Below are 55,524 nucleotides of genomic sequence, written 5' to 3' on the forward strand. Positions count from 1 at the left end.
GGCCCGTGGGTGGGGCCGTGCGTGCGCGGACGACAGCGTGCCGGAAGATCACGATTCGCAGTAGCCCCTCGTCTCCCCCTTTTCACTGGAGCCCCGGCCGTCTCCCCCGTTCCGGGGTCGGCCTCGTAGTCTGGAGTCATGACCGAACGCAAACCGCCCGGCGTCAGCTTCGAGTCATTCGTGGACAAGCAGATCCGCGAGGCCGCCGAGCGCGGCGAGTTCTCGCGGTTGTCCGGCTTCGGCAAGCCGCTCGACGACGACCGTGCCCCCTATGACGAGCTGTGGTGGATCAAGGGCAAGATGCACCGCGAGGGCGCGTCCGTCCTGCCGCCCTCGCTGACGCTGCGCAAGGAGGCCGAGGACGCCGTCGAGGCGGTCGGCCGGGCGGTCTCCGAGAGCCAGGTGCGGCGGATCCTCGGCGAGATCAACACGAAGATCGCCGAGGCACTGCGCCGGCCGCCCGCGGGCCCGCCGCTGAACCTCACGCCGTTCGACGTCGAGTCGATGGTGGAGAGGTGGCGGAAGGAGCGGGAACCCGGGCGGGGCACGGGCGCGTCCTCCGGCTGACTCCGGCCTCCTCTACCCTGATGCGCGTTCGACTGACCACGCATCAGGTTCGACCGGGGGGAGCCAGGCCGGCATGCGCAGCGACAGCGGCAAGGAGAGGGCGCGGGGCGGGACGGACGGGGGCATCGAGCCGCTCGCGCCCGGGGATCCGCGCCGGATGGGCCCCTACCGCTTACTCGGACGGCTCGGCMCCGGCGGCATGGGACGGGTCTACCTGGCCCGCTCCGAGGGCGGGCGCACCGTGGCCGTCAAGGTGGTGCACGAGGAGCACGCCTCGGACGACCGGTTCCGGGCCCGCTTCCGCCGCGAGGTCGAGGCGGTGCGGAAGGTCGGCGAGCACTTCACCGCACCCGTGCTCGACGCCGACCCGGAGGCCGACCGGCCGTGGGTGGCGACCGGCTTCGTCCCGGGGCCGTCCCTCGAACAGGTCGTCCGCGGGCACGGGCCGCTGCCCGCGGAGTCGATCCTGGCGCTCGCCGACGGGCTGCTCAAGGCGCTCCGCGGCATCCACGGGGCCGGCATCCTGCACCGCGATCTGAAGCCCTCCAACGTGATGCTCACGGTCGAGGGCCCCCGGGTGATCGACTTCGGCATCGCGCGCGCCCTGGAGCCCTCGGTCGAGTCGCTCCTCACCAGCACCGGCCTGGTCGTCGGCTCGCCCGGGTTCATGGCCCCGGAACAGGTCCGCGGCGAGTCCCTGGGTCCCGCGGCCGACGTCTTCGCGCTGGGCTGCGTGCTCATGTACGCGGCCACGGGCCGGCTGCCGTTCGGGCACGGCGCCAGCAACCAGCACGCGATCATGTTCCAGATCGTCGAGGCGGAGCCCGATCTCGACCGGGTGGAGGACGAGGCCCTGCGCGGCGTCATCGCCCGCTGCCTGACGAAGAGTCCGGACGAACGCCCGGGCGTCGACGCGCTGCTGGCGGACCCGGCGCTGTCCGGCGCGGCCACGGCCGACGGTTCCTGGCTGCCCCCCGGGCTGGTGGCTCGCCTCGCCCGGCAGGCGGCGCGGCTGCTCGACGCGGAGGCGCTGACCACGACCGACCAGGCGCCGGAAGCGGACGCCGCCGAGGGACCGGAGCCGGGCGGCGAGGCGACGGGCGAGGAGCGCGGCGCCGAGAGCGCGGGCGGGTCCCGCCCGGATCCGGCGGTCTCCTCCGACACGGGCACCCTCGGCCTGCGGGACAAGGCGGACGGGCACGGCGGCGCGCGGGATTCCGGCGCCGCGGCGGGAGCCGCGCCCGAGGGCGCGGGCGCACGGACCGAGCGCCGCCGGAGCCGCGGCACCTGGCTCGTCGCGGCGGCCGCCCTCGCGGTGGTGAGCGTCGGCGGCAGCGTCACCTACTACATCCAGGACGAGGCCCGGCACCGCGGCATCCAGGGAGCACCCGGCGGCGAAGGCTCCACCCCGCCGGCCTCGCCCACCACCGGCGTGACCGCGACGCCGCCCTCCACGGCGCCCCCCTCCCGGGGCCCTTCGGGCACGACGGCCCCGCCGAGCGGCGMCGCGGCGGGCGCGGGCGGGGCGGCGAGCACCGGAGGAGCCGTCGGCGGCGGGTCGACGGGCCCGACCGGAGGCGGCGGGTCGACGTCCGGGAGCTCCGCCTCGATCACCGGCTCGCCCACCTCGGGCGGCGCGTCCGGCGGCTCCGCCACGTCCGGGGGCCCGACCGCCTCGGGCGGCTCCTCCGGCACCCGGGGCACGGGCTCCGGCGGCACCACCGCCGCGCCCGACAACCGCGTCCCGTCGGCCTTCGTCGGCACCTGGACCCTCAGCGGCTCGTACGCCATCGGCCAGCCGCAGACCGTCACCATCTACCGGGTCGCCCCCGGCCGGATCGCCGCCAAGCTGGTCATCGACTCCCAGGGATTCCACTGCGAGCACCACGCGACGCTGCTCTCGGTCGCCGACGGCGGGCAGCGCATCAACCTGTCCTCCGGCGCCCTGGACAAGGCGCGTTCCACCAGCTTCTGCGGAAACAGCGACCCCTCGTACTTCGCCCTCGCCGTGCCGACCGGCCTGCGCCACGACGTCGGCCCCTCCCACGGCGACGGCTACCACTACGAGCGGAGCTGACCGCCGCCCGGCGGCCGTGCGGGTGAATCCCACCCGTCCGGCCGCCCCGCCGACCGTGCGGGCCGCGACGCCTCGGGGAGCCTGACGGGACCGAACGGAGCCCGACCCGACCCGCGAGGAGCCCAGCCCCATGAAGAGCGCCGACCTGCTGCTCGACGCGTTCGACCGCGTCCGGGACGCCGTGCACGGAGCCGTCCAGGGCCTGTCCGAGGACGAGCTGACCGCGCGGATCGACGGCGAGGCGAACTCGATCGCCTGGCTGGTCTGGCACCTCACCCGCATCCAGGACGACCACGTCGCGGGCGCGTTCGGCACGGAGCAGGTGTGGACCGAGGAGGACTGGATCTCCCGCTTCGGCCTCGGCTTCCCGAAGGGCGCCACCGGCTACGGGCACACCAGCGCGCAGGTCGCCGCCGTCCGGGCCCCGGCGGACCTGCTCCTCGGCTACTACGACGCGGTGCACGCCCGCTCCCTGGAGCAGCTGGGCGCCCTCACGAACGCCGACCTCGACCGGGTGGTGGACGAGGCGTGGGATCCGCCGGTGACCCTCGGCGTCCGGCTGGTGAGCGTGATCGCGGAGGACAACCAGCACGCGGGCCAGGCGGCCTACGTCCGCGGCGTGCTGGAACGCCGGTAGCCGGGCGCGGGCTCACGGCAGCGGGACCGTCGCCCAGACCGTCTTGCCCACGCACCGGCTCCTGACGCCCCAGGCGGTGGCCAGAGCCTCGACGAGCAACAGGCCGTAGCCGCCCTCGTCGGGACACCCCGCCGGCCGGGGTGCGCGTTCCGCGCGGGGGTCGCTGACCTCGATCCGGACGTGATCGCGGGCCGATTCGAGCCGCAGCTCGAAGTCGCGGCCGGGGACCCGGCCGTGCCGGACCGCGTTCGAGGCGAGCTCGGCGACGACCAGCTCGACCGCGTCGACCGCGTCGGTGGCGGCCACGCCCCAGTCGCGGAGCTGCTGCGCCGCGAGCAGCCGGGCGAGCCGGGCGCCCCGGCGGGTGGCCGACAGACGCTGCACGAACACGCCGGCGGACACGCCGCCGAACTCACCGTTCGGGGTGACGATTTCGGACTTCATGCCCCTGAGCCTGGTGCGCCCGCTCTACGCTGACCAGCAGCGACGCCACGACGCTGAGTAACTGTACGGGTACGCCAAGAGGGCGGTACGGATGTCGGGGAACCAGGGGGAACGGCCGGAGAGGCCGTCCGAGGTCGACGGTACGGCGCACCTGTTCAGTGCGCTCGGAAAGATCATCAAGGTGCTGCGGAGGAACGCCGGCCTGAGCCAGGCGGAACTGGCGGAGGCCACGCACTGCAGCGAGGACCTGGTCTCGTCGGTGGAACGCGGGGTGCGGACCCCGCAACCCGACTTCCTGCTGCGCGCCGACCGGGCGCTGGAGGCCGGCGGAGTACTGACGGCGGCGGTGGAGGACGTCCGGGAGGCCCTGGCGCGGGCACGGACACGACACCCGGACTGGTTCCGCGACTTCGCGAAGGCGGAGGCGGAGGCGGTGGCTCTGCACTACTACGAGGTGCAGGCGGTGCCGGGGTTGCTCCAGACGGAGGCGTACGCGCGTGCGGTGTTCCGCTACCGTCGCCCGCTGTACGACGAAGAGACCGTCGAGAAGCGAGTCACCGACCGTCTTGCACGCCAAGCGATCTTCGACAAGTGGCCTGCCCCCACGGTCAGTTTCGTGGTGGAGCAGGCAGTACTGCTACGGCCCATGGGCGGTAGAAGCGCCTTTGAGGATCAGCTACGCCACATCATCAAGATTGCCAAGCTTCGGACCGTGCAGCTCCAACTGATGCCGACGGACTGGGGGGAGCACCCTTCGCTGGGCGGGTCATTCACCCTGCTCACCCCTCGGGGGCGTCGAGAAGTCGCGTACACCGAGAGCTACGGACACCCTCGGCTACTCACGGACCCAGAGGAAGTGCGCATGTTCACAGAACGCTATGGAATCATCCGAGCGCAGGCACTCACGCCTCACGAGTCTCTGACGGCAATCGAGAAGATGCTGGGAGAGTTATGAGCACCGCACAACTGGTGTGGTTCAAGAGCAGTTACAGCGACGGCGAAGGCGGCAACTGCGTCGAGGTCGCCGCCCACCCCGCCGCCGTCCATGTCCGGGACTCCAAGGTGCCCGACGGTCCGCTGGTCTCCGTCGCGCCCTCCTCCTGGGCGGCCTTCGCCGCGTACGCCGCCGTAGCATCCAGGCGTGACCAGTAGAAAGTTCGTCCTCTTCGACGTCGACGGCACCCTCATGGACGCCGTCGCCAACCAGCGCCGCGTCTGGCACGCCTGGGCGGCTCACCACGGTCTCGACGGGGACGAGGTGTACGCCGTCGCCCTCCGGACGCGGCCGGTCGAGACCTTCGCGGCCGTCGCGCCGGGGCAGGACCCCGACGCCTGCCTCGCCCTCCTGCACTCCCTGGAGGACGAGGACGTCCGCTCGGGCACGTACGCGGCCTTCGACGGCGCCGCCGCCCTCCTGCGCGCCCTGCCGGCCGACCGCTGGGCGCTCGTCACGTCCAACTACGAGCACCGGGTCCGGGGGCGCTTCGAGCGGACCGGGCTGCCGCTGCCGTCGCTGATCGTCGACGCGGCGTCGGTGAGCGAGGGGAAGCCGTCGCCCGCCCCGTACCTGCTGGCGGCGGGGAAGCTGGGCGCCGGGCCGTCGGACTGTCTCGTCGTGGAGGACGCGCCGTCCGGGGTCCGTTCCGGGCTCGACGCCGGGATGACCGTGTGGACGGTCAACACCCCCGGACCGGCCGAGGGTTCGCATCGGCACTTCGCCTCCCTGGCCGCCGCGGCCGACGACATCCTGGCGTTCGCCGGCCCCGCCTGAGCCGGTCCGCGGACCTCACCGATCACCCCGACCGCGGCCGCCTCCTTGACTATCGTCGAAGGAGGCCCGCGCGGGCGGGGGAACGGGGACGGCTCATGACCGAGGAACGGCGGCACGCCGTGCTGTCGTTGGGCATTCCCCTGGTGCGGACCGAGGACGGATCCTCCCCGCGCCTGGGGCTCGATCTGCTCGAACAGGCCCCCTGGCACTCCGAGAGCGTCACGACGGTGCTGCGGGACTTCCGCTACGCCCTGCTGCCGGGGCCGGACGGGGATCCCGTCGACCATCTGGGCCGGGTGGACTCCGCGGTGGTCAGCCCGGACGTCGACGTGCTGATCGTGCACATCGTCGGGCACGGCGAACTCGCCGAGGAACGCAGCGAGAAGCTCTACGTCCTCGACGGGTCGGGCAGGCGCCTCGCCCGGCCGGTGGCCTCCTGGATCGAGCTGATCGAGGACCATCCGGACGATCACCGGCCGATGACGCTGTTCATCCTCGACGTCTGCTACGCGGGCGAACCGGCCGTACGTGCCTGGCACGGGCGGATGAACGTGGCCAGGCGCCGGGCCTGGGTGCTGGCCGCGACCGGACCGAAGGACACCGCGTTCGGCTACCGCCTGAGCCGGGCCGTGGTCCGGGTCCTGGAGAAGTACCGGAACCGCGAGGTGCGCTTCGACCCCTCGGTGCGGTACATCCCGCCGAGCACGGTCTACCAGGAGATCGACCGCACGGTGAACGACCTGATCGCGGAGGTGCCGGGGAGCCTGCCGCAGTCGATCATCACGAGCCTGGTGCCCGCGCATGTGGACCTGTCGCAGCTCCCGTTCTTCCCGAACCCCGCCTACGGCGAGACGCCCGCCGACGGACTGCCCGGCGACCTGCCCCCGGAGATCGCGCGGCTCACCGACTGGGCCTGGGACCCCGAGCACTTCATGCGGCGCGGCGGCGGGGGCGAGCCGGTGGGCCGCGACTGGAGCGAGGGGTACTTCTCCGGGCGCGAGAAGGAGCTGGGCGAGCTGTCGGCCTGGCTCGACGACGCGGAGGCCGGGCCGCGGGTGCGGACGGTCACCGGCAAGCCGGGGTCGGGGAAGTCGGCCCTGCTCGGTGTCCTGGTGTGCGCCGCCCACCCCCTGCTGCGCCGGCACACCCGGCGGCTGTGGCACCGGCTCGACGGCCCGGTGCCGGGCGAGAACGGACGGCTGGCCGTCGTGCACGCGCGGCGCCTCGGGCTCGACCAGATCACCGCCGCGCTCGCCCGCCAGCTCCGCCCGGACTCCCCCGCCGCCGCGTCCGGCGGCGCCGCGAACCCCGCCGACCACCTGTACGGGCTGCTGCCCGACGACGGGCCCCCGGTCACCGTCGTCGTCGACGCCCTCGACGAGGCCGACCGGCCCGAGGACATCGTCGCCGCCCTGCTGCTGCCGCTGGCCCAGCGGGCCCGGGAACCGGGCAGCAGGCTGCGGTTGCTCGTCTCCACCCGCGAGGACGGCCGTTTCCGTTCCCTGCTCGCCCTGGCCCGCGACGGCGGCGGGTGCACCGACCTCAGTGCCGCCTCCCCCGACACCGTCCGCCAGGGCGTCGCCTCCTATGTGGAGCGGCTGCTGCGGGACGACGGCCCGTACGCCCGGGGCAGTCGCAGCGCCGCCCGCGCCGCGCTGGCGGACGCCGTCGCCGAGCGGCTGGTGGGCCGCGGGGACGAGCTGCAGTGGGGCGAGTTCCTGGCCGCCGGCCTGTACGTGCACTACCTGCTCGCGGCCGAGGAGCCCTGCGACACCCCCGAGGAGGCCGCGGCGCTGGGCGGGCGCGTGCCGCTCGGGCTGCCCGAACTCCTCGAACTCGACCTGATGCGGCATTCCGGCGAACCCCACCTGCGTCCGGTGCTGACCGCCCTGGCGTTCGCCCAGGGCCGGGGCATGCCCGAGCGTGTCCTGGCGCACGCGGCCTCGGCCTTCACCGAGGATCCCGGCAGGGAGCCGCTCCCGCTGCCCCAGCTGTACGAGGTGCTGGACCGCAAGGCGCGCTTCTACCTGCGGCGTGAGGTGGACGACGACGGCACGACCCTCTACCGCCTCTTCCACGAGGGTCTCGCCCAGTGGCTCCAGGCCAACGCCCCGGGTCCGGCCGGCACCCCGCCCGCGGGCGGGGCCGGCGCACCGGTCCCGCCCGCCGTGACCGCCGACGCACAGGAAGGCACCCCGTGACCGCCGCCCTCTACACCCGGCTCCTGGAGTCGGTCCCCCGTGACGGGGCGGGCCGCAGGCTCTGGCATCTGGCGGCTCCCTACCTCTGGCGGCACACCGCCCAGCACGCGCTCGCCGCCGGCCGGCTCGACGACCTCGTGCGGGACAGCGAGTTCCTGCTGCACGCCGACCCGCACGCCCTGGCCGACGCCCTGCGGAACGTGGAGTCGGAGCAGGCCCGGCACACGGCGGCCGTCTACCGCGCGTCCTGGGGCCTGCACCACGGCATGCCGCCCGCCGAGCGCCGGCAGCTCCTCGCCCTGGACGCGGCCCGGTTCCGGGACGCGCGCATGCAGGCGGACCTGCCGGGCGACGCGGACTGGCGCGTGCGATGGGCGACGGGACACCAGGTGACGAGGGAGCTCGTCCGCACGCTGGTGGGACACGACGGGGCCGTCACCGCCGRGGCGGTGACGTCGGTGGACGGGCGGATGCACGCGGTCACCGGGAGCGCGGACCGGACGGCCCGGGTGTGGGACCTGACCACCGGACGCCAGGTCGGCACCCTCGACGGTCACGACGGGGCGGTGGGCGCGCTCGCGGTGGCCCGGGTCGACGGGCGCCCGCACGCGCTCACGGTGGACCAGGGCAGCACGGTCCGGGTGTGGGACCTGACGACCGGACGGAAGGTGACGGAGCTGATCGGCCACACCAGCGCGGTGACCGCCGTGCTGGTGACGGAGCTGGACGGCCGGCCGCACGCCGTGACCGGGGGCAAGGACCGGGGGGTGCGGGTGTGGGACCTGACCACCGGGCAGCTGAGGAGACTGGTGGGTCGGCACTCCAAGATGGTCATCTCGCTGGCCGTCGCGGAGGTCTTCGGGCGCCCGTACGTCGTCGTGAGCGACCGGTCCGGGGCGGTGTCGGTGTGGGACCTGACGAACGCCCGGCGGGTCCGGGAGCTGACCGGCCACCGCGACTGGGTGGTGTCCGTGGCGACGGCGGTGGTGGCGGACCGTCCCCAGGCGCTGACCACGGACACGACGGGCACGGTCCGCGTGTACGACCTGGCCACCGGGGCGCGGGTGGGGGAACTGACCGGGCACACCAAGGCGGTCGACGTGGTGACCGGGGCGTCGCTGGCCGGCCGCCCGCACGCGCTCACCGGGGACCGCTCGGGCGCGGTGCGGGTGTGGGACCTGGTGACCCGTCGGCAGCGGCGGGTGCTCATCGGCCACACCAAGGCGGTCACCTGGGTCACGGTGGCCGTGCTGGACGGCCGGCCGCACGCCGTCACGGGCAGCCAGGACCACACGGTGCGGGTGTGGGACCTGACCGCCCGGCACGAGACCAGCGCCCTGAAGGGCCGGACCGACCGGGTCGACACCGTCGCGGTCGCGGACGTCGACGGCTCCCCGTACGCGATCACCGGCGAGCGGGCCGGGGCGGTCCGCGTCTGGGACGTGGCGGGCGGCCGGCAGGTCCGCGAGCTGAGCGGGCACGGCAGCGCGATCCAGAACATCGGGACCGCGACCGTGCGGGGGCGTCCCCACGCGCTGGCCATCGGCACCCATCGCTCGGTCCGGATGTGGAATCTGACCACCGGGGAGCGGACGCGGTCGCTGCGGGGCCACGAGTCCGCGGTGGTCGCACTGGCCGTGACGGAGCTGGACGGCCGGCCGCACGCCGTGACCGGCAGCCACGACCGCACGGTGCGGGTCTGGGACCTGACCACGGCGTCGGAGGTGGGCCGGATGACGGGCCACGGGGGTTCGGTCACCGCCCTCGCGGTGGCGCGGGTGGAGGGCGTCCCGCACGTCGTCACGGGGACGAGCCAGGGCTCGCTGCGGGTCTGGGACCTGACGACCGGGGAGCGGACACGGTCGCTGGTCGGCGGCCACAGCGCGGTGATCGCGATCGTGGCCGGCGAGGTGGACGGCCGCCCGCACGCGCTCACCAGCCATCGCGCGGGGCGGGTCCACCTCTGGGACCTGACGACCGGCCGGCAGACCGGGACGCTGATCGACGGGGGCCTGACCGTCCACGCGGTGGCGATGGGCACGGTCGACGGCCGTCCCTGCGCCGTGACGGCCGGACTCGACCGGACGGTGCGGCTGTGGGACCTGGGAACGCGGACGTGCGTCTCCGCGTTCCACCTTCCGGACGAGGCGCGGGCCGCGACCGTGGGCTCCGACTCGACCGTTCTCCTCGGCGTCGGCCACGAGGTCGTCGCCCTCAGTCTCGAACCCCTCGCACGGAGGCTTCGTTGACCGGTTCCGCACCTCTTTCCATCGTCGCCGTCCACGGGGTCGGCAACAGCTTCGGCGCCGGCGTGGACGGCGAGCTCCTCGAAGACCTGCGGGGCCGCCGGGCCGCCGTATGGGCCAAGGAGATCGCCAAGGGCCTGGGCGTGGGCCCCGACCGGCTCGACCTGGACTTCGCCTACTACGCCGACCGGCTGGCGGCCGGCCGGCCCGTGGCGCAGGGGGACGACGACGAGCTGCTGGACGACCCGCTGGCCCGTCGGATGCTGGAGGAGTGGGCGCGGGAGCTGGGTGTCGCCGACGAGGTGTCCCAGGGGCACGCGGCGATCCCGGTGCGGGCGCTGTCGTCGTGGGTGGCGCGGAAGTTCGACCTGGCCGAGGGCCCGCTGCGGATCTTCATCCGGCTGTTGTTCCGCGAGGTGGCGACCTACCTGCGGGCCGACGACGCGCCGGAGCGGCTGGCGGCCCGCGAGGAGGTGGCCGCGCGGATCGCGGCCCACCGGCCGCGGGTGGTGATCGCCCACTCGCTCGGCTCGGTCGTCGCCTACGAGGCCCTGCACGCCCATCCGGAACTGCGGCCCGAACTCTTCCTCACGCTCGGCTCGCCGCTCGCGATGCCGCGCGCGGTCTTCGACCGGCTCGTCCCGCGCCCGCAGTACCGGGGCACGCGCCCGCCGGGCGCCACCCGCTGGGTCAACATCGCGGACCCCGGCGACCCGGTGGCCGTGCCGCCCGGTCTGAGCGGGTACTTCGAGGGGATCGCCCTGGACCACACCTCGGTGGTCGGCTTCCACTTCGACCTGCACAACGCGGTCAACTACCTGCGGTCGGCGACGACGGCGGCGACCCTGGCGCCGTACACGGGCGGGTAGGGGCCGGGTCTTCCGGGAGCCGGCCCGGCGGCCGGGCGGCGGCGCCGGGCCGGGCCGGGTCCGTTCAGTCGGGCCGGCCGCCCGGAGCGGTGAAGACGGGGATCGCGGCGTCCTCCCGGGCGTGGAAGGCCACCTCCAGGTCCATGCCGATCCGCAGGTCGTCCTCGGCCACCCCGACCACCTCGGTCATCATCCGCGGGCCCTCGGCSAGGTCGACCACCGCGGCGACGTAGGGCACCCGTTCGCCGAACGGCGGAAGGTCGTTGCGGTGGACGACGGACCAGGTGTAGAGCGTGGCCCGGCCGCCGGCCGGCTCCCAGGCGACGTCCTCGCTCCAGCAGTGCGGGCAGAACTCGCGCGGGTAGTGGTGGGCGCGCCCGCACGCGGCGCAGCGCCGCAGGAGCAGCCGGCCCTCGGCCGCCGCGTCCCAGTAGGGCCGGGTGAAGGCGTCGATGTCGGGAAGGTCGAAGCGGGAGCTCATCCGAAGAGTCCGATCGCGTGGTCGAGGGACCAGGTCTGCCAGGACAGGGCGAGGAGGGCGACCAGCGAGATGAGCGCCATCATCGCGTTCTGCCCCTGCTCGGCCCAGTCGTGGATCATCAGGACGAGGTAGAGGAGATTGAGCAGCAGGCCGCCGACGAGGGCGACCGGGGTGAGGAAGCCGGCCACCAGGCCGAGTCCGAGGGCGAGTTCGGCGTAGACGACGACGTACGCCATGAGCCGGGGCCGGGGGGCGACGACTTTCTCGAAGCCGGTCCGCACCGCGCCCCAGCGGTGCTCGGCCGCCACGCCGGCGGCCCAGGCGATGCCGGTGCCGCGCTCGAACCAGCCCTTCCTGTCCTTGTGGCGCCAGCTCTCCAGCCACCACAGGCCGAGGCCGATGCGGAGGACGGCGAGCCATTCGGCGCCGGTGAGCCAGACGGTCTGCATCTGTCGGTACCTGCCCCTCCCGAACGAATCTGACGATACGTCAGTTCAGCGGATGGCGCCCCGATCCCGCAAGAGGGAGGCAGGCGTGACCGATTCGCAACCAATTCCCCTCTTGACCGAGACCCAACAAGTGAGCATGTCATTACGCTCAGCATTCATGGCCCATACCCCCCATGACCGCCCCGACCATCCCGTTTACGTCATCGGCGGCGGACCCGGCGGACTCGCCGTCGCCGCCGCCCTGCGTGAGCAGGGCGTCCGGGCGGTCGTCCTGGAGAAGTCCGACGCCGTCGGCGCCTCCTGGCGCGCGCACTACGACCGGCTGCGCCTGCACACCACCCGCCGGCTCTCCGGACTGCCCGGACTGCCGATGCCCCGCTCCTTCGGGCGCTGGGTCGCCCGCGCGGACGTGGTGCGCTATCTGGAGAAGTACGCCGAGGTCCACGAACTGGAGATCGTGACCGGCGTCGAGGTCTCCCGGGTCGAGCGCGCCGGGGACGACTGGACGCTGCACGCGACCGGTGGACGCCGGCTGACCGGGCGGGCGGTGGTCGTGGCCACCGGCTACAACCACACCCCGCGGCTGCCCGAGTGGCCGGGACTCGACACGTACGACCGCGAACTGGTGCACGCGAGCGCCTACCGCAACCCCGCCCCGTACGCCGGCCGCGACGTGCTCGTCGTCGGCGCCGGCAACACCGGGGCCGAGATCGCCGCCGACCTCGCCGAGGGCGGGGCCGCCCGGGTGCGGCTCGCGGTGCGCACGGTCCCGCACATCGTGCGGCGGTCCACGGCCGGCTGGCCCGCCCAGCGCACGGGCATCCTGGTCCGCCGCCTGCCGGTCCGACTCGTGGACCGGATGGGCGCCCTGATGGCCAGGGCGGCCGTGCCGGACCTGTCCGAGCACGGGCTCCCGCGGCCCGACACGGGGCTGTACTCGCGGGTGCGCGAGGGGGCGGTCCCGGTGCAGGACGTGGGACTGATCGACGCGGTGCGGGCCGGCACGGTGGAGGTGGTCGGCGCGGTCGAGTCCTTCGACGGCGACAAGGTCGTCCTCGCCGACGGGACACGGATCACGCCCGACGCGGTGATCGCCGCGACCGGCTACCGGCGGGCGCTGGAACCGCTCGTGGGCCACCTCGACGTGCTCGACGAGCGGGGCCGGCCGGTGGCCCGGGGGGCGCGGACGCCGGAGGGGGCGCCCGGGCTCTACTTCACCGGATTCACCAACCCGATCAGCGGGATGTTCCGCGAGCTCGCGCTCGACGCGGAGAGGATCGCGCGCCGGATCGCGAGGACGACCCGCTAGGGAGCGTCTTGCCGAGGACCGGAGGGAGCCACCTCTTCACCGGTGATCACCGGTGGAGAGGGCGCGGTTCGTGCGGCGGCCGGCCAGTCGATAGGGTGCCAGGTCACGACCGCACCCGGTTCGAGCACGGGCAGGTCAGGCTCCGCCGCGGCTCGTGGCGCCCCCGCAGCTGCCATGCCGTCACCTGCCTGCCCGGTCCTGGGACATGGGGCGGCCTTCACGGCCGGGCAGACGGTTCCGGTCGACGGGGTCAGGAGGAACGAGTGGCACAGGTCATCGCAGAGGTCTCCAGGACGTTCAACGAGTTTCTGCTCCTGCCCAACCGGACCCGGACCGACTGCTCGCCCGCGACGGTCACCCTGCGGACGCCCCTGGTGCGGCACGTCGCCGGAGAGCCGTCGGCGATCGAACTCGGCTCCCCGTTCACGTCCGCGATCATGCAGGCCGTCAGCACGCCGGAACTCGCCATCGCCCTCGCGCGCAACGGCGGTCTGAGCTTCCTGCACCACAACCAGTCCATCCGGGACCAGGCCGCGGCCGTCCGCCAGGTGAAGAACTTCAAGGCCGGATTCGTCACCAGCGACACCAACGTCCGCCCCGACGACAGTCTGAGCCACCTGGTCGCGGTCATGCGGCGCACCGGCCACAGCACCGCCGCGGTCACCCACGACGGCAGTGCCACCGGCCGCCTGCTCGGCCTGGTGACCTCCCGCGACTTCCACCCCCAGCGCCACGACCTCGACGGACCGGTGAGCGGCCGGATGACCGCCATCGCCGACCTCCCGCACGCCGCGGCCGACACCACGCTCTCCGAGGCCAACGCCCGGCTGTGGGACCAGCGTCTCGACTGCCTCCCCGTGCTCGACGCCGAGGGCCACCTGCAGCACCTGGTCTTCCGGTCCGACTACACGGACAACAAGCGCTTCCCGAACCAGGCCGTCGACAGCGCCAAGCGCCTGCGCGTGGGCGCGGGCATCAACACCCACGACTACCAGGAGCGCGTTCCCGCCCTGCTGGAGGCCGGCGCCGACGCCCTGTGCTTCGACTCCTCCGACGGCTACAGCGACTGGCAGGCGCAAGCCCTGCACTGGGTGAAGAAGCACTACCCGGAGATCCCCGTCGGCGGCGGCAACGTGGTCGACGGCGAGGCGTTCACCTTCCTCGCCGAGGCCGGCGCGGACTTCGTCAAGGTCGGTGTGGGCGGCGGCTCCATCTGCATCACCCGCGACCAGAAGGGCATCGGCCGCGGCCAGGCCAGCGCGGTCCTGGACGTCGCCGCCGCCCGGGACGCCTTCCGCGATCGCACCGGCGAGTACGTACCGATCTGCTCGGACGGCGGGCTGGTCCACGACTACCACGTGGCCCTGGCGCTGGCGATGGGGGCCGACTTCGTCATGATGGGGCGCTACTTCGCCCGCTTCGACCAGGCGGCCGGCGCGAAGCTGCCCACCCGGGACGGGTTCGTGAAGGAGTACTGGGGCGAGGGCTCGAACCGCGCCCGCAACTGGCAGCGCTACGGACAAGGGGGCCAGGGCCTGATCTTCGAAGAAGGCGTCGACGGCTACGTCCCCTACGCCGGCGACCTCACCGAAGGGCTCGCCGTGACCATCGCCAAGCTCAAGACCACGATGGTGTCCTGCGGCTCCGGCACGCTTCCGGAGTTCCAGTCCACGGCCCGGCTGACCCTGGTCTCCGACCAGAGCTTCCAGGAGAGCCACGCCAACATCACCCTGCGGGACACCCCGGCGACCGTCGGCTGACAGGCCGCCAGGAGCCACGCGCCCCGGCCGGGATCAGGACGGGCGGGAGCCTCGGGGGACGCGGGGCGAGGGGGCAGCGGCGGGACCGGACACGGGCGGACCCGGCCGCCGGGAACCCGGGGAGGGTATCCGAAGGGACCGTCGCTGCACGGGTGTTCCTGACTGAGCGTCAGTTCTGTAATCTGACTACACGTCAGTTATGGACGACGGACTCGGGACTGGGACGGGCGGACCGATGCTTGGATCGACTCACGGCACCTTCACCACCGATCTCCGCGCCCGCGTGGTGGCCTGCGGAGAGCACCCCGGACAGACCGGGACCACCGTCCACGGGAGAACCGCCGCCGAGGGCGATCACGACGTCAGCGGCCGGCCGCTGCACGCCCCCGTCCCCGACCTCGACCGCTTCTTCCGGCCGCGTTCGGTCGCCGTCGTCGGCGCCTCCGACGGCGAGGGGCGGCCCAACACCGGCATCACCCGGCAGCTGGTGGCCTGGGCCGAGCGCGTCGGCGCGGAGCTGGTGCCCGTCCATCCGACCCGTGCGGAGGTCTTCGGGATCCCCTGCGTGCCGTCCGTCGGAGCGCTCTCCGCGGTCCGTGCCGAGCCCGTGGACCTCGCCGTGCTGCTCGTCGCCGACCCGCTGCCGGTGGTCGAGGAACTCGCCGACGCCAAGGTGCGGTTCGCGGTCGCCTTCGCCTCCGGCTTCGCCGAGACCGGCCGGGAGGGCGCCGCCGCGCAGGAGCGCCTCGCCGACGCCGTCCGGCGCTCCGGCATCCGGCTCCTGGGACCCAACACGAACCTCAACGCCTTCGAGCGCTTCCGGGACGACCTGGACGGCCCCGCGATCGCGCTCATCACGCAGTCGGGCCACCAGGGGCGCCCCGTCCACACCCTGCAGGAGCTGGGCGTACGGCTCTCGCACTGGGCCCCGACCGGCAACGAGGCCGACCTGGAGACCGCCGACTTCATCTCGTACTTCGCCGGGCAGCCGGAGGTGGGCGCCATCGCCTGCTACGTGGAGGGCCTCAAGGACGGTCGCTCCTTCCTGCTGGCCGCCGACCGCGCCGCCCGCGAGGGGGTGCCGGTCGTCACGGTGAAGGTCGGGCGCACCGAGACCGGGGCGCGGATGGCCGCCTCCCACACCGGCAAGCTGACCGGCGCGGACCAGGTCGTCGACGCCGCCATGCGGCAGTTCGGCGTGATCCGGGTCGACGGGCTCGACGAACTCCAGGACACCGCGGCGCTGCTGGCACGCGCCCGCAAGCCGGTGGCCGAAGGCGTCGTCGTCTACTCGATATCCGGCGGCACCGGCGCCCACTTCTCCGACCTGGCGACCGCCGCGGGCCTGACCCTGCCGACGCTCTCCGAGGCCAAGCAGGCCGAGCTGCACACGTGGATCCCGTCCTACCTCGGCGTGGCGAACCCGGTGGACAACGGCGGGCACCCGGTCGGCGACTGGCGCGGCCGGAAGATCATCGACGCGATCCTCGCCGACCCCTCCGTCGGGGTCCTCATCTGTCCCATCACCGGCCCCTTCCCGCCGATGAGCGACCGGCTGGCGCAGGACCTGGTGGACGCGGCCGAGGCCACCGACAAGCTGGTGTGCGTCGTGTGGGGGTCGCCGGTGGGGACCGAGGCCGCCTACCGCGAGACCCTGCTCGGCTCCTCGCGGGTCGCGACCTTCCGGACCTTCTCCAACTGCATCGGGGCCGTGAAGTCCTACCTCGACCACCACCGCTTCTCCGCCGGCTACCGCTCGCCCTTCGACGAGGCCCCGCGCACCCCCTCGCCCTCCTTCCGCAAGGCGCGAGCCCTGATGCTGCCCGGCCGGCAGCTCAGCGAGCACTCCGCGAAGCAGCTCCTGCGGGCGTACGGGATCAGGGTGCCGCGCGAGCAGCTGGTGACCAGCGCCGCCGCGGCCGTGCGCGCGGCCGGCCTGGTCGGCTATCCGGTGGTGATGAAGGCGTCGGGCACCCAGCTCGCCCACAAGACCGAACTGGGCCTGGTCAAGGTGGGGCTGACCTCGGCGAGCCAGGTGCGCGACGCCTACCGGGAGCTCACCGACATCGCCCGCTACGAAGGCATCGACCTCGACGGCGTCCTGGTCTGCCAGATGGTCGGCCGCGGCGTGGAGATGGTGGTCGGAGTGACCCGCGACCCGCTCTTCGGGCCGACGGTCACCGTGGGCCTGGGAGGCGTCCTGGTCGAGGTGCTGAACGACGCGGCCGTACGCGTGCCGCCGTTCGGCGAGCACGAGGCCCGGGCCATGCTCGGGGAACTGCGCGGCCGGGCCCTGCTGGAGGGGGTGCGAGGGGCGCCGCCGGCGGACGTCGACGCACTGGTGGAGGTCGTGCTGAGGGTGCAGCGGATGGCCCTCGAACTCGACGGCGACCTCGCCGAACTGGACATCAACCCGCTGATGGTGCTGCCGCGCGGACAGGGCGCGGTCGCCCTGGACGCACTCGCGGTCTGCCGATAGGAGCCCCGTGGACGACGTCCTGCACGCCGTCGGGAACGGCGTCGCGTGGATCACCCTGAACCGTCCCGAGGTGATGAACGCCGTCACCTGGGACCAGCGCGAGCGGATCATCGGGCTGCTCGCCGACGCCTCCGCCGACCCGGACGTGCGGGCGGTGGTGCTGACCGCGACCGGCCGGGGCTTCTGCGCGGGCGCGGACCTGCGCGGGGCTCCCCCGTCGGGCGGGGCGGGGGCCGCGGCCGGGGAACGCGTCCCCGGCGACGTGGCCCGGACCGTCCGGCGCGGGGCGCAGCGCCTCATCGGGGCCGTACTGGACTGCGAGAAGCCGGTCGTCGCGGCCGTGAACGGCACGGCGGCGGGGATCGGGGCGCATCTGGCCTTCGCCTGCGACCTGGTGCTCGCGGCCGAGTCGGCGCGCTTCATCGAGGTGTTCGTCCGGCGCGGGCTGGTGCCGGACGGGGGCGGGGCCTATCTGCTGCCCCGGCTGGTCGGCCCGCAGCGCGCCAAGGAGCTGATGTTCTTCGGCGACGCGCTGGACGCGTCCGACGCGCGGACCATGGGCCTGGTGAACCGGGTCGTCCCGGACGGGGAGCTGGAGAAGACGGCCCGCGCCTGGGCCGAACGCCTGGCGCAGGGCCCGACCCGGGCGATCGCCCTGACCAAGCAGCTGGTGAACGCCTCCCTGGAGGCCGACCGCGCGGGCGCGTTCGCGGCGGAGGCGGCGGCGCAGGAGATCAACATGACGACCCGGGACGCGAACGAGGGCGTCGCCGCCTTCGTCGAGCGGCGCACCCCGCGCTACGAGGGCCGCTGAGGCACGACGACGGTACCCGCAGGAGGGTTCCTATCTGACGCTTCGTCAGTTTCAATGGGTGATGTGATGGGACACGCTGGGATGGCGGCCACCGCCGTCCGATACCTCAGGTCCGCCGGGGCGCCCACGGCCGTGGAGCCCCGCTCGGGCGTCCACCCCCGGCCACTGCTGCGGGCGGTACGGGACGACGAGCGGCTGCCCGTCGATCCGGCCGAGTTCCGGCGCGTGCTGGGCCACTTCGCGAGCGGCGTCACCGTGGTGACCGCGCGGGACGACGAAGGACCGGCCGGCTTCGCCTGCCAGTCCTTCGCCTCGCTGTCCCTCGACCCGCCGCTGATCGCCTTCATGGTCGCCCGCACCTCGACCACCTGGCCCCGCATCGCCCGGGCCGGCGCCTTCTGCGTCAACGTCCTGGGCGCGGACCAGGGCCCGTTGTGCCTGGGCTTCGCGAAGAGCGGCGCGGACAAGTTCGCGGGGGTGGCCCACACCCCGGCCCCSGTGACCGGCTCGCCCCGCCTGGCCGGTGCGCCGGCCTGGATCGACTGCACGATCGCCACGGTCCACACCGGCGGCGACCACCTGATCGTGGTGGGCCGGGTGGAGGCCCTCGACGGCACGGCCGAGGGCGACCCGCTCGTCTTCCACCGCGGCCGCTTCGGCCGCCTCGCACCCTGAGCCGCGCCCGGCGCCCTGGGGCAGGCGGGACTTTCGCAACGCCCCCTAGACCGCCGGCCGCGGCCGGCGGCGGATCACCAGGGCCATCAGGGCGGCGGCCGCGCACAGGGCGCCCGAGGCGTACCAGACGACGTCGTACGAGCCGAAGACGTCCCGGGCCACGCCGCCCGCGAAGGCGACCACCGCCGCGCCCACCTGGTGGGAGGCGAGCACCCAGCCGAAGACGATCGCGCTGTCGTCGCCGTAGTGCTCGCGGCACAGGGCGATCGTCGGCGGGACCGTGGCCACCCAGTCCAGACCGTAGAAGACGATGAAGAAGATCATCGGCGGGTGGATGGAGGGGGCCAGCAGCATCGGCAGGAAGAGCAGGGACACGCCCCGCAGCGCGTAGTAGACCGCGAGCAGCCGCCGCGCCTCGAAGCGGTCCGTGAACCAGCCCGAGGCGATCGTGCCGACCACGTCGAAGACACCGATCACGGCGAGGAGCGAGGCCGCCGCGGTGATGGGCATGCCGTGGTCGTGGGCGGCGGGCACGAAGTGGGTCTGGACGAGGCCGTTGGTCGAGGCGCCGCAGATCGCGAAGGTGCCGGCGAGCAGCCAGAACGGGCCGGTGCGGGCCGCCTTGATCAGAACGGTGACGGCCCGGCGCGCCGCCCCCGTCACCGGCGCGGGCTTCTCGGCGTACACGCCGCCGTAGGGGGCCTGGCCCACGTCCGCGGGGTGGTCGCGCAGCAGGAGCCAGACGAAGGGGACGACCGCGAGGGCGGCGAGCGAGACGGTCACGGAGGCCGGGCGCCAGTCGTGTTCCTCGACCAGCCACGAGAGCAGCGGCAGGAAGATCAGCTGGCCCGAGGCGCTCGCGGCCGTGAGGATGCCGGTGACCAGGCCCCGGCGCTCGGTGAACCAGCGGTTGGTGACCGTCGCCGCGAACGCCAGCGCCATCGACCCGCTGCCGAGACCGACGAGCAGCCCCCAGTACAGGATGAGCTGCCAGCTCGACGTCATGAAGACGGTGAGGCCCGAACCGGCGGCGATGACCGTGAGGGCCGTCGCGACGACCTTGCGGATGCCGAAGCGGTCCATCAGCGCCGCGGCGAAGGGCGCCGTCAGGCCGTACAGCGCGAGGTTGACCGAGACCGCGAGACCGATCGTGCCCCGGGACCAGCCGAACTCGCCGTTGAGCGGGTCGATGAGCAGGCCCGGGAGGGAGCGGAACGCGGCCGCGCCGATGATCGTGACGAAGGCGACCGCCGCGACGAACCAGGCGCGGTGGACACGGGGTCCGGGGGGCGAGGACGGCGCGGGAGCCTCGGCGGAAGTCTCGGTTGGCTGGGTCACGTCACACAGCATCGTGGGGTGCCGACGCCCGGGCCACTGGCCCGACTGACAGCTTTCGCAAGAATCGGGCCACCTTCTCGGGCCGCGCCCCCTCCCCCCGCCGACCCCCGCGGGCGGGGCCTCACTGCACCCGCGGCAGGGTCCTGATCGGCCGCACCACCAGCAGCGCCACCACCACGAGGACCGCGATCCCCGCCCCGGTCAGCAGCACCGTCTCAGTGCCCACCGCCTCCGCCACCGGCCCGGCGAGCGTCCGGCCCGCCGCCATCATCAGCAGGGATCCGGCCACGTCGTAGGCGTGCATCCGGTTCAGCGCGTCCTGCGGCACGTGCGTCTGCACCGAGGTCGACCACATCACCAGCCAGAAGGCGAAGGCCGCGCCGCCGACGAACTGGCCGGCGCCGAGCAGCGCGACGGACGCCCCCGAGCCGAGCAGGACGAGGTTGACCGGCAGGCCGAGCAGGGCCACGGCGCCCGACGCCAGCGGCCGGCGCGGGCGCAGCCGCAGGGCGAGCAGACCGCCGGCCGCGCTGCCCGCGCCGTTGACCGCCATCAGGACGCCGTACGCGGCCGAGCCGTGGTCGCCGGTGACCAGGGTCGCGGTCAGCGGGACCATCGGGCCGGCGACCGTCAGGCCGTACACCGTCCAGATCGCGATGACCCCCCACAGCCAGCTCCGCGCCCGGAACTCCCGCCAGCCGACGGCCAGCTCGGCCCGCAGCGAGCCGCGGGCGGCCGTGTCGCCGGGGGCGGCGGGCAGACGCATGAGGGCGAGGCAGAGCGCGCTGACGGCGAAGGTCGCGCCGTTGGCGCCGAAGGCGGCCCCGGCGCCCAGGAGCGCGACGAGCAGACCGGCGACGGCCGGCCCCGCCATCGTCATCAGGGACTCGGCGACCCGCAGGACGGCGTTGGCGCGCTGCACGTCGGGGGCGATGCGCGGGATCGTGGACGCGACCCCGGGCTGGAAGAGGGCGGCGCACACCCCGCTGACGGCGCTGAGCGCGTACACGGACCACAGCGGAGGGCCGCCCAGCGCGAAGGAGACCGCGAGGACGGCCGCGCCGGGAAGGCGCAGCACGTCCGCCGTGATCATCATGCGGCGGGCGGTGAAGCGGTCGGCGAGGACGCCGCCGAAGACCACGAACAGCGCGAAGGGGCCGATCCAGGCGCCCAGCGCGTAGCCGACGGAGGAGCCGGAGTGACCGGCGCCGAGCAGACCGGCGGCGAGGGCGACCGGGACCATGCCCTCGCCGAAGACGGCGGCGGACCGGGCGACGAAGAACAGCCGGAAGTTCCGGCTCCAGAGCGTCGCGGGCGCGGCGGGGGCGAGGTCCGGTCCGAGGACCGCCTCGGCGGACACCGCGCCGGGAATGCCCGCGTCGGCCTCAGACTTGTACGTGTACTTGTCCGTCACGGACCCGAGATGTATCAACAAATGGTCTGGACCACCAAGGGGTTTTCGGAGGAACCACCGTGCCGCACCGCATCGCCGTCCTGGCCCTGCCCGGCCTGCTCCCCTTCGAACTGGGCATTCCGCACCGGATCTTCGGGCGGGCGAAGGACTCCGGGGGCCGGCCCCTGTACGAGATCGTCACCTGCGCGCCGGTGGCCGGACCGGTCCGGACGGACGCGGACTTCGCCGTGAACGTCGAGCACGGGCCGGAGGCGCTGGCGACGGCGGACACGGTCGTCGTCCCGGCCTCGTACGAGCTCGGCCCGGTCTACGAGGAGGGCCGCCTGACGCCGGAGCTCGCGGCCGCCCTCGCGCACATCAGGCCCGGGACGCGACTGGTGTCCATCTGCACCGGCGGCTACGTGCTGGCCGCCGCCGGCTGGCTCGACGGGCGTCCGGCCACCACCCACTGGTCCTCGGCCGAGCACTTCCAGCGGCTGTTCCCGAGCGTGCGGGTGGACGCGGACGTGCTCTTCGTCGACGACGGGGACGTGCTCACCTCCGCCGGCGTGGCGGCCGGCATCGACCTCTGCCTGCACATCGTGCGGCGGGACCACGGCACCGCCGTCGCCAACGAGGTGGCGCGCCGGACGGTCGTCCCGCCGCACCGGGACGGCGGCCAGGCCCAGTACATCGAGCGCCCGCTCCCGGACCCGGGCGCGGCGACCACGACGGCCGCCCGCGCCTGGGCGCTGGCCCATCTGCACGAGCCCCTCCAACTGCGCGACCTCGCCGTGCGGGAGTCGATGAGCGTACGGACGTTCACCCGCCGCTTCCGCGAGGAGGTCGGGGTCAGCCCCGGCCAGTGGCTGACCCGGCAGCGGATCGAACGCGCCCGCCACCTCCTGGAGTCGACGGACCTCCCGGTCGACAAGATCGCCCGCGACGCCGGCTTCGGCACGCCCCAGTCCCTGCGGACGCACCTGCAGACGGCGATCGGCGTGACGCCGACGGCCTACCGCCGCACCTTCCGCGCGGGCGCCACGGACTGAGCCGCGGGGGCGGCCTCCACCATCCGCCGCTCCCCCAGAGCACCGGCCGCCGTCAGCAGCAGCGTCAGGCCGACACCCCAGAGGATCGCGGTCGAGGGCGCCACCACCCGCAGCAGGCCGCCCGCCAGGGAGCCGCTCGCCGCGTACCCGGCTCCCACGGCGGCGTACATGACCGAGTAGCCGGCCGCCAGTGCGCTCGGGGGGAGGATCCGGCGCAGGGCCAGGTTCCGGGTCAGCATCGCCGGCGCCTGGAGCAGACCGGCCAGCACCAGGGCGACGGCGACGGCGGCCGCCCAGGGCAGCAGGGCCACCAGGACGACGCCGCCCGTGACGCCGAGGATGAGGACGAGGCTCTGGGCCGTGAGCCGGCCGGGCCAGTCGCCGCGGAGCCCGTACAGGAACGCCCCCAGCGCCGAGCCGGCCGCGAAGCCGGCGAGCAGCGGTCCGGCCCAGCCGATACCGATCCCGCGCTGCTCCAGCAGGGCGGGCAGGACGAGTTCCGCCAGGGCCAGCAGCGTCAGGCTCGCCGCGCCGGTCACGTACACGGGCCAGGCACGCGCCAGGAGCCGTCGCACCGCCTCGCCGCCGGCGCCGCCCTCGGCCTTCCAGCCGACGGGGAGCAGCCGGAGCCCGGCCACCGCCAGCGCCATCGATCCGCCCTGGAGCAGCAGCGGCACGGCCGGGTCGACTCCCAGCGCGAAGCCCGTCGTGAGGGCGGGCGCACCGGCCCAGATCCCGAAGGTCAGCACCGACTCCATGCTCATCGCCTGGGTGACGGCGTGCTCCGGGACCAGCGAGGTGAGCAGCGCGCGCAGCCCGCCGGGCACGGCCGCCGGTCCGGCTCCTGCGGCGAAAGCGAGCCCGCCGAGGACGGCGGGGTGCGCACCGTCGAGGAGTCCGAGACCGGCGAAGCCGAGCGCGCCGACCGCGAGTCCGGACGCCAGCTGCGGCCGGGCCCGTTCGGCGTTCATCCGGATGCCGAGGACGGGCGCGGCGATGATCTCGCCGAGGACGTACACGGCGGCGAGGACGGCGCCGAGCGTGTACCCGCCGGGCCGCTCGCGGACCAGGAGGACCAGCGCGAGCGGCGCCATCGCCACCGGCATCCGTCCGGCCACGGTGACGGCGGACCAGGCGAGGACGGGCCGGGTGGCGAGCGCTCGGTACGGCATGGCTCCGAACGTAGCGACCCGCCGCCCGCCGCCGTCGGGATTTTTCCCCCGGGAAGGCCGCTCAGAAGGTGAGCACCCCGCGGGCCACCTTCCCCCGCGCCGCGTCCTCGGCCGCTCTCTCGAAGTCCTCCACGGGATAGGTCTCGGTGACGAGCTCGTCGAGGAGGAGGCTGCCCCGTCGGTAGAGCTCGGCGTAGAGCGCGAGGTCCTTCTGCGGACGGGAGGAGCCGTAGCGGCAGCCCAGGATCGACTTGTCCAGGAACATCGCGGCGGGCAGGAAGCTCGCCTCGGCGGCCGGGGCCGTCATCCCCAGGAGCACCGCCTGGCCGTGCCGGTCGAGCAGGTCGACGGCGGCGCGCACCAGGCCGACGTGGCCCACGCACTCGAAGACGTGGTCGGCGCCGGTGGGCAGCACCTCCCGCACGCCGTCCGCCGAGTCCAGGAAGTGCGTGGCGCCGAAACGGCGGGCGGTCTCCTCCTTCGCCGGGTTGGTGTCGACGGCGACGATCGGGTGGGCTCCGGAGATCCGGGCACCCTGGAGCACGTTGAGGCCGATGCCGCCGGTGCCGATGACGACCACGCTCTCACCCCGTGCCACGCGGGCCCGGTTGAGCACGGCCCCCACCCCGGTGAGGACGCCGCAGCCCATGAGGGCGGCGGAGGTGAGCGGGATGTCGGAGGGGATCCGCACGGCCTGGACGGCCTTGACGACGGTCCGCTCGGCGAAGGAGGAGTTCGACGCGAACTGGAACAGGGGCTGACCGCCGCGGGAGAAGGGCTGTCCGGGCCTGCCGATCGCCTTCCGGCACATCGTGGGACGGCCCCGGTCGCAGTCGGCGCAGGTACCGCAGTTGGCGAGCGTGGACAGGGCCACGTGGTCACCGGGCCCGACATGGGTGACGCCCGGACCGACGGCCTCCACGATCCCGGCGCCCTCGTGTCCGAGGACGACGGGCGCGGGGAACGGGATCGTCCCGTCGACCACCGACAGGTCGCTGTGGCACAACCCGGCGGCGGCGACCGCGACGAGGACCTCCCCGGGTCCGGGGTCCCGCACCTCCAGGTCGTCGACGACCCGGACCTGCTTCCCGTCGAAGACGACGCCTCTCATGACCGCTCCTCGTCCGCGACGTTGGGGCGGGAGCCGGCCGCCGCGGCGCGGGCCATCTCCTCCAGCCGGGCCAGCAGCGGCATGGGGTCGGTGCCGACCGTGCCGGGCAGGAAGTCCGCGATCCGTTCCGGCGTCCACGCGCCGCCCTCGGCGTACCCGGCCCGCAGCTCGCGGGGCTGCGCCCAGACCGCGATCTTGGGTCCGGCGATCGTGTAGACCTGGCCGGTGATCCCCTCCGCCCGGGCCCGCTCGGAGAGGAGGTAGACCACGAGCGCCGCCACGTCCTCCGGCTCGCCGATCTCCTTCAGCTCCATGGGGACGTTGGCCGACATCCGGGTGCGGGCCACGGGCGCGACCGCGTTCGCCGTCACGCCGTACTTGTGGAGCCCCAGCGCCGCGCTGCGCACCAGCGAGATGATCCCGCCCTTGGCGGCGGCGTAGTTGGCCTGCGCCACCGATCCCTGGTGGTTGCCGCTGGTGAAGCCGATCAGGGTCCCACCGCCCTGCTTGCGCATCACCGCCGAGGCGGCCCGGAAGACGGTGAAGGTGCCCTTCAGGTGGGTCGCGACGACCGGATCCCACTCCTCCTCGGACATGTTGAACAGCATCCGCTCGCGCAGGATGCCGGCCACGCACACCACTCCGTCCACGCGCCCGTACTCCGCGAGCGCCACGTCCACGATCCGCGCGCCGCCCTCCATCGTCGAGATGTCGTCGGCCACCGCGACCGCGGATCCGCCCGCCGCCTCGATCTCCTTCACGACGGCGAGCGCGACCTCGGAGGTCGGCTCCCCGCCCTCGACGGAGACGCCGTAGTCGTTGACGACGACTTTCGCGCCCTCCGCCGCGCACGCCAGGGCGACCGCTCGGCCGATCCCCCTCCCCGCGCCCGTCACGGCGATGACCTTGCCAGCCAAGAAGTTCCCCACGCCCGGCCCCTTCCCGCGGTTTCTGACGGTCCGTTAGATTCGTCAACAGGATTCTACGACCCGTCAGATACCGGAGAACAAGACCCCTGGAGGCCCCGATGTCAGCTCCCCCGGCTCTCCCCGCCGCGTTCCACGACATCGCCAAGCGCGTCAACAACTGGGGCCGTTGGGGCCGGGACGACGAGATCGGGACGCTGAACCTGATCACCGACGAGGTGGTGCGCGAGGCCGTCGCGACCGTCCGCTCGGGACAGCGCGTCCCGCTCGCGCTCGACCTCGAGCAGGACGGCGTGCAGACCGGGATGATCCCCGGCCGGGTCAACCCGCTGCACGTCATGGTCCAGGTCAACCAGGAGCTCTTCGGCCCGGGAACGGTCGCCACCAGCGACGACGCCGTGACCTTCGGCCTCCAGGCGGCGACGCACTGGGACGCGCTCACGCACGTCTCGCACTCGGGGAAGATCTACAACGGCCGGCCCGCCGCCTCCATCACCCCGCACGGGCGCTCCGAGTTCAGCGGCATCCACACCGCGCGCCACATCGTCGGTCGCGGCGTGCTGCTGGACGTCGCCGCGGCCAAGGGGCTCGACCGGCTGCCGGGCGACCACGCCGTGACCCCCGAGGACCTGGACGAGGCGGCGGAGTTCGGCCGGGTGACGGTCCGGGCCGGGGACATCGTGCTCGTACGGACCGGGCAGATGCGGCAGTACCTGGCCGGGGACAAGCACGGGTACGCCTTCCCGTCCCCCGGGCTGTCCGTGCGGACGCCCGAGTGGTTCCACGCCCGGGACGTCGCCGCCGTCGCGAACGACACGCTCACCTTCGAGATCTTCCCGCCGGAGATCGAGGACCTGTGGCTGCCCGTGCACGCGCTGGACCTCGTCGAGATGGGCATGCTCCAGGGCCAGAACTGGAATCTGGAAAGTCTGTCCACAGCCTGTGCACAGAGCGGGCGGTACGCCTTCCTGCTCTCCGCGATGCCGGAACCCTTCGTCGGCGGCACGGGCACGCCGGTGGCGCCGGTCGCGATCCTCTAGGTCCTGGCGGGGCCGCCGGCACGCAGGGGCGCGACCGGGAACAGAGGGACTCACGGGTGGCGGCGAGCTTCGTGCCCGCCCCGAGCACGGCACGGCGGGCCGCCACCCGGTCGCGACCCGCACTCGCCGAGGGCGCGGCACCCTCGTCGTCCCCTCGCGACGCATCGCTCACCCCAGAGTGAACAAAACGGCACGAACCGTCAACAGTGCCTCCGGCGGAGCGTCAGCAGGAGGCCCGGTCGAAGGCGATCGGCTCCCGTACCGCCGGGGCCGGTGCCGGAACGCTCCGGTCCACCTCGCACCAGATGCTCTTGCCGGCGCCTTCGCGCTGCCAGCCCCAGCGGTCGGCCAGGCCGTCCACCAGCTCCAGGCCGCGGCCGTTGGTGTCCTCGCCCTGTGCGTGCCGCTGGAGCGGGGGCCGGTCGCTGCGGTCGGCCACCTCGACCCGGACCGTGCCCGCGTCCGGGCAGCCGGCCCCGAACAGCATCCTCAGGACGGCCGGACAGCCGGTGTGCACCACGGCGTTGGTCACCAGCTCGGAGATGAGCAGCACCAGCGTCTCGGCCAGCGGCTCGTCCACCCCTATGCCCGATCCGGCGAGCCTCGAACGGGCCCATCGCCGGGCTCGTCCCACCTCTGCCGGGTCGGCCCCGACCTCCAACTGAACCTGAAGCACCTGCACCGTTCACACCATCCGAACCGGCGGACACATCGCCTCGCGCCTCACAGCCATCGACGCCCTCACGGAACGTGATTTCCTTGCGAGACAGCATGGTTGACGTACAGTCACCGCAACAAGCGCTTCAGGCATATTCCAGCGCGAAGGAGTACGCATGGTCCATACTGTGCGACGCACGCTGCGGGGAGTCGAACAGGGGCGCGCGAGGCGCCTCCAGGGGGCGCGAACGGCGGGCATTCCGGGGCCCGGAGCCGCCGCACCGGCGGCACCGGTACGGACCGGACCCACAACCACTCGCATCCCACGGAGCGTACCGGAGCAGGACCCCGACTCCGGGCCGTGACGGTCCGGCCGAGGGACACAACCCGATATCGACGCTGCGTGAGCGCCACCGGGCGCGGTGGCTACAACCGCGCCGCCTCCACCTCCTCCGCGAGGGCCTTCGGGAGCCAGCGTTCGGCCCGGACCCAGGCCCGTTTCAGATGCAGATGGACCTCCGCCTCCCAGGTGAAGCCCATGCCGCCGTGGATCTGGAGGCAGTCGCGGGCGCAGCCGGTCGCGGCCTCGTCGGCGAGCAGTTTGGCCCCCGCGATCTCGACCGGGTCACCGGTCACGGCCGCCGCGTAGACGGCGGCGCGGGCTACTTCCGTTCGTACGAGCATCTGCGCGCACAGATGCTTGACGGCCTGGAAGACGCCGATCGGCCGGCCGAACTGCTCCCGCTCGCGGGCGTGGCGCACGGCCGCCTCGGTCGTGCGCCCGGCGCTGCCGAGTTGTTCGGCCGCGGTCAGCAGTGCGCCGGTCGCGACGAGCGCGTCCGGCACCGGGGCCGTGGCGTCCGCGCGTTCCCGGCGGGCGGGGCCCGGCAGCCGGTGCAGGGGCGTCAGCGGGTCGACCGAACGCACCGGGACGGCACCGGAGACGTCCCCGCGGACGACGTCCGCCTCGTCCAGCCACTCCACGAGCCCTCCGTCGGGCCCGGTGACCACGGTCTTGCCCTCGGCCGCCCCGGGCACCTCCCCGGCCGCCAGGTGCGTCGCGATCAGCGGGCCGGGCAGCAGGGCGCGTCCCGCCTCCTCGAAGGCGAGCACCGCCTCGGGGAGGCCGAGGCCCACACCGCCGGCCTCCTCGGGCAGCCGGAGCGCGAAGAGGCCCGCCTCGCCCAGTTCCCGCCAGAGCGCCCGGTCGAGCGTCCCCGTGGCGACGGCCGCCCGGAGCTCCTGCGCGCCGAAGCGTCCGGCGAGCAGCTCCCGCACGCCCGCCTTCAGCGCCCTCTGGTCCTCGGTGAGCCGGAAGTCCACTCGGATCACCCTCCCTTCGGAAGGCCGAGGATCCGCTCGGCGACGATGTTCCGCTGGATCTGCGAGGTGCCGGCGGCGATCGTGTACGAGAGCGAGGACAGCCGGTCCTGGTTCCACTCCCGGCCGAGGTCGAGCGCGTCCGGGCCGAGGACGGCGGCGGCCGCGTCGTACAGCTCCTGACGGGCGTGGGAGTAGCGGAGCTTGAAGACGGAGCCGCCGGTGCCGGGAACGCCGCCACTGGCCTGCGCCTCGCTGACGTTCCACTGGGTGAGGCGCCACAGGGCGCGGAACTCGGCGCTCAGCGCGCCGAGCCTGCGGCGCACCACGTCGTCGTCCCAGGTGCCGTTGCGCCGTGCCTCGGCGGCGAGTTCGCCGAGGGTGCGGCGGCAGGCGACGACCTCGCCGACGAAGGCCGTGCCGCGTTCGAAGGACAGCGTCACCATGGTCACCCGCCAGCCGTCGTTCTCCGCGCCGACCCGGTGCGCGGCCGGTACCCGGACCTCGTCGAGGAACATCTCGGCGAACTCGGCGGACCCGGCGAGCGTGCGCAGCGGCCGGACGGTGATCCCGGGGGCGTCCATCGGCATCGCGAGCCAGCTGATGCCGCGGTGCCGGGGGGCGTCCGGGTCGGTGCGGACGAGCAGCTCGCACCAGTCGGCGACCTCGGCGTGCGAGGTCCAGATCTTGGAGCCGGTGACCACGTAGTCGTCGCCGTCCCGGACCGCCCGGGTGCGCAGGGAGGCGAGGTCGGAGCCGGCGTCCGGCTCGCTGAAGCCCTGGCACCAGACCTCGTCGCCGCGCAGGACGGGCGGCAGCCAGCGCTCCCGCTGCTCGGCGGTCCCCTCGGCGGCGATCGTCGGTCCGGCGTGCAGCAGCCCGACGAAGTTGGCGCCGACGTAGGGGGCGCCGGCCCGCTCCGTCTCCTCCAGGAAGATCAGCCGATGGGTCGGGGAGGCGTCCCAGTGGACGTCCGCGTACCCCGCCTCGTACAGCCGGCGCTGCCAGCCGCAGTCGTAGGCGCGGCGGCCCGGCCAGTCCAGCGGGTCGGGCCGCGGCGGCAGGGTGGGCAGGACCGTCGCGAGCCAGGCGCGCAGCCGCGCCCGGAACTCCTCCTCCTCGGCGGTGTACGCGAGGTCCATCAGACGATGTCCAGGCCGAGCATGCGGATGGCGTTGCCGCGCATCAGTTTGTAGACGGTCTCGTCGTCGAGGTCCTTGACGTGGTCGAGGGCGACCTCGCGGGTGTGCGGGAACGTCGAGTCGACGTGCGGGTAGTCCGTCTCGAAGGTGGCGTTGTCCCGCCCCACCACGTCGAGCGAGGCGATGCCGTGCTTGTCGCGGAAGAAGCAGCAGAAGATCTGCCGGTAGTAGTACGTCGAGGGCGGTTCGGGGATCAGGTCGCGGACCCCGCCCCAGGCGCGGTGCTCCTGCCACACGTCGTCGGCCCGTTCGAGGGCGTACGGGATCCAGCCCATCTGGCCCTCGCTGTAGGCCAGCTTGAGCGTGGGGAACCGGACCAGGACCCCGCTGAAGAGGAAGTCCATCATCGAGGCCATCGCGTTGTTGAAGCTGAGCGAGGCCTGCACGGCGGGCGGGGCGTCGGGGGACGCGGCGGGCATCTGGGAGGAGGAGCCGATGTGCATGTTGACGACGGTGCCCGTCTCCTGGCACACGGCGAAGAAGGGGTCCCAGTAGCCGGAGTGGATCGACGGCAGCCCCAGGTGGGTGGGGATCTCGGAGAACGTCACGGCCCGCACCCCGCGCGCGGCGTTGCGCCGGATCTCGGCGACGGCGAGGTCGATGTCCCAGAGGGGGATGATGCAGAGGGGGATGAGCCGCCCGCCGCTGCCGCCGCACCATTCCTCGACCATCCAGTCGTTGTAGGCGCGGACGCAGGCGAGGGCGACCTCCTTGTCGTGGGCCTCGGCGAACGTCTGGCCGCAGAAGCGCGGGAAGGTGGGGAAGCACAGGGACGCCTCGACGTGGTTGAGGTCCATGTCCTTCAGCCGTTCGGCGGGGTCCCAGCAGCCGCGGCGCATCTCCGCGCGGGTGATCCCCTCCAGGGTCATGTCGTCGCGGTCGAAGCCGACGGCGGCGATGTTGCGCTTGTACGGGAACTTCAGGTCCTCGTAGATCCACCAGTCGGTGGGCGGGCCGTCGGGGTCCATGGTGATCCGGTACTTCCCGCCGACGTACTCGAGCTCCCCGATGCCCGCCGTCACGGGCCGCGGTCCGCGGTCGCGGTACCGCGCCGGCAGCCAGGTGTCGAAGAGGTGCGCGGGCTCGATCACATGGTCGTCGACGCTGATGATCCGAGGCAGTTCCTGGTCCATGGGCGCACTCCTCTTCTGACGGGTCGTCAGATAGCAGGCTAGCCCCGCACCCCTGGACCGACAAGGAGCATGGCTCTACGCTCTCCGCACGATCTGACAGTCCGTCAGTTCGATCGAGCCGCTCGGAGTCGAGAATGACCGACACCGCACACGCCCTGGGCGCCTCCCGCACGCTCTGGGAGCTCGTCGCCCGCCGCGCCGCCCTCACCCCCGACCACCCCGTCCTGCTCCAGGGTGACCGGACGCTGACCTTCGGCGAACTGCGCGACCGCGCCGAACGCTGCGCCGCCGGCCTCTGGGAGATGGGGGTGCGCCCGGGCACGGTCGTCGCCTGGCAGCTGCCGACCCGGATCGAGACGGCGATCCTGTCCTTCGCGCTGACCCGCGTCGGAGCCGTCCAGTCACCGGTCATCCCCTTCTACCGGGACCGCGAGGTCGGCTTCGCGCTGCGCGCGTCGGGGGCCGCGTTCTTCGCCGTCCCCGGGGTGTGGCGCGGCTTCGACCACACGGAGCTGGCCCGCCGGCTCGGCGCCCGGGGCGTCTTCGAGGCCTACGACTCCCTTCCCGACGGCGACCCGGCGGTCCTGCCACCCCCGCCGGCACCCGACACCGGCCAGGACGTGCGCTGGATCTACTGGACCTCCGGGACCACCTCCGACCCCAAGGGCGTGCTGCACACCGACCGCTCGCTGATCGCCGGCGGCTCCTGCCTCGCCCACGCCCTGCACCTGACCTCGGACGACGTCGGCTCGATGGCCTTCCCGTACGCCCACATCGCCGGACCCGACTACACCGTGATGCTGCTGCTCTACGGCTTCCCCGCGGTGATGTTCGAGCAGTTCGCGCTGCCCGGCGCCCTGGAGGAGTACCGCAAGCACGGGGTGACGGTGGCGGGCGGCTCCACCGCCTTCTACGCGATGTTCCTGGCCGAGCAGCGCAAGCTCCCCCCGGGCGAGAAACTCATCCCGAGCCTGCGGCTGCTCGCCGGCGGCGGGGCCCCCAAGCCGCCGGAGGTCTACCACGCGGTGGTGCGGGAGATGGGGTGCCAGCTCACCCACGGCTACGGCATGACCGAGGTCCCGATGATCACCATGGGCTCGCCGGACGACACCGCCGAGAACCTCGCCACCACGGAGGGCAGACCGCCGGCCGGCATGGAGATACGCATCGCGCGGGACGCCTCCGGCAACGGCGAGGTGCGCCTGCGCGGCGAGGCGGTGTGCCGGGGATACCTCGACCCCGCGCAGACGGCCACCGCCTTCGACGAGGACGGCTTCCTGATCACCGGTGACGTGGGCCACCTCACCCCGTCCGGGCACCTGGTCCTCACCGGCCGGATCAAGGACATCATCATCCGCAAAGGGGAGAACATCTCGGCCAAGGAGATCGAGGACCTCCTCCACCGGCACCCGGCGGTCGGCGACGCGGCCGTCATCGGCCTGCCGGACCCGGAACGCGGCGAGCGGGTCTGCGCGGTCGTCGAACCCGCCGAACGGCCGCCGGGCGCGGCTCCCCTGACCCTGGCGGCGGTCACCGCCTTCCTGCGCGGCGAGGGGCTCTCCGTGCACAAGCTGCCGGAGCAGCTGGAGGTGGTCGAGGAACTCCCGCGCAACGACACCCTGCGGAAGGTACTCAAGTACAAACTGCGCGAACGGTTCACCGCGGTGGACACGGCCTGAGCGCCGAGCGACCCGCTCCGCAGTACGTCCCTTTTGGGTGAAACCTTCCCGGGCTTTCCGACGTCCTCCTCTCGGAAGCCGGTCACGGGCCAGCGGGGGAGTGGACGTTCATGGCACTGAGGAAGTACACCGCGCACATAGCCGTCGTCGCGTCGGCGGTCGCACTCACCGGAGCGGTGTGGGGCGCGTCGGTCCTGACCCGCTCGGAGGCGGCCGACACGGCGCGCGGGCCGGCCGCTCAGGGCAAGGGCCCCTCGACCCGGAACCCGGCGCGCCCGCCCGCCAGGGTCCCGGAGAGCATCGCGCACGCCTCCGAGTCGGGCGGACAGGCCGTCAACATCACCATCGACGACGGCCCGGACCCGCGGTGGACCCCCGACGTGCTGCGGATCCTGAAGAAGAACGACGTCAAGGCCGTCTTCTGCATGATCGGCCCGCAGGCCCGGCAGCACCCGGACCTGGTGAAGCGGGTCGTCGCGGACGGACACCGGCTCTGCGACCACACCACCGACCACGACACCACGATGGACCGGAAGTCGCCCGAGTACCAGAAGCAGCAGATCCTCGCGGCGAAGAAGATGATCGAGGACGCGGCGGGCGGTGCGAAGGTCGAGTACTACCGCGCCCCGGGCGGCGCCTTCACCCCCGACAGCCGTCGGATCGCCGCGGCGGCCGGCATGCGGCCGCTCGGCTGGAACGTCGACACGAAGGACTTCCACCGGCCCGGCACGCAGGCGATCGTCGACACCGTGCGCAACGAGCTGCCCAACGGGCCGACGATCCTCTTCCACGACGGCGGCGGCGACCGCAGCCAGACCGTCGCCGCGCTGGAGCAGGTCCTGCCCTGGCTCAAGGAGCAGGGCCACCCGACCGGCTTCCCCGTACGCACCCGTCCCTGACGGGGCTGCGGCCGCTCAGTCCCTGCGTCCGGTCGCGGCCACGGTGACACCGAGGCCGATCATCGTGATCCCGCCGATCCCGCCGACCAGCGAGAGGCGCCGGGGCGAGCGCCCGAACCAGTCGCGCGCGGTGGCCGCGGCCACGCCCCACACCGCGTCGGAGGCCAGCGCGATGACGTTGAACACCACGCCGAGCAGCAGCATCTGCGCCGCCACGTGCCCCGCCTCCCGGTCCACGAACTGGGGCAGCACCGCGGCGAAGAAGACCATCGTCTTGGGGTTGCTCACCCCGACGACGAATCCCTCCCAGAACGTGCGCCGTCCGCCCCGCTCCGGCCCGCCGCCGTCGAACGCGGCCCGCAGCGCACCCCGTTCGCGCCAGGCCCGGAAGCCCAGGTACACCAGGTAGGCGGCGCCCGCGAGCTTCAGGACGGTGAAGACGAGGACCGAACGCTCCACCACGGTCCCGACGCCCAGCGCCACCGCCGCGGCGAGCGCGTAGCCGCCGAGCGTGTTGCCCGCGACGGTGGTCAGCGCGGCGCGGCGGCCGTGGGCCAGCGCGCGTCCGATCACGAACAGCACACTGGGGCCGGGGATCACGATCAGCAGGAGCGACATGGCCGCGAAGGCCGCCAAGCGGTCGGTGGACACCATGGCGCCATGCAAGCACGGCCGGCCCGCACCCTTCCAGGGGCGTCTCACATGCCAGAGCCCCCGGCGGGACGCCCCTCAGGCGTCGCGGTCCTCCGTCATGAAGTACCGGGCGAAGGCACCCACGGCGGCCTCCTCGTCGACGGCGCCCGAGTCCGCGGTCGGCAGCGTACGGGCGCTCAGCGCGGCCGCCACCGGGGAGACACCGAGCGCCAGCAGGGCGCGCTCCACCTCCGCGGGTGTCGCGGCGATGGCGAGCGCGGCGTGCAGGAACGGCCGGGCGATCTCCGCGAACCGCTCGGGGTGGTCGTGCAGCCGCTTGACCGCGCCGCCGAGGAACTCCTCGTGGCTCACCTTCTGGTCGCCGTCGACGTCCGCGATCCCGGCCATGCCCTGCCAGAACGCCTCGGCGCCGTCGCACAGGGCCTGCCCGCGATCGGAGCGGAACGTGACGCCGAACTCGGTGAGAAGCCGTTTCGCCGCGGTGGAGAAGTCCTCGCGGGAGATGGTCCCGTCGCCGTCCTGGTCGAAGGCGGCGAAGCGGGAGGCGAGTCGGCGCTGCAAGAGCCGCTCGCGGTCCGTGTGCTGCGTGTGCTCCATCCCCGGAGACTACGACGATCGGGCCCGCTATGCCGAGAGGGGCCTGGCGTCCTCGCTCACGGCGGCGTCCACGTCCCCGTACACCTCGAAGAGGCGCCGCACCCCGAGCGCCGCCAGGACCCGGTTGACGTGCGCGCCCTCCATGGCGTCCGGCGCGGGCAGCACGACGTGCAGCCGGCCGCGGCAGGAGTACATCAGCCGGCGGGCGGCGATCAGCACGCCGACCCCGCTGGAGTCGCAGAACACCACGCCCGAGAGGTCCAGGACCACATCGTGGCGCCCGTCGGCGACGGCGTCGTGGACCCGTCTGCGGACCAGAGGAGAGGTCACCAGGTCCAGCTCCCCGCGGATGCGCAGCACCGTCCACGGGCCCTGTTCGTCTTCGTCTTCCTCGACGTGGAGCGTCACCGATCGCGCCCTTCAAACGGAGGGAGTCCTTCCCGTGCCTCTCCCGCTGCCCCGGGAGAACCGCGCGAAACCCCCCGTATCGTGATTGACGCTTTCCTTACCATCAGGAATTCCGTCAAGAGCGCACTTGCGGCAAAGAGGAGTGCGCCAGTGCCGCGGCGCATTACTTTGGAGTATGAACTCGGGTCGGGAGGGCCGCCGCAGAGCTCCGGAGGGCTTCGTATGGCGAAGGACACACCACCGCGCTGGGACCGCAGGATGCAACAGCGGCTGGCGCGGGGCGAGGCAGCCGCGCTCGGGGAGCTGTACGACCGCTTCGCCTCGCTGGTGCACAGCCTCGCCCACCGGGTGCTCGACGACGACGACGCGGCCGACCAGGTCACCCGCGAGGTCTTCGGCTACATCTGGGAGAACCCCGACGCCTACGACCCCAAGGAGGGCAACATGCGCTCCTGGGTCGCGCGGCTGACCCAGCGGCAGGCCGTGCACCGGCTGCGCCAGACCGAGGCGGTGGCCTACGCGGAGAGCGGCGAGGGGTCCGCGGAGGAGCTGGAGCAGAAGGTGCGCCGGGCCTCGGTGGCGGCCCGCGCCGACTACATCGTGACGTCGATGCCGGCGCCGCTGCGGGCCGCGCTGGAACTGGCCTATTTCCAGCGGCGCGACTACCGGCAGACCGCGGCCGACCTCGGCGTGACGGAGGACGAGGCGCGGCGCCGGCTGCGGCTCGGCCTCCAGCTGCTGTCGTCCGCGAACACCCGCCCGCTGGAGGGGTCTTCGCCACCCGGTTACGGGCGTGCCCGGTGACCGGGTCCAACGGCTCCGACGACACCCCCGACGAGGTCGCACGCGCGCCTCGGATACCGGGACCGCGCTGGGCGGCGGACGACCACGCCGACCTGTCGCGCGCCGTCCCGCCCGCGGACGCACCCGGCCCGGCCCCGGACCTCCCGCCGACGCCACCTCCTCCCCCGCCGCCGCCTTCGCACACCGTGCTCAAGTCCCTGCTCGGGGCCTGGGCGCTGTCGGCGTGCTCGGCGGAGGAGACCGAAGCGGTCGAGAACCACCTCACCGAATGCGCCCCGTGCGCCGACGAGGCCCTGCGCCTGCGGGACGCGGTCGGCCTGCTGCACGCGGAACGGGACCTGGACCTCGACCCGCTGCTGCGCTCCCGGGTCCTGGAGAACTGCCTCGGCCGCCGACCGGCCCGGATCCCGGTGCCGGCCTGGGCCGCCCCGTACGACGCGGAGACGGCCCGGCTGGACGCGCTGCTCCAGGACATCGGCGAGTCGGAGTGGCACGCCCCGGTCCGGCTGAAGTGGTTCGAGGAGGAGCGCCCGGCCAGCCGCCGGACCACGGTGGCCGGTGTGATCGGGCACCTGCTCACGGTCGACGGCCTGGTGTCGACGGCCCTGGGCCTGGACGACCCGCTCGGCGGCGGCCGGACCGCGTCCCCGGTCTCGCCGACCGCGCGGACGGAGGCGTACTGGCAGAGCTCGGACCATCCGGTGACGCGCGGCGTGCGCGAACCGTGGCGCGACCAGAGTCACACCCTGATCCGCACGGTCTCCTTCGCCGGGCGCGGCGTCGCGGACCTCACCGTGACCTACGGGGACTTCGCGCTGCCGATGCGCGACTCGCTGCTGGAGCGGGCCTTCGAGTGCTGGGTGCACGCGGACGACATCGCCAACGCCGTGGCGTACCCGTACGAGCCGCCGAGCGGGGCGCACCTGCACGGGATGATCGACCTGGCGGCCCGGCTGCTGCCGGCCGCCCTGGCCGGTCGCCGCCGCGCGGGTCTGGCCGCTCCGCCCCGCCACCTGGTCGAGGCGGGTGCCCCGGGCCGCTCGCTCCATCTGGAGGTCGAGGGGGCCGGCGGCGGCCACTGGTACATCGCCCTCGACTCGCCGGCGGCCATGGGTTCACCGGACCACGCGGTGGCCCAGGTGGCGATGGACGGTGTCGAGTTCTGCCAGCTGGTGGCGGGACACGTGCCGCCCGAGGAGGCCGCGGCGGGCCAGGACGGCGACCGCGAGGCGATCCGGGACGTCCTGTTCGCGGCGGCGTCGCTGAGCAGGCTGTAGCGGGGGCAGGGGCGTGCACGCCCCTGCCCGCTCCGGCGCGACCCGTCAGGCGAAGACGACCGTGCGGCGGCCGTTGAGCAGGATGCGGCGCTCCGCGTGCCACTTCACGGCCCGTGCCAGGGCCTGGCACTCGACGTCGCGGCCGATCGCCACCAGCTGGTCCGGGGTGACCTCGTGGCCCACCCGCTCGACCTCCTGCTCGATGATCGGGCCCTCGTCGAGGTCGGCCGTCACGTAGTGGGCGGTCGCGCCGATCAGCTTCACCCCGCGCGTGTGCGCCTGGTGGTAGGGCTTCGCGCCCTTGAAGCTCGGCAGGAAGGAGTGGTGGATGTTGATGATCCGGCCCGACAGCCGCTTGCACAGGTCGTCGGAGAGCACCTGCATGTAGCGGGCGAGGACGACGAGCTCCACCTCCTCGGCGCGGACGAGCTCCAGGAGCTCCGCCTCCGCCTCCGCCTTGGTGTCCTTGGTGACCGGAATGTGCCGGAACGGGATGCCGTACGAGCCCACCAGCTCCGCGAAGTCGGTGTGGTTGGACACGACGGCGACGATCTCGACCGGCAGCGCCCCGATGCGGGAGCGGAAGAGCAGGTCGTTCAGGCAGTGCCCGAACTTCGACACCATCAGCACGACACGCATGCGCTCGTCGGCCCGGTCGAGCTGCCACTCCATGTCGAAGGCGTCGCCCACCGCGGCGAAGCTGGCCCGCAGCTTGTCCACCGACACCGGCGCCTCGGCCGAGAAGTGGACCCGCATGAAGAAGAGGCCGGTGTCCCGGTCCCCGAACTGCTGGCTGTCCTCGATGTTGCAGCCCGTGATGAACAGGTAGCTCGACACGGCGTGCACGATGCCCTGTTTGTCCGGGCAGGAAAGCGTGAGGACGTACTGGTCGGTCATCCCCGTAGCGTGCCACACGCGGGGAGAACGCCCCGGCCTCCGTCCGTCAGGCGGACCGGGTCATGATCCGGAGCACGTCCAGCGAACGCGGGGGCGCGTCCGGGTCCTCGCCGTCGGCCGACGCCAGCCGCACGTGCGCCTCACGGGCGGCACGGACGGCCTCCGGCCAGCCGTGATGGTCCATGTAGGCCGAGACGGGGGCGTCCGGGCCGACCTGGTGCATGATCCTCAGCACCCGGAGCACGGCCACGTCGACGAGCGCGGCCTCCCCCGAGTCGCGGAAGACCGTACCCACGTACTTCTCGGCGGACCAGTTGTCGAGCCAGGTGTCCTCGACCAGGCGGTAGACGGCGTCGGTGACGTCGCCGTACCCCTCGTGGCCGGCCAGCCAGGTGGTCTCGTGGAACCCGGGGTCGGAAAGCATGTGCAGCGCCGAGCGCACGTTGCTGCGCCAGCGCCACCAAGGCAAGTCGTTGAGCGGCATGCCGCCCATGGTGGAGGAGCGACGGCCGCGACGGGAAGAGTTCATCGAACCGGAGACTGGACTGGACACGTTTCGATCGTACGTTCCCTGCCGACCGGTCCCGACCGGCCCCCGCAATTCACCTTCACGTCACCCAACGTTGAACCATGCTCACTCCCGCGTTACCCATGAGGCGGAATTGTGCATGCCCATGACCGGTAGGCGACTGACCTCATTCCTCGCGCACGTCACGACCGCGGCGGCCGGAGCGTCGCTGCTCACCGGATGTGGCGTGCTCCCTGGTGCCACGGGGGGCTCCAGGGAGCCCGTCACGGTGATGACCTGGGCACCCGACGGCACCCGGGCCACCAACATGCCGGGCATGCCCGCCATGGCCAAGGCCTACGCCCGCTGGATCAACGAGTCCGGCGGGATCGACGGCCACGAGCTCCGCGTCCTCACCTGCAACGAGGAGAACACCTCCGCCGGCGCGGCGGGCTGCGCGCGCCGGGCCGTGAAGGAGGGGGCCGTGGCCGTCGTCGGCTCCTACAGCCGGCACGGACAGGCCTTCCTCGCCCCCCTGGAGGCCGCCGGGATCCCGTACATCGGCGGCTACGGCGTCACCGAGGACGAGTTCACCAGCCCCCTCTCCTACCCCGTCAACGGCGGCCAGGCGTCCCTGCTCGCCGGCAACGGGATCCAGCTCGCCGAGTCCTGCCGCAAGGTCTCCCTCGTCCGGCCGGACAACGCGGCCGGCGACAAGCTGCCCGACCTCCTCAACTCCGGCCTGCGCAAGTCCCGGCACGGCAGCGCCATCGACATCCCGGCCGCGGAGGACTCCACCGAGTACACCCGGCAGGCCGGCCGGGCCCGCTCCAAGGCCGGCCGCGACAAGGGCTGCGTCACCGCCGTGCTCGGCGAGCGCACCCAGACGTTCTTCGACTCGTTCCGCCGGCTGCCCGGGAACGCGCAGGCCGGCGACGGCGACGAGGGCGTCCGCATCTCCTCGGTGCTCGGCAGCGTCGCCCAGCCGGTCATCGACCGCACCGGCGGCCCCCACAGCCCCTTCGAGGGCGCCTACGTGACCGGGTGGTACCCGGAGGAGAACGACCCGAGCTGGGCCCCGATGCGCAGGGTGATCAAGGAGCAGGCCTTCGTCGACAACCGCGTCGACCCGGCCGACGCCGGCGTGCAGACGACCTGGATCGCCTACACCGTCCTGAAGCAGGTCGTCGAGTCGCTCGACACCGACACCGTCGACGCGAACGCCCTCTCGATGGCCCTCGACCGCGGGGTCGAGATCGACACCGGCGGCCTCACGCCGCCGCTGCGCTGGCGGCACGAGGACCTGCTCGGCGCCACCGGCTTCCCCCGGATCGTCAACCACCAGGTGACGTTCCAAGTGGTGCGCCAGGGACGGCTGGTGGCCCAGAAGCCCGGCTTCGTCGACGTCGGCCAGACCGTCCTCACCGCCCCGTAGGGCCGCGCCGGACCATCCGACCGCCGGGCGGGGCGGCGCCCGGCGGATCGGCGGCGGTCAGAGCTGGGTGGGCGTCCGCTTCGACAGCCCGTACTTCGTGGCGGTCGGGTTCCACAGCCCGGCCGCCTCGCGCTTGGCGACGGTGGCTTCGCTGCTCGCCTTGCCCGCGGCGGCCGTCTCGCCCGTGCTGCGCGCCTTGCCGCCCTTGCACAGCTTCTTGTTCTTCATCTGGTCGGCCCAGGCCGCGTAGTGGTCGTCCGCGGAGGCGGACGCCTGCCACGCCTTCGTCAGGGACGCCGTCAGCTCCGAGTTGTTCGGCAGCCGGTCGACCGACAGCGCCTCCAGGCGGGTCACCAGACCGCGGCGCTGCTCGGCGGCGCCCCGCAGGTCGGAACCGGCCTGGTCGAGGTTCTTGCACTGCTTGATGGACTCGACCGAACGGATCACCGCGTCACGGCTGTTGTTGCTGTCGGCGAGGAGCTTGTCGAGCGCCTTCGCCTGCGGCTCGGCCGGGTCGGCCGCCTTCTCCGTGGGGGCGGTGGACGGCGTGCCGGTGGTGGCGGCCACGGGCTGGCCGGACTTCTTGTCCTTGTCGTCGTCGCCACCGCTGAGGAGCGCGCCGGCACCGAGGCCGACGACCGCGCAGCCGATGACGACGGCGGCGATCAGCGCGACGGGCGACCTGCGGCGCGGCTCGGGCTCGTCGTCGTACCCGTCCTGGTAGGCGTCCTGGTACGGCGACGGCTGCTGCTGACGGAACTGCTGCTGCGGCGGCTGCTGCGCGTACGGGGCCTGCTGGTACTGCTGCTGGTACTGCTGCCGCGGGGCCTGGTGCTGCGGCTGCGCGGACGGCTGCGGCATCTGCGACGTCGTGTCGCTGCGGAAGAGGTTGTCGAACTCCGCGGGGGGCTGCCGCTCGCCGTGCATCTGCGCCGGTACGGGAGCGATGTACTGGGTCGCGTCGGACGCGCCGGCCGGCGGAGCCGGCTGCTGCAGCGGGCCCGTCCCGAGGAACCGGGTGTCCGGGCCGCCGCCCTGCCCGGCGACCGGCGGGATGTACTGGGTGGCCTGCATGTCGGAGGCCGGGGCGGCCGGCGGATAGCCGTAGCCCGGCTGCGGCGCCTGCGGCTGCACGTCGGAGGCCGGGGCGGCCGAGGGGTAGCCGTAGCCCCCCTGCGGCGGCTGCGCCCCGGGTATGGCGCCCGGCATCGGCCCCGGCGGCCCGCCCTGCGGGACCGGCGGCATGTACTGGGTCGCCTGCATGTCCGCGGCGCCGCCCGGCACGGCCTCCGGCGGCAGCGGCTGCCCCTGCTGCCCACCGGGGCCCCAGCCGCCGCCCCACGGCTGCCCGCCGGCCGGCCCGGCGGCATGGCCGCCCGCCGCACCACCGTCGGCGGGCAGCACGACACCTTCGTGCGTGGGCCGCCCCGCCGGGTACTGCGGCTCCGGACCCTGTCCGCTTTGCGTCACCGGGACTCCTACTGATGGACCTACGGAATCGTCGGCCCACGCTACCGGGTGCGTCCGGCGGCGTGCACACGCGTGTGATTCCGATTACACACCTGGGACAACTCCCGTGACGCACACCCCTGGTGAGCGGGCGTGACGACGCTCACGTCCCGTCCCCGGCGGTGGGCCGGACCCCCGATCCGACCGCGCGGCACACCACTCCCCCGGTCCTCCCCTTCTTCACCGCCCTCCCCGTCCACCTTCCTCTCCGCCGTTCCCCGCTGCCGCGCCCACCTCGGCGCTGTGCGGGGCCGCGCCTCACGCCGCGTGGAGCGCGAGCCGGGTGCCGAACTCGCGGACCGCCGGCTCCCGGGAGAAGGGTTCGAGGCGCTCCTTCAGGTCGTCCAGGTACTCCGCACCCCGGGACGACCGCAGGGTGCCCAGGAGTTCGAGCGCCTGCGTGCCCGCGTGGCAGGCCTGTTCCACCTCGCGCCGCTGGACGTGGGCCGAGGCCAGCAGGACCAGGCCGATCGCACGGCGCCGGGCCCGCGTCTCGGGGTGACCGGTCAGGGAGTCCTCCGCGGCGCGCGCCGCCGCCTCCGCCTGTCCCAGGTCCCGGTGGCAGTGGGCCAGTTCGTCGGCCAGGTAGGCGTGGTCGAAGTGCGCGATCCACGCCGGGTCGTCCCCCGAGTCCGGGTCCGCCCGCTCCAGCGCCCGCACCGCGCGACCCGCCACCACCTCGAAGGCCCGCGCGTCCCCCAGCAGCGCGTGGCCACGGGCCTCCGCCGCGCAGAACATCGCCTCCGCCCGCGGCGTCACCCGACCCCGCGCGCCCTCCTGCGCCGCCCGCGCCAGCTGCGCGATCTCCCGGGGGTTGCCGAGCTGCGCCGCCAGATGACTCATCGAGGCCGCCAGCACGTACCCGCCGTAGCCGCGGTCCCCGGCCGCCTGCGCCATCCGCAGCGCCTGGATGTAGTAGCGCTGGGCGAGCCCCGGCTGCCCGGTGTCCACCGCCATGTAGCCGGCCAGCTCCGTCAGCCGTGCGACGGCCCCGAAGAGCTGCCGGCCCACCGACTCCCGGTACGAACCCGACAGCATCCCCGACACCACGCTGTTCAGGTAGTGCACGACCACCGGGCGGACGTGACCGGAGCCGAACCGGCGGTCGAGGTCGACCAGCGCGGCCGTCATCGCCCGGACCGCCTCCACGTCCGCGATCCCCACGCGCGCCCCGGCCGACCGCGCCACCTGCGCGTCCGCACCGGTGATCAGCCAGTCCCGGCTCGGCTCCACCAGCGCGGAGGCGGCCACGGTCGACCCCGAGAGGAAGTCCCGGCGGCCCACGTCGCTGCGCCACAGCTCGCAGACCTGCTCGATCGCGCCGAGCACCGTCGGCGCGAACTGCAGCCCGACGCCGGAGGCCAGGTTCCGGCCGTTCGCCATGCCGATCTCGTCGATCGTGACCGTGCGGCCCAGCTTGCGGCCCAGCGCCTCCGCGATGATCCCCGGCGCCCGGCCGCGCGGCTGCTGACCCCGTAGCCATCGCGCCACCGACGTCTTGTCGTAGCGCAGGTCGAGGCCGCGCTCCGCTCCGACCATGTTCACCCTGCGCGCGAGGCCGGCGTTGGAACACGCGGCCTCCTGAATGAGCACCTGCAGCCGTTCGTTCGGCTGACGGGCAACGAGTGGCCTGGCTGCCATGACTACCCCCTGAGGCCGGTGTGCGAGCGATAGGACTGATCACTGCCCGGCGGATATCCGGTCAATGCAGATGTGAACACGCGAAACCGGACGCATCGGCCACTGCCCTGTGGTCGACACCCCCCATCACCGGCTACCCATCCGCCGCTCCCCGCAGCACGCGCGCCCCCGCCCGTGCACCGATGCGCCCCACATGCAGGATCGATGCTCCACACCGCTCTTCGTCCCGCCCGTAACCCCAGGTGGCGGCGGGAGTTGAGTTCACCGTGGAAGAGACGATCGGAGTCACGGAGGCCGCGCAGATCCCCCAGCAGCGAGGGGAGCTGCTGCTGGACAGCGCCGTGCGGTACGCGGAAGAGCGGCACTGGGACGTGTTCCCCGGCACCTGGCTGGAGGCGATCGAGGGCGGGGAGCGTTGCTCCTGCGGTGCCGACGCCTGCGTGGCACCCGGCGCCCACCCGGCCAGGCCCGACTGGTCGACCCAGGCCACCGGCAGCGCGGTCGGGGCGCGGCGCATGTGGTCGAAGCACCCCAAGGCGTCGATCCTGCTGCCCACCGGCCGCACCTTCGACGCGATCGACGTACCGGAGTCGGCGGGCTTCCTGGCGCTGGCGCGCATGGAGCGCATGGAGCTGACCCTCGGCCCGGTGACCTGCACCCCCGACCGCCGGATGCTCTTCTTCGTGCTGCCGGGCGCCGCCACCAAGGTGCCCGACCTGGTCCGCAAGCTCGGCTGGGCCCCGGCCTCGATCGACCTGATCACGCGCGGAGAGGGCCACTACGTGGCGGCGCCGCCCACCCGGGTCGGCGGGATCGGCGCGGTGCAGTGGGCACGGCGGCCCACCCCGGCGAACCGCTGGCTGCCGGACGCGGAGGAGCTGATCAGCCCGCTCGCCTACGCCTGCGGCCGGGAGGCGGCCGCCGAACGGGCGCGTCAGTCGTGACCCTTTCCCCCTGAAGCCGCCGCCGTAAGGTTGGCCCCGTCGCGTACGGGGACGACCGAAGGGTTGACGGATCATGCCTGACCAGGCATTTGACGGAGTGTTCGAACAGGCGGGCCACGCGCCGGAGGACGGCGCGGTGCCCGCGGTCCGGGTCGAGGGGCTGTGGAAGCGCTTCGGCCCGCAGATCGCGGTGAACGGGATCGACCTCGTCCTGCCCGCGGGGAAGTTCATCGGGCTCGTGGGGCCCAACGGCGCCGGCAAGACGACCACCCTGTCCATGATCACCGGGCTGCTGCGCCCGGATCACGGACGCATCCTCGTGGCCGGCCACGACGTGTGGCGCGACCCCGAGTCGGTGGCCGAGGTCAAGGCCCGGATCGGCATCCTGCCCGAGGGCCTGAGACTCTTCGAGCGCCTCTCGGGCCGCGAACTCCTCGCGTACACCGGGCGGCTGCGGGGGCTGCCCGGTGCCGAGGTCGACAAGCGGGCCGCCCAGCTGCTCGACGTACTGGACCTGGCCGGCTCGCAGAACAAGCTGGTCGTGGACTACTCGACCGGCATGCGCAAGAAGATCGGGCTGGCGGCGGCGCTGCTGCACAACCCCGAAGTCCTCTTCCTCGACGAGCCGTTCGAGGGCGTGGACCCGGTGTCCGCGCAGACCATCCGGGGCGTCCTCGAGCGGTACACCGGCTCGGGCGCGACCGTCGTCTTCTCCAGCCACGTGATGGAGCTGGTGGAGTCGTTGTGCGACTGGGTCGCGGTGATGGCCGCCGGCCGGATCCGGGCGCAGGGCACGCTCGCGGACGTGCGGGGCGACGCGCCGTCGCTGCAGGCCGCGTTCCTCGAACTGGTCGGCGCGCAGGGGCGGCAAACCGGGGAGTCCCTGGACTGGCTGGGCGGTTCCGCCCGATGAAGACCGCCACTTCCGCCTCCCCCGCTCCGGCGGCCGAGGCTCCGTCCCTGACCTCGGTGTTCGTACGGCTCAAGCTGGCGTTGCTGCGCAACGGGCTGCGCCAGTCAGCGGGCCGGACCGTCGCCTACGTCACCTCGATCGTGGTGGCGGCCGTCTTCGCGGCGGGGATGGTGCTCGCCTTCGTGCTGCTGCGCGGGAACGAGGACGCGGCCTCGGTCGCCGTGCCGATGACGGCGGTGCTCGCGCTCGCGTGGACCGTGATGCCGCTGTTCGTGCCGAGCGGCGACGAGACGCTCGACCCCTCGCGACTGGTGATGCTGCCGCTGCGGCCCCGGCCACTGGTGCGGGCGCTGCTGGTCGCCTCACTGGTGGGGATCGGCCCGCTCTTCACCGTCTGCATGGCGCTGGGCGCGGCCCTCGCGCCGGCCCGGGGCGCGGCCGGGATCGTGGTCGCGGTGCTGGCCGTGCCCCTGGTGACGCTGGTGTGCGTGGCGCTGTCACGAGCGGTCGCGGCGGCCAACGTGCGGCTCCTGACCTCGCGCAAGGGCCGGGACCTGGCGGTGCTGAGCGGCCTGGTCATCGCGGTCGGCATCCAGCTGGTGAACTTCGGCGCCCAACGGCTCAGCCGGGCCGGCGGGCTGTCCGCGCTCGAACCGGCCGCCGAGCTGACGGGCTGGCTGCCGCCCGCCTCCGCCGTCGCCGCGGTGGACGCGGCGAGCGCGGGCGACTACCCGTCGGCCGTGGCCCGGCTGCTGCTGACGGTGGCCGCGCTGGGGGCGCTGCTGTTCTGGTGGCAGCGGAGCCTGGTGAAGCTGATGACGACGCCGGACGGCTCGACGATCGGTGCGGCCGGCGAGGCGTCGACGAAGGACAGGGTCGGCGGCGGACTGCTGAACCGGCTCCTGCCCGGCGGGCGTACCGGCACGGTGATGGAGCGCAGCCTGCGTTACATCTGGCGTGATCCGAAGACGAAGGCCGCGTGGATCACCTCCCTGGCGATCGGCCTGATCGTCCCGATGGTCAACGCCCTCCAGGGCACCGGCTCGATCTACTTCGCCTGCTTCGCCTCCGGCATGCTCGGCATCCAGATGTACAACCAGTTCGGGCAGGACACCTCGGCGTTCTGGATGGTCGCGCAGACCATCTCGACGACGGCGGACGCGTACGCCGAACTGCGGGCGCGGGCGCTGGCCCTGCTGACGATCACCCTGCCGTACACGGCCCTGGTGACGGCGGCGACGGCGGCGGTCCTCGGCGACTGGCAGGCGCTGCCGCAGGCACTCGGCCTGGCCTTCGCACTGCTCGGCGCCATGCTGGCGACGGGCGCGGTGGCGTCGGCGAGCTTCCCGTACTCGATCCCGCAGGACAGCGCCTACAAGAACGTCGCGCCGGGGCAGGCCGGGCTGGCCTGGATCTCGATCCTCGGCGGGATGCTGGCGGCGGCGGTGCTGTGCGCCCCGGTGATCGGCGCGACGATCTTCCTCCACCTCACGGACCGGGAATCGCTGCTCTGGATCCTCCTCCCGGGCGGCACGGCGTACGGGGCTCTGATCGCCTGGGCGGGCCTGCGGATGGCGGCGCCCCGGACGGCGCGGCGGCTGCCGGAGATCCTCGCGGCGGTGAGCAAGGGCTGAGGGCCGTCCCTCGGGGAGCGTCCGCGCGCGGACGAGGAGGGCGGGACCGGACGGGATACGTCCGGACCCGCCCTCCTCGCGTCTCCCGATCCGTGGATTCCTGGGGCGCGCCGGCCCTTCGGACTGGGGTCTTCCGGCCGACCCGGCCCTCGCCGGGATACTCCAAGACCGAACCAATTCAGAGTCTTCGCAGCTCAGCGGGTCGTTCGGGCTTGTACCACTGACCGGTTTCGGCATCGCGGGCCCGTTCCCGCGCCTCGGCGCACCCTCTCCCAGCTGCCCGAACGACCAATCGGTCGGGTGCTCCCCGGGGCCCACGGCCGGAAAGCGGCGAGCGATGTGCGATCACCCTCCGCATCAGCAAGACTCCCGTCCGCAATCGCACGTCACCCGCACACACATCCGAAGGAGACATACCCGTGCGTTACCTCCGCGGCTCATCCGTCGCCACCGCCCTCGCCACCGTCACCGGCCTCGCCCTCCTGGGCACGGCCGGAGCCGGCCTCGCCCAGGCCGCCCCGGCCGCTCCCGCGAGCCTGTACCCGCCGTCGGCACTCGTGCTCACGGTCGGCAAGGGCGAGGACGCCGCGACGGCCACGGTCGAGAGGGCGGTGACCCTGAACTGCAGCCCGCGCCCCAGCGGCACCCACCCCGCGCCCGCCGCCGCCTGCAAGGAGCTGGCCGGGGTCGGCGGTGACCTCGCGCAGCTGAGCGTGATGTGGGGCGACAGCCCCTGTACGCGCCAGTGGGACCCCGTGACGGTCACCGGCGACGGTGTCTGGCAGGGCCGGCGGGTCAGTTGGTCCGCCACGTACGCCAACAGTTGCGAGATGCACGCCGGGATCGCGCGGAACAGCGTGTTCGCGTTCTGATCCGCGACCGCGACCAGGGAGGCCGGGCCCCGAGGGGCCCGGCCTTCCCCGCGTCCGGGCGGGGCCGGGTCAGGACGTGAGGACGCCGTTGAGGAAGGGTTCGACGGCCTCGCGCCACGCGGTGGCGTGCTCGGCCTCGTAGTGGAGGAGGTGACCGGCGTCCGGCACCTCGGCGTAGGCCCCGCGGGGCAGTACCCGGACCATCTCCTGGGCCTCGGCGCGGCCCAGTTCGCCGTCCAGACCCCGGACGACGAGGGTGGGGCAGCGGACCTGGGCGAGCGAGTCCCAGTGGGCGTCGTGGACCCAGGTCTCGCGGGAGGTGAGCATCTGGGCGGGGTCGAAGACCGGCCGCCAGCCGTCGGCGTGCTCGGTCATCACCTCGGCGAAGAACTCGCCGCGGGCGGGGTGGGGCCGCTCGACCCAGGGGTCGTCCTCGCCGAACCACTTCCGCACCGCGTCGAGGGAGGCGAAGGGGAGGGGCCAGCGGCGGAACCAGTCCTGCCACTCCCGCTGGGAGGCGGCCCCGAGGGCGGAGGCCCGCATGTCGCAGATGACCAGGGCGCGGACGAGGTCGGGGCGCTCGGCGGCGAGCTGCCAGGCGGTGAGGGCGCCCATGGAGTGGCCGACGAGGGTGACCGGTCCGAGGTCGAGCCGCTCGACGGCGGCCACCGCGTCGGCGACGTACGCCTCGCGCGTGAACGGGCCGGCGGAGGGCTTGTCGCTGCGGCCGTGACCGCGCTGATCGAGGGCGACGGTCCGATGGCGTTCGGCGAGCCAGCGAGCGGTGGGCGCCCAGTGGGAGGCGCGCCCCATCAGACCGTGGAGCAGTAAGACGCCCGAGGCGTCCCCCTGCACACGCTCTTCCCTGAACTCCCAGGCAGCCAGGCGTACGCCGTCGGCTCCGGTGACGTCGATACGTCGCATGTTCCCTGGCACCCCCTTCTTTCCATCGAGCGTGTCGAGCCCCGCCAGACTATCGAACCTGTATTCGAAAATGGGGGTCTGCCACGCAACACCCCTCGTTCGAGTGACGGTGCTCAAGGATTGGCGCGCGTCGCCGAGGGGAGATGTTCAGCGGGAGGCGGGCCGCTCGGGGAAAACGGTCCGCAGGGAATGACCCTGGGAGCTCGGGGCTCCGGGTCAGCACAGGGGAGGACAGGCCCCGGCGCCCATGGGCGCCGGGGCCCTCTGTCGTTCGGCGCACCGCCCTCATCGCACCCTCCCCGGCACGTCCGGCTCCGCTCCCGTGTCACCAGCGTGGCACGCCGCGCGTTCGGCCGTGGTGATTCCGACGTAAAACGGGCCGGGCGGTTGACCGCGCGGGGCAGCCCTGTTCGGTAAGCCGAACGCCCGCCCGGCGAACCCCCGGAAAGGGGTCGGCCGGACGGGCGTGGAAACGGGCACGGCCCCGGACACGCGTCGGCTCGCCGCCGTGCGACGAGCCCGAACGACCGGGGAGGGATCCTGGCCGCGCCGGCCAGGACAGGACCTACTGCTTGGCGACGAAGACGTGCGCGGCGACCTCGGCCTCCAGCTCGGCGGCCTCGCCGCTGCTGCCGACCAGGACACCGCCCGGAGACTCCGTCACGCTGACGACGGAGCCGGGCTGCACGCCCGCCCGACGCAGCGTGTACATCAGCTGGGCGTCCGTCTGGATCGGCTCGCCGATCCGGCGGACGATCACCGTCTTGCCCTCGTTGCCCGCGTCCAGGTCCGCCAGCGACACCATGGAGTCGTCCAGGAAGGACTCCGCCTCGGCCTTCTCGCCCAGCTCCTCCAGACCCGGGATCGGGTTGCCGTACGGCGACTCCGTCGGGTGCCGCAGCAGCTCCAGCACGCGGCGCTCGACGGCCTCGCTCATCACGTGCTCCCAGCGGCACGCCTCGGCGTGGACCTGCTCCCACTCCAGGCCGATGACGTCCACGAGCAGGCACTCGGCGAGCCGGTGCTTGCGCATCACGCGCGTCGCCAGCCGCCGGCCCTCGTCCGTCAGCTCCAGGTGCCGGTCGCCCGCGACGGTCACCAGACCGTCCCGTTCCATGCGGGCGACCGTCTGGCTCACGGTGGGACCGCTCTGGTCCAGCCGCTCCGCGATCCGGGCACGCATCGGGACCACACCTTCTTCCTCGAGCTCGAGGATGGTGCGGAGATACATCTCCGTTGTGTCGATCAGTCCGGACATACGTGCCCCTCGATGAGTTGTGCGCTGGCCCTGCACCAATTCTGACGCATCCCGCCGACAACCGTGCCGCGCCGGGGTGAGGCGGTATTGACAGAGCAATGGTCCAGACCGCACCGTGATCCGCGACACGACGACAAGGAGCTTCTGGAATGGGCGACGGCGCGCGCGAGAGCAAGCTGGCCGGACAGTTCTTCGACGCCGCGATCGGCCTGCTCCAGCGGGTGCGCGACGAGGACTCCGGGGAGATCGCCGCCGCCGGTGCCGCGATCGCCGAGACCGTCGCCGCGGGCGGCCGGCTCTTCGCCTTCGGCGCCGGCCACTCCTCGCTGGCCGCCCAGGACGTGGTCTACCGGGCCGGCGGACTCGCCCTGATGAACCTGCTGGTCGTGCCCGGCGTCGTCGGTGTGGACGTGATGCCCGCGACCCTCGGCTCGGCGCTGGAGCGGGTGGACGGCCTCGCGAGCGCGGTCCTGGACTCCTCCCCCGCGTCGGCGGGCGACGTGCTCGTCATCATCTCCCTCTCGGGCCGCAACGCCCTGCCGGTCGAGATGGCCATGAACGCCCGGGCGCTCGGCCTGAAGGTGATCGGCGTGACGTCGGTGGCGTACGCGACCGAGACGAAGTCCCGGCACGTCTCGGGGACGTACCTGAAGGACCACTGCGACGTCGTCCTCGACTCCCGGATCGCCGTCGGCGACGCCGAACTCACCCACGAGGGCATCGAAGCCCCCTTCACCCCCGCCTCGACGGTCGTCACCAGCGCCCTGATGCAGGCCATGATGGCCGCCGCGGCCGAGGAGCTCGTCCGCCTGGGCGTCGAGCCGCCGCTGCTGCGCTCGGGGAACGTGGACGGCGGGCACGAGTGGAACGGGCGCGTGATGACGGAGTACCGCGACCGGATCTTCTACCGCCACTGAGCGGCCGCCGTCGGCACGGACGGCCCGCCCCGCGACCGCGACCCGCCCGCGGACGGAACTCCCTTGACCTTCCTTCACCCCCGGATGAAGCATGGGCCGCGTCCGAACCGACCGGCGAACGAACGGGGTTGAGGAACATGGCGAAGACGGCACGGAGAACGGCCGGCCTGGTGGCCGTGACGGCGGCGGCGCTCGGACTGGGAGCCGCGGTGGCGAGCCCGGCGCAGGCGGCGGCCTCGGACTACGTCGCCTCCTACCGCTACCTGTCGGACTGCCAGCGGACCGGCGCGATGTACGTGCACTACAACGGGGCGCACTCGTACTACTGCTCCGGCAACTACGCCGTGGGCTACTCGCTGTACGTGCAGTACCAGGTGTGACGCGCGGCGGGCGCCCTCAGGCCCCGGGGCCGGGGGCGCCCGTCGGGTCCTTCCCCGCCAGGTCCAGGGAGGCCGCGACCCGGACCGCCACGGTCTCCGCGTAGACCGCGTCCGGGCGTTCGAAGGCGGGGCGGGAGGCCGAGCGGAGCAGGGTCAGCACCCCGACCGTACGGCCCCGGCTGCGCAACGGCATGCACAGGGCGTGGACGGCGTCGCGCGGCCACCGGCGTTCTCCGGCCCAGTCCTCGGCGGCCTTCGCGTCCCCCGTCGAAGCGGAGCAACGGACCGGCCCCAGGCGGTTCACGGCCTGCAGGGCGGGATGCCCGGCGGCGTAGCGCAGCGGGATCCCGCCGCCCGCGACCGGCGCGACCGGGCCCGGCGCCCCCGCCGGGGTGGCCGCCACCCGGAACAGCCGCTCCGAGCCCGCCGTCACGTCCACGAGCGCGTGGTCCGCGAAGCCCGCCAGGGCGAAGTCCAGCAGCACCGTGGCCGCCTCCATCGGGTCCTCGCACTCGGCCGCCGCCGCGCCCGCGCGGTGCAGCTGGCTGTAGCGGAAGCGCAGCCGGTCCGCCTCCTGCTCGGCCAGCCGCTCCTCCGTCACGTCCTGGAAGAGCCAGCCCACACCCAGCGGCACCGGCTCCTCCGCGAGCGGGGAGGCGAGCCGCAGGAAGCCGCTCCGCCAGCACCGCCGGCGCTCGCCCTGCGCGGTCCGCAGGGTCACCCACACTTCGGACAGCGCCCGCGGCGCCCCCTCCGCGAGGACGTGCTGGAGCGCGCCCTCCAGGTCCTCCACGCCCTGGACGACCAGCTCGCCGAGCGGTCGGCCCAGCAGCGCCGTGCGCCCGACGCCCATCACCCGGGCCGCGTGGGCGTTGACCACGGCCGGCCGCAGATCGACGTCGACGAGGACGACACCCCAGGACGCGTCCTCGAACAACGCCTCGCTCAGCGCGATCGACCGCTCCAGGTCGATCTGCGCGTGCACCTCGCTGAAGGCGCAGTACACCCCGGCCGGGGAGCCGTCGGGCCCCCGCACGCCGGCCGACTGCGTCCGCACGAGGACCCGGCCGCCGTCCTTGCGCAGCAGCGCGAACTCGTGCACCTGGCGCCCCGGGGCCCCCATCGCCCCCATGAGCCGCGCGAGTGCCTGTTCCGCGTCGGCCGGGCGTGCCGCCCAGCCGTCGAATCCGTGCCGCCCCACGGCCTCCCCGGCCGACCAGCCGAGGATCCGCTCGGCCTCACGGTTCCAGTGGGTGACGTGCCCGCCGGCGTCCAGCGCGCAGAGCGCCGCGTCCATCCCGTCCAGCAGGGCGGCCAGCAGATCCGCCCCGGGCCCGGGCCCGTCGGCCGCCCGTCGCGCGGTCTCGCTCGTGGAAGCACTCATCCCGGACCCCCTGGCAGGACGGTGTACGCGCGTGCATCCGCACGCCCCCGGCAATTCAACTGGAACGTGACCCAGGACACACCCGGTTCGGGGAAATCGTTGCACCGCGGAAACGAACCGGTCCGGGCGGGATCCGGACGCCTCCGTCGGACGGGTTCGAAGCCGTCCCGTAAATCGCTTGAGCCCGCGCGCCCGGCTTCCTAGGGTGGATGCACACGCTGAAAGGAGGTGATCCGAAAACATGGTTTCTTTTCGGACTCGTGAGGTGACTGCGGGCTAAGGCCTGCCGTCGCACTCTGTGCACCTCGGCAGGCCTTCTGCCGACATCAACGCAGTCACCCGACCCGTGGGCCGCCGGTAAGTCCGGCCGGCTTCCGTCCGAACTCGAGCGGACGGGACCAGGCCCACGGGTCGTCTGCGTCCACGGCGCGCCACCCCGCGCACGGACGCCGCCGGGACGACCGGCCCCCACGATCACCTCCTTTCAGCGTGTGCATCCACCCTAGGAAGCCGGGCGCGCGGGCTCAAGCGATTTACGGGACGGCTTCGAACCCGTCCGACGGAGGCGTCCGGATCCCGCCCGCCGCCCGGCATCAGGGCGACAGACGCTCCACCCGCCACTCCGCCGCGCCCGCGCCGTCTCCGGCTTCGCCGACCCGCGCGTACCGCAGCCGGTCGTGCAGCCGGTTCTCGTGGCCCTGCCAGAACTCCACCGTCTCCGGCACGACCCGGAAACCGCCCCATTCCGGAGGCACCGGCACCTGCTCGCGGTCCGGGTAGCGCGCGGCGAGTTCCTCGTAGCGCGCCAGCAGCTCCTCGCGCGACGCGATGACCGACGACTGGTGGCTGGCCCAGGCGCCGAGCTGCGAGCCGTGCGGGCGCGTCCGGAAGTACGCGGCCGTCTCGTCACGGCCGGTGCGGACGGCCCGGCCGGTGACGATGACCTGTCGGGCCAGCGGATGCCAGGGGAAGAGCAGCGAGACGTACGGGTTGGCCGTCAGCTCGGCGCCCTTGCGGGAGAGGTAGTTGGTGTAGAAGACGAACCCGTCCTCGTCGTAGTGCTTGAGCAGCACCGTGCGGGAGGAGGGGCGGCCGTCGGGGGTCGCCGTCGAGACGACCATCGCGTTCGGCTCGTGGATCGCCGGACTGTCGGCCGTCTCCTTGAACCAGCGCGCGAACTGTTCGACGGGTGCGGGGGCGAGGTCGCCCACCGTCAGCTGAGGGGTGCGGTACTGCTCGCGCATGTCGGCGGGATCGAGAGCGTCGGTCACGGACATCATCCTGCCGCAGAGGCGCAGTCTGCCCGGCACCGCCCGACGGTAATCCTCCGTCGCCGGATCGGCGCAGTGTGCCGGATGTCACGCTTCCCCGCATCATCGGAACCGTACAGACTCTTCCGCTGGACGACTGTTACTTCCCGACCAACACCCGGATGATTGATCATCGATAGAGGAGCCGCCTGATGTCCGACTTCGTACCCGGACTCGAAGGAGTCATCGCGTTCGAAACGGAGATCGCCGAACCGGACAAGGAGGGCGGCGCGCTCCGGTACCGCGGCGTCGACATCGAGGATCTGGTCGGCCACGTCTCCTTCGGCAACGTCTGGGGCCTGCTCGTCGACGGCGCCTTCGACCCCGGCCTGCCGGCCGCCGAGCCCTTCCCCATCCCGGTGCACTCCGGTGACATCCGCGTCGACGTCCAGTCCGCGCTCGCCATGCTCGCCCCGGTCTGGGGCCTCAAGCCGCTCCTCGACATCGACGCCGAGCAGGCCCGCGACGACCTCGCCCGGGCCGCCGTCATGGCCCTGTCGTACGTCGCCCAGTCCGCGCGCGGCCAGGGCCTGCCCATGGTCCCGCAGAGCGAGATCGACAAGGCCGAGTCGGTCGTCGAACGGTTCATGATCCGCTGGCGCGGCGAGCCCGACCCCCGGCACGTCAAGGCCGTCGACGCGTACTGGACGTCCGCGGCCGAGCACGGCATGAACGCCTCCACCTTCACCGCCCGCGTCATCGCCTCCACCGGCGCCGACGTCGCCGCGGCGCTCTCGGGCGCGGTGGGCGCCATGTCCGGACCGCTGCACGGCGGTGCGCCGTCCCGCGTCCTCGGCATGATCGAGGAGATCGAGCGGACCGGCGACGCCGTGGCCTACGTGAAGAAGGCCCTCGACAAGGGCGAGCGCCTGATGGGCTTCGGCCACCGCGTCTACCGCGCGGAGGACCCGCGCGCCCGCGTGCTGCGCCGCACCGCCAAGGAGCTGGACGCGCCGCGCTACGAGGTGGCGGCGGCACTGGAGAAGGCCGCGCTGGAGGAGCTGCACGCCCGCCGCCCGGACCGGGTCCTGGCGACGAACGTGGAGTTCTGGGCGGCGATCATGCTGGACTTCGCCGAGGTCCCGGCGCACATGTTCACCTCGATGTTCACCTGCGCCCGCACGGCCGGCTGGTCGGCGCACATCCTGGAGCAGAAGCGCACGGGCCGCCTGGTGCGCCCCTCCGCCCGCTACACCGGCCCGAGCCGGCGCGACCCGCACGACATCGACGGATACGCCGACCTCGCCTCCTTCGCGGGCTAGGGCGTGTTGCGAAAGTCCCGCCTGCCCCACGACGCCTGGCACGCCCGCTCGCTGCGTTGTCGGGATCGCCCGAGTACACCCAGTACGAGGGCGACCCTCCGCCTTGCGATCGCACGCACCAGACGCCGCGGGGCCCGCCCTCCGGGCGGACGGCGCTACTTTCGCAACACCCCCTAAAGGGTGTTGCAGAAGGTCGGGCTTTGGCAGGCCAAAGTGGCTTCTGGTCTGCTGTTTTACCGTGTCATGGCGAGGTTGTGCATGGTGGCTACGGCCTGGACGGCGTGGTGGAGGCCGT

51 protein-coding genes are annotated in these 55,524 nt (G+C 73.3%); 28 read left to right on the forward strand and 23 right to left on the reverse strand.

Going from position 1 to position 55,524, the window contains the following annotated elements:
* Window positions 1-138: 138 nt before the first annotated feature.
* The 3 genes from EAO71_RS16650 to EAO71_RS16660 all read left to right on the forward strand — a co-directional run bounded on the left by EAO71_RS16650 (window position 139) and on the right by EAO71_RS16660 (window position 3,281).
* Window positions 139-567 (forward strand): DnaJ family domain-containing protein, encoded by a 429-nt coding sequence (locus EAO71_RS16650; protein ID WP_147978440.1) that lies wholly within the window; start codon window positions 139-141, stop codon window positions 565-567.
* Between the two features lie 73 nt (window positions 568-640).
* Window positions 641-2,644, forward strand: coding sequence for a serine/threonine-protein kinase (locus EAO71_RS16655; RefSeq protein ID WP_147978441.1), 2,004 nt, complete (start codon window positions 641-643; stop codon window positions 2,642-2,644).
* Between the two features lie 130 nt (window positions 2,645-2,774).
* Window positions 2,775-3,281 carry a mycothiol transferase gene (locus tag EAO71_RS16660; protein WP_147978442.1) on the forward strand — a complete coding sequence of 169 codons (507 nt, stop codon included), beginning with the start codon at window positions 2,775-2,777 and terminating at the stop codon, window positions 3,279-3,281.
* A gap of 12 nt (window positions 3,282-3,293) precedes the next feature.
* Here EAO71_RS16660 and EAO71_RS16665 read toward each other — a convergent pair whose 3' ends face one another.
* Window positions 3,294-3,725: an ATP-binding protein gene (locus EAO71_RS16665; RefSeq protein WP_147978443.1), complete on the reverse strand. Its 432-nt coding sequence runs from the start codon at window positions 3,723-3,725 to the stop codon at window positions 3,294-3,296.
* A gap of 91 nt (window positions 3,726-3,816) precedes the next feature.
* On the opposite strand from EAO71_RS16665, the gene EAO71_RS16670 reads away from it, so the two are divergent.
* The 6 genes from EAO71_RS16670 (at window position 3,817) to EAO71_RS16695 (ending at window position 10,812) form a co-directional block, all read left to right on the forward strand.
* Window positions 3,817-4,680, forward strand: coding sequence for a helix-turn-helix domain-containing protein (locus EAO71_RS16670; protein ID WP_147978444.1), 864 nt, complete (start codon window positions 3,817-3,819; stop codon window positions 4,678-4,680).
* The gene (locus tag EAO71_RS16675) at window positions 4,677-4,877 is read left to right on the forward strand and encodes a DUF397 domain-containing protein (RefSeq protein ID WP_147978445.1); all 201 of its coding nucleotides are present in this window, start codon (window positions 4,677-4,679) and stop codon (window positions 4,875-4,877) included. The genes EAO71_RS16670 and EAO71_RS16675 overlap by 4 nt, the downstream gene beginning before the upstream one ends.
* Window positions 4,867-5,496 carry an HAD-IA family hydrolase gene (locus tag EAO71_RS16680; RefSeq protein WP_147978446.1) on the forward strand — a complete coding sequence of 210 codons (630 nt, stop codon included), beginning with the start codon at window positions 4,867-4,869 and terminating at the stop codon, window positions 5,494-5,496. The genes EAO71_RS16675 and EAO71_RS16680 overlap by 11 nt, the downstream gene beginning before the upstream one ends.
* A 95-nt stretch (window positions 5,497-5,591) precedes the next feature.
* Window positions 5,592-7,697: an ATP-binding protein gene (locus EAO71_RS16685; RefSeq protein ID WP_147978447.1), complete on the forward strand. Its 2,106-nt coding sequence runs from the start codon at window positions 5,592-5,594 to the stop codon at window positions 7,695-7,697.
* Window positions 7,694-9,946, forward strand: a complete 2,253-nt coding sequence (locus EAO71_RS16690; RefSeq protein WP_147978448.1) for a WD40 repeat domain-containing protein — start codon at window positions 7,694-7,696, stop codon at window positions 9,944-9,946. Before EAO71_RS16685 ends, EAO71_RS16690 begins: the two co-directional genes overlap by 4 nt.
* Entirely contained in the window at window positions 9,943-10,812 is an 870-nt protein-coding gene (locus EAO71_RS16695) for a serine peptidase (RefSeq protein WP_147978449.1), read from the forward strand. Before EAO71_RS16690 ends, EAO71_RS16695 begins: the two co-directional genes overlap by 4 nt.
* Before the next feature lie 64 nt (window positions 10,813-10,876).
* Here the strand turns inward: EAO71_RS16695 and EAO71_RS16700 are convergent, their stop codons facing one another.
* Window positions 10,877-11,293, reverse strand: coding sequence for a Zn-ribbon domain-containing OB-fold protein (locus EAO71_RS16700; protein ID WP_147978450.1), 417 nt, complete (start codon window positions 11,291-11,293; stop codon window positions 10,877-10,879).
* Window positions 11,290-11,742 (reverse strand): DoxX family protein, encoded by a 453-nt coding sequence (locus EAO71_RS16705; protein WP_147978451.1) that lies wholly within the window; start codon window positions 11,740-11,742, stop codon window positions 11,290-11,292. Before EAO71_RS16705 ends, EAO71_RS16700 begins: the two co-directional genes overlap by 4 nt.
* A gap of 157 nt (window positions 11,743-11,899) precedes the next feature.
* Between EAO71_RS16705 and EAO71_RS16710 the strand changes: the two genes are divergently transcribed.
* The 5 genes from EAO71_RS16710 to EAO71_RS16730 all read left to right on the forward strand — a co-directional run bounded on the left by EAO71_RS16710 (window position 11,900) and on the right by EAO71_RS16730 (window position 18,779).
* A complete protein-coding gene (locus tag EAO71_RS16710; protein WP_261992164.1) occupies window positions 11,900-13,051 on the forward strand; it encodes a flavin-containing monooxygenase in 1,152 nt (383 codons plus the stop codon).
* Window positions 13,052-13,314: 263 nt separating this feature from the next.
* Window positions 13,315-14,811 carry an IMP dehydrogenase gene (locus tag EAO71_RS16715; RefSeq protein WP_147978453.1) on the forward strand — a complete coding sequence of 499 codons (1,497 nt, stop codon included), beginning with the start codon at window positions 13,315-13,317 and terminating at the stop codon, window positions 14,809-14,811.
* A 235-nt stretch (window positions 14,812-15,046) separates the two neighbouring features.
* Window positions 15,047-17,290 carry an acetate--CoA ligase family protein gene (locus EAO71_RS16720; RefSeq protein ID WP_147978454.1) on the forward strand — a complete coding sequence of 748 codons (2,244 nt, stop codon included), beginning with the start codon at window positions 15,047-15,049 and terminating at the stop codon, window positions 17,288-17,290.
* A 73-nt stretch (window positions 17,291-17,363) separates the two neighbouring features.
* On the forward strand, window positions 17,364-18,104 hold the full coding sequence (locus EAO71_RS16725; RefSeq protein ID WP_261992245.1) for an enoyl-CoA hydratase/isomerase family protein: 741 nt from the start codon (window positions 17,364-17,366) through the stop codon (window positions 18,102-18,104).
* Window positions 18,105-18,185: 81 nt separating this feature from the next.
* Window positions 18,186-18,779 carry a flavin reductase family protein gene (locus EAO71_RS16730; protein ID WP_147979348.1) on the forward strand — a complete coding sequence of 198 codons (594 nt, stop codon included), beginning with the start codon at window positions 18,186-18,188 and terminating at the stop codon, window positions 18,777-18,779.
* A gap of 45 nt (window positions 18,780-18,824) precedes the next feature.
* Here the strand turns inward: EAO71_RS16730 and EAO71_RS16735 are convergent, their stop codons facing one another.
* Complete coding sequence (locus tag EAO71_RS16735; protein WP_147978456.1) at window positions 18,825-20,129, reverse strand: MFS transporter; 1,305 nt, start codon at window positions 20,127-20,129, stop codon at window positions 18,825-18,827.
* Between the two features lie 109 nt (window positions 20,130-20,238).
* Window positions 20,239-21,531, reverse strand: coding sequence for an MFS transporter (locus tag EAO71_RS16740; protein ID WP_410093974.1), 1,293 nt, complete (start codon window positions 21,529-21,531; stop codon window positions 20,239-20,241).
* A 59-nt stretch (window positions 21,532-21,590) separates the two neighbouring features.
* On the opposite strand from EAO71_RS16740, the gene EAO71_RS16745 reads away from it, so the two are divergent.
* On the forward strand, window positions 21,591-22,562 hold the full coding sequence (locus EAO71_RS16745) for a GlxA family transcriptional regulator (protein WP_261992165.1): 972 nt from the start codon (window positions 21,591-21,593) through the stop codon (window positions 22,560-22,562).
* On the opposite strand, the gene EAO71_RS16750 is transcribed toward EAO71_RS16745, so the two are convergent.
* From EAO71_RS16750 to EAO71_RS16760, 3 genes are all read right to left on the reverse strand, one after another.
* Window positions 22,526-23,734 carry an MFS transporter gene (locus EAO71_RS16750; protein ID WP_147978458.1) on the reverse strand — a complete coding sequence of 403 codons (1,209 nt, stop codon included), beginning with the start codon at window positions 23,732-23,734 and terminating at the stop codon, window positions 22,526-22,528. The two genes, EAO71_RS16745 and EAO71_RS16750, sit on opposite strands and share 37 nt — an antisense overlap.
* A gap of 61 nt (window positions 23,735-23,795) precedes the next feature.
* Window positions 23,796-24,845: a Zn-dependent alcohol dehydrogenase gene (locus EAO71_RS16755; RefSeq protein ID WP_147978459.1), complete on the reverse strand. Its 1,050-nt coding sequence runs from the start codon at window positions 24,843-24,845 to the stop codon at window positions 23,796-23,798.
* Window positions 24,842-25,774 carry an SDR family oxidoreductase gene (locus EAO71_RS16760; RefSeq protein ID WP_147978460.1) on the reverse strand — a complete coding sequence of 311 codons (933 nt, stop codon included), beginning with the start codon at window positions 25,772-25,774 and terminating at the stop codon, window positions 24,842-24,844. The genes EAO71_RS16755 and EAO71_RS16760 overlap by 4 nt, the downstream gene beginning before the upstream one ends.
* Before the next feature lie 98 nt (window positions 25,775-25,872).
* On the opposite strand from EAO71_RS16760, the gene EAO71_RS16765 reads away from it, so the two are divergent.
* Complete coding sequence (locus EAO71_RS16765; protein ID WP_147978461.1) at window positions 25,873-26,811, forward strand: cyclase family protein; 939 nt, start codon at window positions 25,873-25,875, stop codon at window positions 26,809-26,811.
* A gap of 223 nt (window positions 26,812-27,034) precedes the next feature.
* Here EAO71_RS16765 and EAO71_RS16770 read toward each other — a convergent pair whose 3' ends face one another.
* The 4 genes from EAO71_RS16770 to EAO71_RS16790 all read right to left on the reverse strand — a co-directional run bounded on the left by EAO71_RS16770 (window position 27,035) and on the right by EAO71_RS16790 (window position 31,123).
* The gene (locus EAO71_RS16770; RefSeq protein ID WP_147978462.1) at window positions 27,035-27,493 is read right to left on the reverse strand and encodes an ATP-binding protein; all 459 of its coding nucleotides are present in this window, start codon (window positions 27,491-27,493) and stop codon (window positions 27,035-27,037) included.
* A 401-nt stretch (window positions 27,494-27,894) separates the two neighbouring features.
* Window positions 27,895-28,791 (reverse strand): acyl-CoA dehydrogenase family protein, encoded by an 897-nt coding sequence (locus tag EAO71_RS16780; RefSeq protein WP_147978464.1) that lies wholly within the window; start codon window positions 28,789-28,791, stop codon window positions 27,895-27,897.
* A 5-nt stretch (window positions 28,792-28,796) separates the two neighbouring features.
* Window positions 28,797-29,930, reverse strand: a complete 1,134-nt coding sequence (locus EAO71_RS16785) for an acyl-CoA dehydrogenase family protein (protein ID WP_147978465.1) — start codon at window positions 29,928-29,930, stop codon at window positions 28,797-28,799.
* Entirely contained in the window at window positions 29,930-31,123 is a 1,194-nt protein-coding gene (locus tag EAO71_RS16790; protein ID WP_147978466.1) for an amidohydrolase family protein, read from the reverse strand. Before EAO71_RS16790 ends, EAO71_RS16785 begins: the two co-directional genes overlap by 1 nt.
* 134 nt (window positions 31,124-31,257) lie before the next feature.
* Between EAO71_RS16790 and EAO71_RS16795 the strand changes: the two genes are divergently transcribed.
* Window positions 31,258-32,802, forward strand: a complete 1,545-nt coding sequence (locus EAO71_RS16795) for a class I adenylate-forming enzyme family protein (protein WP_147978467.1) — start codon at window positions 31,258-31,260, stop codon at window positions 32,800-32,802.
* Between the two features lie 110 nt (window positions 32,803-32,912).
* Window positions 32,913-33,701, forward strand: coding sequence for a polysaccharide deacetylase family protein (locus EAO71_RS16800; RefSeq protein ID WP_147978468.1), 789 nt, complete (start codon window positions 32,913-32,915; stop codon window positions 33,699-33,701).
* Between the two features lie 15 nt (window positions 33,702-33,716).
* Here the strand turns inward: EAO71_RS16800 and EAO71_RS16805 are convergent, their stop codons facing one another.
* The 3 genes from EAO71_RS16805 to EAO71_RS16815 all read right to left on the reverse strand — a co-directional run bounded on the left by EAO71_RS16805 (window position 33,717) and on the right by EAO71_RS16815 (window position 35,360).
* Window positions 33,717-34,355 (reverse strand): LysE family translocator, encoded by a 639-nt coding sequence (locus EAO71_RS16805; RefSeq protein ID WP_147978469.1) that lies wholly within the window; start codon window positions 34,353-34,355, stop codon window positions 33,717-33,719.
* Window positions 34,356-34,430: 75 nt separating this feature from the next.
* A complete protein-coding gene (locus tag EAO71_RS16810; RefSeq protein WP_147978470.1) occupies window positions 34,431-34,952 on the reverse strand; it encodes an EF-hand domain-containing protein in 522 nt (173 codons plus the stop codon).
* Window positions 34,953-34,979: 27 nt separating this feature from the next.
* Window positions 34,980-35,360, reverse strand: coding sequence for an STAS domain-containing protein (locus EAO71_RS16815; RefSeq protein ID WP_147978471.1), 381 nt, complete (start codon window positions 35,358-35,360; stop codon window positions 34,980-34,982).
* Window positions 35,361-35,582: 222 nt separating this feature from the next.
* On the opposite strand from EAO71_RS16815, the gene EAO71_RS16820 reads away from it, so the two are divergent.
* Both EAO71_RS16820 and EAO71_RS16825 read left to right on the forward strand, forming a co-directional pair.
* Window positions 35,583-36,164 (forward strand): sigma-70 family RNA polymerase sigma factor, encoded by a 582-nt coding sequence (locus EAO71_RS16820; protein WP_147978472.1) that lies wholly within the window; start codon window positions 35,583-35,585, stop codon window positions 36,162-36,164.
* Window positions 36,161-37,441, forward strand: a complete 1,281-nt coding sequence (locus EAO71_RS16825; RefSeq protein ID WP_147978473.1) for a zf-HC2 domain-containing protein — start codon at window positions 36,161-36,163, stop codon at window positions 37,439-37,441. Before EAO71_RS16820 ends, EAO71_RS16825 begins: the two co-directional genes overlap by 4 nt.
* Before the next feature lie 45 nt (window positions 37,442-37,486).
* On the opposite strand, the gene purU is transcribed toward EAO71_RS16825, so the two are convergent.
* Window positions 37,487-38,338 (reverse strand): formyltetrahydrofolate deformylase, encoded by an 852-nt coding sequence (purU, locus tag EAO71_RS16830; RefSeq protein WP_147978474.1) that lies wholly within the window; start codon window positions 38,336-38,338, stop codon window positions 37,487-37,489.
* A 46-nt stretch (window positions 38,339-38,384) separates the two neighbouring features.
* The gene (locus EAO71_RS16835) at window positions 38,385-38,831 is read right to left on the reverse strand and encodes an SCO4402 family protein (protein WP_410093987.1); all 447 of its coding nucleotides are present in this window, start codon (window positions 38,829-38,831) and stop codon (window positions 38,385-38,387) included.
* 181 nt (window positions 38,832-39,012) lie between these two features.
* Between EAO71_RS16835 and EAO71_RS16840 the strand changes: the two genes are divergently transcribed.
* Window positions 39,013-40,281 (forward strand): ABC transporter substrate-binding protein, encoded by a 1,269-nt coding sequence (locus EAO71_RS16840; protein ID WP_147978476.1) that lies wholly within the window; start codon window positions 39,013-39,015, stop codon window positions 40,279-40,281.
* Window positions 40,282-40,338: 57 nt separating this feature from the next.
* Here the strand turns inward: EAO71_RS16840 and EAO71_RS16845 are convergent, their stop codons facing one another.
* Window positions 40,339-41,751, reverse strand: coding sequence for a hypothetical protein (locus tag EAO71_RS16845; protein WP_187282689.1), 1,413 nt, complete (start codon window positions 41,749-41,751; stop codon window positions 40,339-40,341).
* A gap of 297 nt (window positions 41,752-42,048) precedes the next feature.
* Complete coding sequence (locus EAO71_RS16850) at window positions 42,049-43,431, reverse strand: transcriptional regulator (protein WP_147978477.1); 1,383 nt, start codon at window positions 43,429-43,431, stop codon at window positions 42,049-42,051.
* Window positions 43,432-43,697: 266 nt separating this feature from the next.
* Here EAO71_RS16850 and EAO71_RS16855 point away from each other — a divergent pair, with 266 nt between their 5' ends.
* The 4 genes from EAO71_RS16855 to EAO71_RS16870 all read left to right on the forward strand — a co-directional run bounded on the left by EAO71_RS16855 (window position 43,698) and on the right by EAO71_RS16870 (window position 47,794).
* On the forward strand, window positions 43,698-44,375 hold the full coding sequence (locus tag EAO71_RS16855; RefSeq protein ID WP_147978478.1) for a bifunctional DNA primase/polymerase: 678 nt from the start codon (window positions 43,698-43,700) through the stop codon (window positions 44,373-44,375).
* A 73-nt stretch (window positions 44,376-44,448) separates the two neighbouring features.
* A complete protein-coding gene (locus EAO71_RS16860) occupies window positions 44,449-45,288 on the forward strand; it encodes an ABC transporter ATP-binding protein (RefSeq protein WP_147978479.1) in 840 nt (279 codons plus the stop codon).
* Window positions 45,285-46,922 carry a transporter gene (locus EAO71_RS16865; RefSeq protein WP_147978480.1) on the forward strand — a complete coding sequence of 546 codons (1,638 nt, stop codon included), beginning with the start codon at window positions 45,285-45,287 and terminating at the stop codon, window positions 46,920-46,922. Before EAO71_RS16860 ends, EAO71_RS16865 begins: the two co-directional genes overlap by 4 nt.
* Before the next feature lie 419 nt (window positions 46,923-47,341).
* Complete coding sequence (locus tag EAO71_RS16870; RefSeq protein WP_147978481.1) at window positions 47,342-47,794, forward strand: subtilase-type protease inhibitor; 453 nt, start codon at window positions 47,342-47,344, stop codon at window positions 47,792-47,794.
* Between the two features lie 69 nt (window positions 47,795-47,863).
* On the opposite strand, the gene EAO71_RS16875 is transcribed toward EAO71_RS16870, so the two are convergent.
* Together EAO71_RS16875 and EAO71_RS16880 are read right to left on the reverse strand one after the other, a co-directional pair.
* Window positions 47,864-48,718, reverse strand: coding sequence for an alpha/beta fold hydrolase (locus tag EAO71_RS16875; protein WP_147978482.1), 855 nt, complete (start codon window positions 48,716-48,718; stop codon window positions 47,864-47,866).
* A gap of 565 nt (window positions 48,719-49,283) precedes the next feature.
* Window positions 49,284-49,976, reverse strand: coding sequence for a metal-dependent transcriptional regulator (locus tag EAO71_RS16880; RefSeq protein WP_147978483.1), 693 nt, complete (start codon window positions 49,974-49,976; stop codon window positions 49,284-49,286).
* Between the two features lie 149 nt (window positions 49,977-50,125).
* Here EAO71_RS16880 and EAO71_RS16885 point away from each other — a divergent pair, with 149 nt between their 5' ends.
* Both EAO71_RS16885 and EAO71_RS16890 read left to right on the forward strand, forming a co-directional pair.
* Window positions 50,126-50,893 (forward strand): SIS domain-containing protein, encoded by a 768-nt coding sequence (locus tag EAO71_RS16885; protein WP_147978484.1) that lies wholly within the window; start codon window positions 50,126-50,128, stop codon window positions 50,891-50,893.
* 137 nt (window positions 50,894-51,030) lie between these two features.
* Entirely contained in the window at window positions 51,031-51,273 is a 243-nt protein-coding gene (locus EAO71_RS16890) for a hypothetical protein (RefSeq protein WP_147978485.1), read from the forward strand.
* A 16-nt stretch (window positions 51,274-51,289) separates the two neighbouring features.
* On the opposite strand, the gene EAO71_RS16895 is transcribed toward EAO71_RS16890, so the two are convergent.
* Both EAO71_RS16895 and pdxH read right to left on the reverse strand, forming a co-directional pair.
* The gene (locus EAO71_RS16895; protein WP_147978486.1) at window positions 51,290-52,657 is read right to left on the reverse strand and encodes a PAS domain-containing protein; all 1,368 of its coding nucleotides are present in this window, start codon (window positions 52,655-52,657) and stop codon (window positions 51,290-51,292) included.
* A 593-nt stretch (window positions 52,658-53,250) separates the two neighbouring features.
* Complete coding sequence (gene pdxH / locus EAO71_RS16900) at window positions 53,251-53,901, reverse strand: pyridoxamine 5'-phosphate oxidase (protein WP_187282753.1); 651 nt, start codon at window positions 53,899-53,901, stop codon at window positions 53,251-53,253.
* 218 nt (window positions 53,902-54,119) lie between these two features.
* On the opposite strand from pdxH, the gene EAO71_RS16905 reads away from it, so the two are divergent.
* Window positions 54,120-55,229 (forward strand): citrate synthase 2, encoded by a 1,110-nt coding sequence (locus tag EAO71_RS16905; protein WP_147978488.1) that lies wholly within the window; start codon window positions 54,120-54,122, stop codon window positions 55,227-55,229.
* Window positions 55,230-55,524: the final 295 nt, after the last annotated feature.

It is taken from the genome of Streptomyces sp. MS191, from assembly GCF_008042125.1.
In the GTDB taxonomy this organism is placed as follows: Bacteria; Actinomycetota; Actinomycetes; order Streptomycetales; family Streptomycetaceae; genus Streptomyces.

Coding starts and splice junctions, on each gene's coding strand:
- EAO71_RS16785 (WP_147978465.1), bottom strand. CDS start 29,930: ATGGACCTCGCGTACACCGCCGAGGAGGAGGAGTTCCGGGCGCGGCTG.
- EAO71_RS16795 (WP_147978467.1), top strand. CDS start 31,258: ATGACCGACACCGCACACGCCCTGGGCGCCTCCCGCACGCTCTGGGAG.
- EAO71_RS16660 (WP_147978442.1), top strand. CDS start 2,775: ATGAAGAGCGCCGACCTGCTGCTCGACGCGTTCGACCGCGTCCGGGAC.
- EAO71_RS16710 (WP_261992164.1), top strand. CDS start 11,900: ATGGCCCATACCCCCCATGACCGCCCCGACCATCCCGTTTACGTCATC.
- EAO71_RS16755 (WP_147978459.1), bottom strand. CDS start 24,845: ATGAGAGGCGTCGTCTTCGACGGGAAGCAGGTCCGGGTCGTCGACGAC.
- EAO71_RS16905 (WP_147978488.1), top strand. CDS start 54,120: ATGTCCGACTTCGTACCCGGACTCGAAGGAGTCATCGCGTTCGAAACG.
- EAO71_RS16895 (WP_147978486.1), bottom strand. CDS start 52,657: ATGAGTGCTTCCACGAGCGAGACCGCGCGACGGGCGGCCGACGGGCCC.
- EAO71_RS16765 (WP_147978461.1), top strand. CDS start 25,873: ATGTCAGCTCCCCCGGCTCTCCCCGCCGCGTTCCACGACATCGCCAAG.
- EAO71_RS16705 (WP_147978451.1), bottom strand. CDS start 11,742: ATGCAGACCGTCTGGCTCACCGGCGCCGAATGGCTCGCCGTCCTCCGC.
- EAO71_RS16805 (WP_147978469.1), bottom strand. CDS start 34,355: ATGGTGTCCACCGACCGCTTGGCGGCCTTCGCGGCCATGTCGCTCCTG.
- EAO71_RS16810 (WP_147978470.1), bottom strand. CDS start 34,952: ATGGAGCACACGCAGCACACGGACCGCGAGCGGCTCTTGCAGCGCCGA.
- EAO71_RS16890 (WP_147978485.1), top strand. CDS start 51,031: ATGGCGAAGACGGCACGGAGAACGGCCGGCCTGGTGGCCGTGACGGCG.
- EAO71_RS16725 (WP_261992245.1), top strand. CDS start 17,364: ATGAACGCCGTCACCTGGGACCAGCGCGAGCGGATCATCGGGCTGCTC.
- EAO71_RS16685 (WP_147978447.1), top strand. CDS start 5,592: ATGACCGAGGAACGGCGGCACGCCGTGCTGTCGTTGGGCATTCCCCTG.
- EAO71_RS16720 (WP_147978454.1), top strand. CDS start 15,047: ATGCTTGGATCGACTCACGGCACCTTCACCACCGATCTCCGCGCCCGC.
- EAO71_RS16860 (WP_147978479.1), top strand. CDS start 44,449: ATGCCTGACCAGGCATTTGACGGAGTGTTCGAACAGGCGGGCCACGCG.
- EAO71_RS16835 (WP_410093987.1), bottom strand. CDS start 38,831: ATGGGCGGCATGCCGCTCAACGACTTGCCTTGGTGGCGCTGGCGCAGC.
- EAO71_RS16875 (WP_147978482.1), bottom strand. CDS start 48,718: ATGCGACGTATCGACGTCACCGGAGCCGACGGCGTACGCCTGGCTGCC.
- EAO71_RS16750 (WP_147978458.1), bottom strand. CDS start 23,734: ATGCCGTACCGAGCGCTCGCCACCCGGCCCGTCCTCGCCTGGTCCGCC.
- EAO71_RS16665 (WP_147978443.1), bottom strand. CDS start 3,725: ATGAAGTCCGAAATCGTCACCCCGAACGGTGAGTTCGGCGGCGTGTCC.
- EAO71_RS16800 (WP_147978468.1), top strand. CDS start 32,913: ATGGCACTGAGGAAGTACACCGCGCACATAGCCGTCGTCGCGTCGGCG.
- EAO71_RS16850 (WP_147978477.1), bottom strand. CDS start 43,431: ATGGCAGCCAGGCCACTCGTTGCCCGTCAGCCGAACGAACGGCTGCAG.
- EAO71_RS16885 (WP_147978484.1), top strand. CDS start 50,126: ATGGGCGACGGCGCGCGCGAGAGCAAGCTGGCCGGACAGTTCTTCGAC.
- EAO71_RS16735 (WP_147978456.1), bottom strand. CDS start 20,129: ATGCTGTGTGACGTGACCCAGCCAACCGAGACTTCCGCCGAGGCTCCC.
- EAO71_RS16820 (WP_147978472.1), top strand. CDS start 35,583: ATGGCGAAGGACACACCACCGCGCTGGGACCGCAGGATGCAACAGCGG.
- EAO71_RS16670 (WP_147978444.1), top strand. CDS start 3,817: ATGTCGGGGAACCAGGGGGAACGGCCGGAGAGGCCGTCCGAGGTCGAC.
- EAO71_RS16650 (WP_147978440.1), top strand. CDS start 139: ATGACCGAACGCAAACCGCCCGGCGTCAGCTTCGAGTCATTCGTGGAC.
- pdxH (WP_187282753.1), bottom strand. CDS start 53,901: ATGCGCGAGCAGTACCGCACCCCTCAGCTGACGGTGGGCGACCTCGCC.
- purU (WP_147978474.1), bottom strand. CDS start 38,338: ATGACCGACCAGTACGTCCTCACGCTTTCCTGCCCGGACAAACAGGGC.
- EAO71_RS16880 (WP_147978483.1), bottom strand. CDS start 49,976: ATGTCCGGACTGATCGACACAACGGAGATGTATCTCCGCACCATCCTC.
- EAO71_RS16865 (WP_147978480.1), top strand. CDS start 45,285: ATGAAGACCGCCACTTCCGCCTCCCCCGCTCCGGCGGCCGAGGCTCCG.
- EAO71_RS16840 (WP_147978476.1), top strand. CDS start 39,013: ATGACCGGTAGGCGACTGACCTCATTCCTCGCGCACGTCACGACCGCG.
- EAO71_RS16675 (WP_147978445.1), top strand. CDS start 4,677: ATGAGCACCGCACAACTGGTGTGGTTCAAGAGCAGTTACAGCGACGGC.
- EAO71_RS16790 (WP_147978466.1), bottom strand. CDS start 31,123: ATGGACCAGGAACTGCCTCGGATCATCAGCGTCGACGACCATGTGATC.